Genomic DNA, 56,694 nt, shown 5'->3' on the forward strand with positions numbered 1-56,694 from the left:
CGGAGTAGATCAGGTGCGAGCCGTCGGGGGTCAGAAATCCTCCCGCGAAGACCCCCTTCAGCACGTCGGGGAGCATGCGCTCGGAGGCCAGGTCCTTGACGTATTGGTCGAAGCGTTCGTCGCCGGAATCGTCCACCGAGTAGGTCAGGTAGCGCCCGTCCCGGGTGACCTGGAAGGCGCCGAGCGAGAAGAACGGAAGATCCGCGGCCAGCTCATTGCAATCCAAGAGGACTTCCTCGCCCGCCAGCGCGGAATCCACCGGGACCTCCGGCGGAGTCCAGTCCACGCCGAGGTCCCCGGTGCTTGCGGCCGGGACGCGGCAGAAGACGGGATAGTTCTGGGCCTCGCGGGTGCGCTGGAAATACCACCAGTCGCCCAGGCGATTCGGCACCGAGAGATCGGTTTCCTGGGTGCGATCCTTGATTTCCCGCACGATGGCCGAGCGCAGGTCGCTCAGGCCCTCGGTGAGGCTCTCGGCATACGCGTTTTCGGCGGTCAGATAGTCGCGGACGGACGGACCGTCCTTGTCACGCAGCCACTCGAAGTCGTCGCGGAACTCGTGGCCGTGCATCGTGCGCGTGGTGGGAACGCGCGGCGTTTCGGGCGGCACGGCCGCCGGATTCCACCGGGGTCCTGATGGGGTGCTGGGATCGGCTGAAGTCATGAACCAATTCTAAGGACCGTCACCCCGGTGGGCCCGGTACCTTAGCCCTCGGCGGATTCGGAGGCAGCCCGGGTCCGGCGCGTCAACGGGTAGAGGATCGCCAGCAGGATCAGCCACGCGGCCCCGATGATCAGAGACATGCGGGTGTCTTCGAAGAACCCGAGGAGCACGACCACGAACACCATGAACGCGAGCGCGGCCCACGAGGCAACCGGCCACCACGGGGTCGGGAAGGGGGAGGGGCCTTCCCCGTCGAGCCTGCGGCGTCGCCTCATGGCCAGGTGGGTCACGAGGATCATGACCCACACCAGCACGGTCGCAAAGGTCACGAGCGTGGCGATGTAGAGGAACGCGTTTTCGAACAGGAGATTGACCACGAGGCCGACGACGAGGACCAGGCCCATCGCGACGACGGTCATGGTCGGGGTGCCTCGGGAGGAAACGCGCGTGAAGGATCGCGGCGCGAGCCCGCGCTGGGCCAGGCCGTAGAGCATGCGCCCGGCGCCGTAGATGTCGGAGTTGATGGCCGAGACCGCGGCGGTCAACACCACGACGTTCAGGATGTGAGCCGCCGCGGGGATGCCGAGCCCCGAGAAGATCTGGACGAACGGGGAGCCGCCGTCGCCGATGTTGCTCCAGGGATACAGGGACATGATGACGCCCATGGTCAGGACGTAGAACAGCAGAATGCGGACGGGAACGGTATTGACGGCGCCCGGGATCGACTTTTCGGGGTTTTCGGCCTCGCCCGCGGTGATGCCGATCGTCTCGACGCCGCCGAAGGCGAACATCACCACGGTGAAGCACGCGAGGAACCCGGTGAAGCCGTGGGGGAAGAACCCGCCCTGTTCCCACAGGTTCGTGACCGACGGCTGAACCTCATCGTGCAGGGAAATTCCGAACAGCATCAGCGCGATGCCCCCGACGATCATCGCGATGATCGCCCCCACCTTGACGATGGTCAGCCAGAATTCGACCTCGCCGTAGACCTTGACCTTCATCAGGTTGATGCCCATGATGATGGCCACGACCGCGACGATCCACACCCAACTCGGGGACCCCGGAAACCAAAATCGCATGTAGAGGGAGAACGCGGTGACGTCCGCGACGGCGACCAGCGCCATCTCGAAGGCAAAACTCCAGCCCGTGACGAATCCCGCCCAGCGGCCGAGGTATTGCGTCGCGTAGTCCGAAAACGAACCGGGCACCGGGTGGACCATGGCCATCTCGCCCATCGCGCGCATCACCATGAAGACCGCCGCGCCGCCGATGACGTACGCGAGGAGCACGGACGGCCCGGCAAATTGGATCGCGTCGGCGGAACCGAGAAAGAGCCCCGTGCCGATGGCCGAGCCGAGGGCGATGAAACGAATGTGCCGCAGGGTCAGCCCGCGGCGGAGCGAGCCCTCACGCGTGGGCGCGGCGTCGGGCGCCGTCGTGGCCTGGTGCTGAGGGGTAAAACTGCTGTCCTGCACGGTATTCCTTTGCGCCGGTGGACAGGAACTCTCCACCGGAAGTCTTGAACGTGACACAGGACAGATTACGCAACGGCGCGGATAGTCGTCATAAAAGTCACGACGTGTCACGTGTGCTTAGCATCCGACACATGCTTGACCGACGGGCGGGCAGCCGAGAAAACTTGAGTCAGGTCAAGAGAGCCAGCGATAAGCCCCAGCTTGCTGGCCGGCAACCCTCCAACCGCGGTGGGGTGCCCTGGGTGAGGACCTGGTGGTCGTGAGTATGCGGCCACAAGCGCGGGCGCGGTGTGCCCGGCCGTTGATGAGCAGTGAGCCTCGCATTCCCCGGTGCATCGGATGATGCCGGGTCGACCCGGACTTACGCGGACGGCCGGACGCTCCATGCCCTTGAAATACCAGGAGCAGAACATGAGCACGAAGTCCCCGAACCTTCCCACGCCGAGCAGCCCCGACGGCTGGAAATTCGAGACCCAGCAGATCCACGCCGGTCAAGAGCCGGATGCGGCCACCGGCGCCAGGGCGTTGCCGATTTACCAGACGACGTCGTTCGTTTTTCAGGATGCCGAACAGGCCGCCAACCGCTTTGGCCTCAAGGAACTCGGGCCGATCTATTCCCGTCTGACCAATCCGACCCAGGAAGCCGTCGAAAACCGCATCGCGGCGCTGGAAGGTGGGGTCGGTGCCCTGCTCGTGGCCTCGGGCCAGGCGGCCACGACGATCGCGATTCTCAACGTGGCACAGGCCGGGGACCACGTCGTGGCCAGCCCGAGCCTTTACGGGGGAACCTATAACCTCCTCAAGCACACTCTCGGCACCTACGGGATCGAGACGACCTTCGTCGAGGACTTCGACGACCCCGAGGCGTGGCGCGCCGCGGTCCGCCCCAATACCAAGGCCTTCTACGGCGAATCGGTGCCGAACCCTCGCAGCGACGTCCTGGACATCGAGCCGATCGCCCGCGTGGCCCACGAGAGCCAGGTTCCGCTGATCGTCGATAACACGGTTCCGACGCCGTACCTGGTGCGTCCCTTCGAGTGGGGCGCCGACATCGTGGTGCATTCCGCCACGAAGTACCTGGGTGGACACGGCACGAGCCTCGGCGGCGTGATCGTGGACTCGGGCTCCTTCGACTTCTCCCGGTACCCCGAGCGCTATCCGCAGTTCAACCAGCCGGATCCCAGCTATCACGGTCTGGTCTTCGCCGAGGACCTCGGGCCGAACGGCGTCTTCGGCGTCAACCTGTCCTATATCCTGCGCGCCCGCGTCAGCCTGCTGCGCGATCTGGGATCGTCGATCTCGCCCACCAACGCGTTCAACATCGCGATCGGGCTGGAAACCCTGTCCCTGCGCGTCGAGCGTCACGTGGCCAACGCGCGCCAGGTCGCGGCCTGGCTCGAGGCCCGGCCCGAGGTGATCGCGGTTCACTACGCCGGGCTCGAGTCGTCGCCGTGGTACCAACGGGGCCGCAAATACGCGCCGCAGGGCGTCGGGGCGATCGTCGGCTTCGAACTTGAGGGAGGGTCCGGGCCCGCGCAACGGTTCGTCGACGCCCTGAGCCTGCACTCCAACGTCGCCAACATCGGCGACGTGCGCTCGCTCGTGATCCACCCGGCGTCCACGACGCACTCGCAACTCTCCGAGCAGGAGCTGCGCGAGGCGGGGGTCGCACCGGGGTTTGTGCGTCTCTCGGTCGGGTTGGAACACATCGACGACATCCTGGCGGACCTCGCCTCGGGATTCGATGCCTTGGCCGACGACCATGCCGGAGCCGGGCAAACGGCCGAGACCACCGCGAGGAGCTAAGGAGCCTGGAAGAACAGTGACGATCGCAGGGACCAGAACCGACCGAGCCGAGACGCAAGGCGACGGCGTCGTTCACCGACTCCGCGTCGGGGACCTCCGGCTGGAGGTCGGGACGGTGCTTCCCGACGCCGAATTGGCCTATGAAACGTGGGGCATCCTGAACGAGGATGCCAGCAACGCCGTGCTTGTCCTGCACGCCCTCACGGGAGACACGCACGCGGCCCACGGCCACGCCGAGGCCCACGCCTCCGAGCTCGAGCGCCGGGCGGCGGAAGAAGAAGGCTGGTGGGAGGGCCTGATCGGGCCCGGGGCCGCGATCGATACGGACCGCTACTTCGTCGTCTGCCCCAACATCATCGGCGGTTGTTACGGGTCCACGGGCCCGGCCTCGCCCGCGCCCGCCTCTCAGGATCCGGACAGGGCCCCGTGGGGGTCCCGCTTTCCACTCGTGACGATCCGGGACGCCGTGCGCGCCGAGGCCGTTCTCGCCGATGCCTTGGGGATCGACCGCTTCGCCCTGGTCATCGGGGGTTCCATGGGCGGGGCACGGGCCCTGGAATGGGCGGTGACGTGCCCCGAGCGGGTCGCGCACTGCGCCGTGGTGGCCTGCGGGCCCGAGTCGACGGCCGAGCAGCTCTCCTGGGGGCAGGCCCAGAGCCTGGCGATTCGCCAGGATCCTCACTTCGCCGGAGGGGATTACTACTCCGGTTCCTTCCCCGTGGACGGTCTCGGCCTGGCGCGCCGGATCGCCCACATCACGTATCGCTCCGCCACCGAGCTGCACTACCGCTTCGGCCGCTTCCCGCAGGACGACGAGGACCCCTCCGGTCCCTGCGTGAACCGGCGGGGACGATACCGCGTCGAAAGCTACCTGGACCACCAGGCCTCGAAGCTCGCCGGACGGTTCGACGCGAATTCCTACCTCGTGGTCAACGACGCGCTCATGAGCCACGACGTCGCCCGCGGCAGGGGCACCCTGAAGGACGCCCTGGCCCGCACCACGTGCGACTGGACCATCGTGGCCGTGGACTCGGACCGCTTGTTCTACCCCAAGGAATCCGAGATGCTCGCGGAGTCCCTGCCGCATCCGGTTCCGGTGCGCCTCGTCAGCTCGCCGAGCGGCCACGACGGCTTTCTCATCGAGACCTCGCAGATCAGCAAGTACCTCAGGGACAGCTGGTCGCCGGCCGACCAGTAGCGGCGGGCCCTCCGCATAGACTGGGTCCATGACTCAAGAACCCCTCGTCGACTACTCCCGCCCGCCCCAGGAACGTCCCGGAACGCACCTGGTGCTCATGCTTCACGGTTACGGATCGCAGGAGAAGGACCTCATGGGCCTCGTCCCGGCCCTCCCCGAGGACGGATTTACCTACGCCTCGATGCGCGCGCCGGACCCGATGCCCGGTGGCGGCCCGGGATACAGCTGGTACGACCTCAGCGGCGCGCCCGGCGGCGATATCGTCCCGGCGGTCGAGGGCGCCAAGACCGCGACCCGCGCCGTGACGGCGTGGATCGAGGAGAACGGCGCGGAGTATGCCGACGTGACGTTGCTCGGCTTCTCACAGGGCATGTCGATCGCGACCTCCGTGGCACGACACAAGCCGGACCTCGTGAGCGCCCTGGTGGGGCTGTCCGGGTTCGCCATCGACTCCACGGACCCTTTCCTCGACGACGCGGCCCTGGCCGCTCGCTCTCCGCGGCTGCCCTTCTTCTACGGCAGGGACCAGGAAGACCCGGTGATCACGGGGGACATGGTGGCCTACACGCTGGATTGGGCCCGGGACCACACGGACGTGACCAAGGTTCTCTACGCGGGGATGGGCCACGGCGTGAGCAATCAAGAAATGAAGCACGTCTCCGAGTTCCTGACCTACGTCCTGCGGTAGCCGCGTCCGGGAGACTATGCGGGGCGCGAACGGGGCCCGGGTCCGTTTCCTTGATCGCCCGGCGCGCGTAGGGTGGCGCACATGACACACATGACGATGGTCCGAGTCCCTGAAGCCAACGCCGCCTTCGAGGTGGTCGAGGTCCCGATTCCGGAGCCGGGCCCCGGCCAGGTGCGCATCAAGGTCGCGGCCTGCGGCGTATGCCACTCGGATGCGTTCACGGTGGCCGGTGCCATGGGCAACGAGTTCCCGCGCTCGCCCGGCCACGAGATCGCCGGCGAGATCGACGCACTGGGGGAGGGCGTCACGGCGTGGTCCCCCGGGCAGCGCGTCGGCGTCGGCTGGTTCGGCGGCTGCGATTTCACCTGCGACTCCTGCCGCCGCGGGGACTTCGTGACCTGCTCCAACGGTCAGGTTCCCGGCATCGCTTACGACGGCGGATACGCCGAGTACACGGTCGTGCCCCAGGAAGCGCTGGCCGCGATCCCCGATGAACTTCAAGACGTCGACGCCGCGCCGTTGCTGTGCGCGGGCGTGACCACGTTCAACGCGTTGCGGAACTCCGCCGCCCGCCCGGGCGACGTCGTCGCGATCCTGGGCGTCGGCGGCCTGGGCCACCTGGCGGTTCAGTACGCCGCGAAAATGGGCTTCGTGACGGTCGCGATCGCTCGAGGCACCGAGAAGAAGGACCTCTCCCTGGAACTGGGCGCCGACCACTACATCGACTCGACCGCGGAGGACCCCTCGGCCAAACTGCGTGAGCTCGGCGGGGCATCCGTGGTGTTGGCGACCGTGACGGCGCCGTCGGCCATGACCTCCGTTCTCGGAGGAATCGCCCCGCGCGGCGAGCTGGTCGTGGTCGGGGCGAGCCCCGAGCCGATGCAGATCCCGCCGTTCGCGCTGATCCCGTCGGCCCTCACGGTCAAGGGTCACGCCTCCGGCACGGCGCAGGATTCGGAGGACACCATGAATTTCAGCGCCCACTCGGAGGTCAGTCCCCGGATCGAGACGATGCCGCTGGACCAGGCCCAGGCCGCCTACGACAAGATGATGGCCGGCGACGCGCGCTTCCGCATGGTTCTGACGATGGATCAGTGATCCTCGCCGAACGCCTCGGCCGCGGGGCTACCGGGATCTAGGAGGCGGAGCGGGTCACGCGGACGGCGGCGTCGCCCAAGCGCACGACGTCGCCCGGGTGGACCTGCTTGCCGCGTTGGGTTTCGGGCTCGTCGTTGACCGTCACGAGGCCTTCGGCGATGACCTCGCGGGCCTCCAGGCCGTCTCCCACGAGATTGGCCAGCTTCAGCAGCTGGCCCAGGCGGATCATGTCGTCCCGGATGTCGATCTCTTCCACGGATTCTCCTCGAGTCATCATGGTGACAGCCTATCCGCTGACGTGGGCGGGGTGTTCCGGGCGCACGGGAGCGAGAGTCTCGGATGGGCGAGGCCGAGACCGAACCGGTAGGCTGGGCCCGAGAGAATCGATCCCTGTGCGCGCCGGAGCTTGGTCGCGCGCGACGACTTACGGAGTGAGCAATACTTATGGCACCAAAGTCCACGCTGGATAACGTCATCACGTTGGCCAAGCGCCGCGGTTTCGTTTTTCAGGCCGGTGAGATCTACGGCGGTTCTCGCTCCGCGTGGGATTACGGCCCCTTGGGCGCCGAGCTGAAGGAAAATATCCGTCAACTGTGGTGGCAGAATTTCGTCCGCTCCCGCGAGGACATGGTGGGCCTGGACTCCTCGATCATCTTGCCGCGGGCCGTCTGGGAGGCCTCGGGACACGTCGAGACGTTCACCGATCCGCTCGTGGAGTCCCTCCACACGCACCGTCGGTACCGCGCCGATCACCTGCTCGAGGCCTACGAGGCCAAGCACGGGCATCCGCCGGCCAACGGCCTGGCGGATATCAACGATCCCGAAACCGGCCAGCCCGGCAACTGGACCGAGCCGCAGCAGTTCTCGGGTCTCATGAAGACCTACCTCGGCGCCGTGGACAACGAGGAGGGGCTCAATTACCTGCGCCCGGAAACCGCGCAGGGAATTTTCGTGAACTTCAATAACGTGGTGACCGCTTCCCGCAAGCGCCCGCCCTTCGGCATCGGCCAGATCGGTAAGGCCTTCCGCAACGAGATCACCCCCGGAAACTTCATTTTCCGCACGCGCGAGTTCGAGCAGATGGAGATCGAGTTCTTCACGCATCCGGACGACGCCCCCAAGTACTACGACCAGTGGGTCGAGGATTGCTGGAACTGGTTCGTCGACCTGGGCATCAACCCGGACAACATGCGCCGGTTCGACGTGCCCGAGGACGACCGGGCCCACTACTCCGCCGGAACCATCGACATCGAATATAAGTTCGGCTTCCAAGGCAGCGAATGGGGAGAACTCATGGGCGTTGCCAACCGGACGGACTACGACCTTGGCGTGCACAACGAGAACTCGAATACCCGGCTCGAATACTTCGACCAGGGCACCGGCGAGCGGTACGTTCCGTACGTCATCGAGCCGTCCTTCGGCCTGACCCGTTCCATGATGGCCTTCCTGGTCGACGCCTACACCGAAGACGAGGCCCCCAACACCAAGGGCGGCGTCGACACCCGCACGGTCCTCAAACTGGATCCGCGGCTGGCTCCCGTCAAGGCCGCGGTCTTGCCGCTGTCCAAGAAGGAGACCCTGACCCCGACCGCCGAGAAGCTCGCCGCGGAGCTGCGCAAGCACTGGAACGTGGATTACGACACCTCGGGCGCGATCGGTCGCCGCTACCGTCGCCAGGACGAGATCGGTACGCCGTTCTGCATCACGGTCGACTTCGACACGCTGGATGACCAGGCGGTGACGATTCGCGAGCGGGACTCCATGGCCCAGGAACGCGTCAGCCTGGATCAGGTGACCTCGTACCTCGCCGGCCGGCTGATCAAGTAAGGAACGGAGTTCGTGGTGCCGGATTACACTTTCCGACCCTGGCAAGAGGGCGACGACCTGCAATTGATGCAGGTGTGGCCGGACGCCGACAATATCCAGGCTTCGGTGTTCCGCGCCAAGCTGGGACCCGATACCGACGCGCCGTGGCAGCGTTCGATCGTCGCGGAGCATCAGGGCGTCCCGGTCGCGGCCGCAACGGTCTACGAGACCTCGTTGCACGTGAGCCGTCTCTGGGCCTACGTCGAGGTCGCCCCGGACCACCGTCGCGCCGGTGTCGGCCGTGAGCTCCTGGCACAGCTTCGACGGCTCGCCCAGGAGTCCCCGTCGGGGGTCACGGCCCTGCGGACCAAGATCGTCGAGTCGACCCCCGGGGCCGGATTCGCCCAGTGGGCCGGGCTCGGATCGATTCAGCGCACCCGCATGGTGCGTGTCGACGCCGGGGCCCTCGCGCCGCAGCCGCTCCGGGTGGATGGCGCGGACCGTCTGGACCAAGCGGTCGAGGACCTCGCGACGGGATCGCTCGAACTCACGCAGGCGGTGTGGAATTTCTACCGCTCGGTGCACACGTGGGACCCGCCGGCCGAACAGTCCTTGGGTCGGGTCAACCGGTTGTTCCTCTCCGACGAGGCCGAGGCCTTCGGGGCCATCGTGGTGCGAGACGATGTCATCGCCGCGAACCACGAGGCGAAAACGGCGCCCATTACGGCATTTGCCATCAGCTATCGATCCCTCGACGCGGACGCGCCCGGCCGGGAGATCCCCGAGGACGAGCCCACCGAGGTGCTCCTGGGCTATGACGTCGACTCACCCCGCGCGGGCGAGGACGTCGAGCAGCTCTTGGCGCTCTTGGTCGCCCAGTACCCGGTTGTCCTCCAGGTCGACGACTCGATGACCGTGCTCTGCGAGCTGGTGGACGCGTTGATCCAGCGGGGAACCGCCGAGGTGCAGGAAGAGGCCTTGGTCCTCGCGGACCGTTAGGAGTCGCCGAGCTCGAGGTAGCGCCTGATCACGCAGAGGTCGAGGTCTCCGAGCCCGCGGTCTTCCAGATCGGCGAATGTCTGTCTCAGGTGCGGCAGGAGGACCAGCGAGGAGCCCGTGTCCGTCGCGACGTCCGTGGCGAATCGCAGGTCCTTGGCCAGGTACTTTGCCGCGCCCGAGGGGGAGTAGTCCTCCGTGGCAATGCGCTCACCTCGGGTCGCCAGGATCCTACTCCCGGCGTACCCGCCCGCGAACACCTCGAACAGCGCGGAGACGTCGAGGCCGCTTCGGTCGGCGAGGATCGCGGCTTCCGAGACCGCGGTGACCGTCGCGGAGACGATCAGCTGATTGCACGCCTTGGCGACCTGCCCCGCGCCCACCGGGCCCAGCCGAACCGCACGGCCGCAGGGCTCCAGGAGCTCGGCGACCAGCCGGGCGTCGTCGGGGTCCCCGCCGAGCATAATCGACAGGTTTCCCGCCCGGGCGCCGTCTTCGCCCCCGGAGACCGGGGCGTCGAGCACGACGGCGTCGTGCGGCCCCTCGTCGAGCTCGCGGGCGAGCTCCCGGACTTCCGTGGGCGAGGAGGTCGAGGCGATGACCAGCACCAAGCGATGCCCCTCGGCCCCGGCGAGGAGCTCGTCGAGCATGGACCGAAGTTCGGGCAGATCCGGAAGCACCGACACGATGACGTCGGACCGGGCCGCCAGCTCTCGCGGGCTGTCGATCCACTCGGCCCCGGCTTCGACGGCAGCCTCCGCGCTGCGCCTGCGGCGGGCCGTCACGGCGACCCGACCGGGGAAGGCCGACGCGAGGTGACCGGCCATGGGAGAGCCCATGTGGCCGAGGCCGACGACCCCGATGCGGGCCAGGTTCGCGCTCGGACGCGGGAAGGATGAAGCTGCTGGGGTACTCTTCGGCACGATCGGTCTCCTCGAGCGTTCGGCGGAACGCGGCGTCGGGAACGGGCTGGCACGGTCCGACGCATCGGACATGCCGTGTGATCCACATCTATACACGATCGCGACGGGCCGAAGGGCTCTCGCGGCGCATGTGACCCGCCCCCATCCCGGCACGTGGGGTAGGGTCCTGCTCGAGTTGCCTGCCCACGAGAGGAAACCATGGACGATCTGCGAGTCGAGAGGATCCTCCGCGCCGTCGAGTGCGTTCCGGCCGGATGCGTCACCACCTACGGGACCATCGGTCGGCTCGTGGGGGAGTCGCCGCGGGTCGTGGGTAATGTCATGGCCCGGTGGGGCTCGAACGTTCCGTGGTGGCGGGTGGTCAACGCGCGGGGCGAGATCCCCGGGCACGGCCATCGGGTCCGCGACCACTGGGTGCGCGAGGGCCAGCTGGCCGCCGCGGCGGCCGCCGCAGACACCGGCAACGAGGTGACGCTCCGAGTGAGGCTGGCCGAGGTCGCCGTGGACGAAGAGGCCCTTCGTGCCGACGTCGAACGAGTCACGGAAGACCTCCGGCACGATCACGGGCAGGAAGCGTCGGGGACGTCATCCGAAGACATCCCGGAGACGCCGGACCGTTCCTCGACGCGGACGGGCACAGGGCGCCTAAAATGAACCCGAATGCCGCCCCGACTTGGGGGAACCACGACTGGAGGTAGCGCAATGAGCAGGACCCCGGAAGACCGCACCGCGAACGCGGATCCCACGAACCACGACGGGCCGAGCCAGGCCGAGCTCGAGGCGGGACAGAAGGCCTACGACCTGGACCGGCGACACGTCTTCCATTCCTGGTCCGCTCAGGGGTCGCTCAAGCCCATGGTCGTGACCAAGGCCGAGGGGTCCTACGTCTGGGACGGAGAAGGCCGGAGGCTGCTCGACTTCTCCTCGCAGATGGTCAACACGAATATCGGCCACCAGCACCCGGTGGTGGTCCGGGCGATCCAGGAACAGGCCGCAAAGCTGTGCACGATCGCCCCGTCCCACGTCAACGACGCCCGCTCCGAGGCGGCCCGGCTCATCGCCGAGCGCACGCCCGGCGATCTCGACCACATCTTCTTCACCAACGCCGGGGCGGAGGCCGTCGAGCACGCGATCCGCATGGCACGCCTGCACACCGGTCGCCGCAAGGTCCTCTCCGCGTACCGGAGCTATCACGGCGGGACGGATCTGGCGGTCAACGTCACGGGGGACACCCGCAGGTTCGCGAGCGACCACGGCGACGCCGGCGTCGTCCGGTTCATGCCGCCGTACCCCTACCGTTCCTACTTCGACGCGGAAAACCTCGAGCAGGAGACCGACCGGGCCCTGCGCCACCTCGAGGACACGATTGTCCTGGAGGGACCCGAGACGATCGCGGCAGTGATCCTCGAGACCGTTCCCGGCACCGCGGGAATCTACGCGCCCCCGCCCGGGTATTTGGCCGGGGTGCGTCGCCTGGCCGACCGCTACGGGCTCGTGTACATCGCCGACGAGGTCATGGTCGGGTTCGGCCGAACCGGCGCCTGGTTCGCCGTGGACCACTGGGACGTCGTCCCCGACCTGATGACCTTCGCCAAGGGGGTCAATTCCGGCTACGTTCCGCTGGGCGGCGTCGCCATCTCCGAGGCGATCTACGAGACGTTCCGGGACCGGCAATACCCGGGCGGACTGACCTACTCGGGCCACCCCCTGGCCTGCGCGGCGGCGGTGGCCACGATCGGCGCGATGGCCGAGGAAGGCATGGTCGAGAACGCCGATCGACTCGGCCGCGAGGTCTTCGGCCCGGGGCTCGAACGCATCGCCCAGAGGCATCCCAGCGTCGGCGAGATCCGAGGACTCGGGTGCTTCTGGGCCATCGAACTCGTGAAGGATCGTGAGACCCGGGAGCCGATGGCGCCCTACGGCGGAAGTTCGCCGGAGATGAACGAGCTCATCGGTGAGTTGAAGAGGCTGGGCCTGCTGCCGTTCGCCAACTACAACCGCATCCACGTCGCGCCCCCGCTGAATATCACGCGCGAGCAGGCCGAAGAGGGTCTGGATATCCTGGATCGAGCGCTGGCGGTGGCCGACGCGCACGCCGAGTGAGGGGCCAGGCGCGGCCACCTGCGAGGTTGTCGAACCCCTCACATGTGCCGGCGGGGTCGTGCCGAACCCGATGAGCTGTGAGAAAATCGCACGGTGACTACCGAAACCGTTCCCACCCAGCTCTCCCTGCCACCGCTACGCCTCGGCCGCCTCACGGTCGACGTGCCGGTGGTGCTGGCGCCCATGGCGGGGGTGACCAACCGCGCCTTCCGCAGGCTGTGCCGCGAATACGGCGGGGGGCTGTACGTGACCGAGATGGTCACGGCGCGGGCGCTCGCGGAGCGGCGACCGGACTCGCTGCGCATCATCGAACATGACGACGACGAAAAGATCAGATCGATCCAGATCTACGGCGTCGACGCCGTCAACGTCGGTCGGGCGATCCGCATGGTCGCCGAGGAAGATCGCGCGGACCACATCGACCTGAATTTCGGGTGCCCGGTGCCCAAGGTCATGAAGAACGGCGGCGGCTCGGCGCTGCCGTGGAAGACCGACCTCTTCGAGGCGATCGTGACGACCGCGGTTCGCGAGGCCTCACGCGCCGACATCCCCGTCACCGTCAAGATGCGCAAGGGGATCGACGAGGACCACATGACGTTCCTCGACGCCGCCAAGACGGCTCGGGACGCCGGGGTCGCCGCGATCGCCCTGCACGGTCGCACGGCCGCTCAGCACTATTCGGGCCAGGCCGATTGGGACGCCATTGCGCAGCTCCGCGGGGCCATCGAGGATATTCCCGTTCTCGGAAATGGCGACATCTGGTCGGCCGAAGACGCCGCCCGCATGGTCGAGCAAACGGGCGTGGACGGCGTCGTGATCGGCCGGGGTTGCCAAGGCCGCCCCTGGCTCTTCGGCGATCTCCAGGCGGCCTTCGAGGGGCGCGCCGACCGGTTTCGGCCGGGCGTTGCCGAGGTCGCCGACATCATTTATCGGCACGCTGAACTGTTGGTCGATACCTTCCACGACGAACACCGGGGCATGCGCGAAATCCGCAAGCACATCGCCTGGTACTTCAAGGGGTATCCGGTCGGCGGCCAGTTGCGTGCCAGCATGGCGCAGGTCTCGACCCTCGAAGAATTCCGCGACCTGCTCAACCAGCTGGACCTCTCGCTGCCGTATCCGGGTGCCGACGTCGAAGGCCCTCGGGGCCGCGCCGGTTCACCCAAGAAGCCGCACGTGCCGGATGGATGGCTGAACTCGCGGATCCTGGGGGACGCCGAACGACTGGGCCTGGCGGACGCGGAACTGGACATTTCGGGAGGGTAGTCGCCGCCGGTCACGGGGAACACTGTGGAAAACGGCCTCCAGCCGCAGAAACTCGCGGTACTGTGGGCTTGTCCCGATCGTTTCCGACCAAGGTGTCCACCCTCATGTCTTCCCCGATGGAACCGAACCAGCCCGGATATTCGCCGCGCGACGCCGAACGCTGGTTGCCGGAAAACCACAAGAACCTTTACCGCAGCCAATTCGAACGCGACCGCGCCCGCGTGCTGCACTCCTCGGCCCTGCGCCGTCTCGGCTTCAAGACCCAGGTGGTCTCTCCCAATTCGGATGACTTCATTCGCACGCGCCTGACCCACTCGCTCGAGGTCGCGCAGGTCGGGCGTGAGGTCGGCCGGATGATCGGGTGTGACCCCGACGTCGTCGACGCCGCGTGCCTGGCCCACGATCTGGGGCACCCGCCCTTCGGCCACAACGGGGAAACCGCCCTGAACTTGATCGCGGACTCCGCCGGAGGCTTCGAAGGCAACGCCCAGACGCTGCGGTTGCTGTGCCGGCTCGAACCCAAGGTGATTCTCCCGGACGGCGGATCCGCGGGGCTCAACCTGACGCGGGCTTCCTTGGACGCCGCGTGCAAGTACCCGTGGGCTCGGGAAGACGCCCCGGTCGTCGACGGCGTCCGCAGCCCCAAATTCGGCGTCTACCAGGACGACCTTCCGGTCTTCGAATGGTTCCGTGAGGGGGCCCCGCAGGGGCAGAAATGCCTCGAGGCGCAGGTTATGGACCTGGCCGACGACATCTCCTACTCCGTGCACGACGTCGAGGACGCCGTCTTCGCGGGTCACGTCCAGTTGGGGTGGATGGATCGGACCGCGGAGCGGGAGCGCGTCTTGAGCTGGACTCAACGCCTCTACCTCCAGGACGCGGAACCGGCCGAGCTCGAGGCCGCCCTCGCCCGTCTCCAAAAACTCGACGAGTGGCTGCCCACCATGACCGGCACGCGCGGCTCGATGGCGGCGCTGAAGGCCCTGACGAGCCGACTCATCGGTCGGTTCGCGGGAGAAGCCATCGCCGCGACCCGGGCCGAATACGGGACGGGGCGGCTGACCCGGTACGATGCCCAGCTGCGGATTCCGCGCGAGACCCTATCCGAGATCGCCGTCATGAAGGGCATCGCCACGGCCTTCGTCCTGGCGGTTCGGGACCAGGGGCCCATGTACGAGAACCAGCGCGAGATGCTGACCGTCCTGGTCGAGGCCCTGGTCGAGACGGATGGGCAGTACCTCGACCCGGTCTTCGCCGAGGATTGGCGTCAGACGGACCCGTCCGACGACGCCGCCCGGCTACGCCTTGCGGTGGACCAGGTGGCCTCCCTGACGGACTCCTCGGCCGTGCGTCTGCACGACCGGATTACCGGGCTGAACTGGCGGACAGGAGACAAGCCGCTCTGGTGAGATGTCCACGGTGCGCGAAGCCGCACCCGGAGCTTGCCAGCCACGGATAAACTGTCATGCGTGGCTGGTTTGATTCGACGCGAGGATATTGACGAAGTACGGTCCCGGACGGATATCCGGGAGGTCGTCGAGGGCTTTGTCACGCTCAAATCCGCCGGCATCGGTTCGTATAAGGGACTGTGCCCCTTCCACGATGAGCGCACTCCGTCATTCCACGTCAGGCCGCAGATGGGCACGTACCACTGCTTCGGGTGTGGCGAATCCGGCGACGTCATCGCGTTCCTCATGGCGATGGACCACACGAGCTTCTCCGAGACCGTCGAGAGGCTCGCGGCCCGCGTCGGCTACGAGCTCCACTATGAGCAGGGCAGCGGACCCTCTCGGGAGGAGAAGGGACGCCGCCAGCGGCTGATCGACGCCCACAAGATCGCCCAGGAGTTCTTCGAGCATCACCTCTACACCAAACAGGCGCACGCGGCCCAGGCTTTCCTAGGCGGCCGCGGATTCGACGGCGAGGCGGCGAAAAAGTTCGGCGTCGGATACGCGCCGCAGGGTTGGTCAAATCTTCTCAAGCACCTTCGCGACCGCGGGTTTTCGGAGGACGAGCTCAAGGCCACCGGGATGTTCTCGGAAGGCCAGCGCGGCATGTACGACCGCTTCCGGGGACGGCTCATGTGGCCCATCAGAAATATCACCGGAGAAACCATCGGCTTCGGCGCCCGCAAGCTCTTCGAGGACGACAAAGGCCCGAAGTACCTGAATACTCCCGAGACCCAGCTGTATAAGAAGTCGCAGGTCCTGTACGGCATCGACCTCGCGAAGCGGAAGATCGCCCAGGGCAAGCAGATCATGGTGGTCGAGGGATACACGGACGTGATGGCCGCCCATCTCGCGGGCATCGAAACGGCCGTGGCGACCTGCGGGACCGCCTTCGGAACGGAACACATCAAGATCGTTCGACGGTTGCTCGGGGACGACGGCAGCGGGGGAGAGGTGGTCTTCACCTTCGACGGCGACGAGGCCGGGCAGAAGGCCGCCCTCCACGCTTTCCAAGAGGACCAGAGGTTCACGGCCCAGACCTATGTCTGTGTCGCTCCGGACGGCATGGACCCCTGCGATCTTCGGCTCAAGCGGGGTGATCGGGCGGTCCGAAATCTCCTCCAGGACAAGCGCCCCCTCTTCGAATTCGCCATCCGCGTGACCCTCCGGGACTTCGACCTGGACAGCATCGAGGGACGCTACCGGGCCATGCGGACGGTCGCGCCGATGGTTGCTTCCATTCGGGACCAGGTTCTGCGGCACGGTTATCAGCGCGAGGTGTCGCGGTGGATCGGCGTCGACCTTCAGGAATTGGACCAGGCGGTCCGGGCCGAAGCCCGCAAACCTTCCGGGCAGCGCCGGGAAGAGGTCGAGGCCGCGGCGGAGAAAGATTCAGCGCCCCAGCCGGAGATCGAAGCTCCGGACTACCGCGATCCCGCCGCCCGGAGGGAAAAGCAGGCCCTCGAGGTGCTGATCCAGGTGCCCGACCTGGTGGAACAGTCCCAGTGGAACGCGCTGGGCTCTATCCGGGTGCGGTACCGCGTCCACTATGAGCTCCTCCAGGGGATCCTGGCGGCGGTTCGCGAGGTGGCGCCGCAACCGGGTACGGCCTGGATCAACGCGATTCGGGGGCACGCTCATGAAGCCACGCATTCATTGCTGGCCGAGCTGACCGTCGCTCCTCTGCCCGCCTCGACGCAGCGGCAGCTCGAGGCCTATACGGTGTCGATCCTCAACAGTTTGTTGCAACAGGAGCTCAGCGCGCGACAGCGGGACAAGGTGCGCGAGCTCGAACGGATCGATGCGGTGGTCGAGGCCGAGAGATTCCGGGGTGTCCAACGCGAGATTGCCGATCTCGAGGCGAAGCGTCGCGAACTCTCCGAGGTGCAGTGACGATCCTCACTTAGGATCGGTTTTGCGTCCCGCCGATGGAGCCTGTAAAGTCTAATGCTGTTGCAAGCGTTGAAGAGCGCTTCAGTAGCGGTCCCCCGTAGCTCAATTGGCAGAGCATTCGACTGTTAATCGAAGGGTTACTGGTTCGAGTCCAGTCGGGGGAGCGGAACGCAGAAATGCGAGGCATGAGGCCCGAATTCACTTGGTGAATTCGGGCCTCATTTTTTATGGCCTTATGGTTGGCCGTGCGCGCGGCGCAGCCGAGAACCAGGAATGCGTGGTTTTCGGGGCGGCTTGCGAAGGCCCGTGGTGGTCGTCCGCTTCTGAGCGGCGGTGCTGTGGGCGGCGCCCCGGCGTGCTATGGGTCGGCCGGGGCGCCTGGGGATTTTTCACCGCGCGGCTGATCTTCTTGGGGGACATCGCCGACGCGGATGTCGGTCCCTGCCGACGTACTCCAGAGTACAGTTCGATGCTCGCGCGCCACAATGGATTTCAGGGATAGACCTCGAGATGGCCCCATCAAAGCGTCGTGGGTATCACGGTGAATTGTTCTCCCGGGGAGGTTTTCATGCCGAAAGAATGCCGCCAAGAACGAGAAACTCCTTTCGGCGGGGACGTCGCCGTGGCCCCGCCGGCGTCGGGACGATTCGCCCGGGTCACGGGGATCCGTCGGGCAAATCGATCAAGGCGGACGCAGGAAGGTTTTTCCACGGGAGGTGAAGAATCGGCGTTTTCCTAGTGCTCCAACTCTCGCGGAGGGCCAGTCGATGATAGGTTTAGCTGTGAAAATCAATGGCATTCACTAGGGAGGCTTGATGTCTCACTCCATCAATCACGGAGAGACCACCACCACGCAACGGCCCCGTTCCTATCGGGGCGGCTTGAGCTCCCTGAAGGCCGGGGCAAGTCAGGTCATGGGGATCGGCAAGGTCGCGACCCGCCTGGGCCCCAAGCAGATCAAGGACGAGCTGCAGATCGCCAAGCTCGAGATGAAGGACAAGGGGATCAAGCTTGGAGTCGGCGCGGCATTCGTCGCGGTCGGCCTGGTGTTCCTCTTGTTCGCAACCATCGCGCTAATCGGTGCCGCTATTGCCGGCCTCGCGACGATCATGCCGCTGTGGCTTTCGGCCCTGCTGTTTGCGGCCCTGTTCATCGTGCTGTTGGCGATCTTCGCCCTGATCGGCCTGCTCAAGATCAAGAAGCAGATGCCGCTCAAGCCCGAGTCGGCCATCTTCGGTTTCCTCTACGACCTCGGCGTTGCCAAGGAAGGCTCCTCCTACACCTCGAGCCGCTTGCGTCGCGAGATGAAGGAGAAGCAGGAGGCCAAGGCCGAGGAGAAGCAGCAGGCCAAGGCGGAAAAGAAGCGCCAGGAGAAGTCCGGTCAGGTTCCGGAGAACCCGCAGCCGACCCAGGACCAGCTCGAGCAGCGCACCAAGGCACGTCGCGATCACCTCAAGACCCTCCGCGACGACTTCGGTCAGCAGTTCTCTTCCGTGAAGTCCTCCGCGACCGGCCTTGCCGAGAAGTCCTCGGCCGACGCCAAGTCGGCTCCGGACCGTGCCAAGGCCGCCGCGTCGAACCTGGGTAGCAACGTCTCGGATCCGGAGAACCTCAAGGCTCGTTGGAAGCCGCTGACGGCCCTGGCCGTCTCGGTCGGAGCGTTCTTCGTGTTCTTGGGTCGCCTGTTCAAGAAGTAGGCGGATCACCCGGCGATCGGCCGGAGACCTGACGACGACGCCCGTCCTCCTCCGGGAGGGCGGGCGTCTTTGCATGCCCGGGGCACCATGACTGACGCCTCACCCGCAGGGTTTGAGGCCGCCCCCGAGGCGCCCGGTAGACTGTCAGGGATTGTCTTCGCCCTGTTCCTCAATGAGCCAACGGAATGACAGGTATTCATGAACGCGAGTCCCCTTAAGATCTTGATCGGCGCGGATACGTACCCGCCCGATATCAACGGTGCGGCCCAATTCGGCCATCGCCTGGCCGTGGGAATGAGGGACCGCGGCCACGAAGTGCACGTCATCGCCGGGCGAGCCTCGGACGGGCCGTCCTATGACATCGAGATCGACGGAATTCACGAGCATCGCCTCCGGTCGCACCGGCCGCCGACGCATCCGTACTATCGGCTGTGTTTCCCGTGGGAGGTCCAGCGCCGGGTCGGGCGCATTCTCGACGAGGTGAAGCCGGACGTCGTTCATATTCAGTGCCACTACATCGTGGGACGCATGATCTCGTGGGCCTGCAAGCGTCGGGGGATCCGGTTGATCTCGACCAATCACTTCATGCCGGAAAATCTGAATCCTTTCCTGCCATTCCCGGAGCTGGCGCTCAAATTCATCGCCTACTGCTCCTGGAAGGACATGGAACGGGTCCTGGGGCGGGCCGATCACGTCACCACGCCTACCCCGATCGGCGCCAAGGCGATGCACGATCACGGATTCGTGACTCCCGTGATTCCGGTGTCCAACGGCATCGATTCGGCACGCTACGAGCTGGAACCTGGCGAGGTCATCGCCAAGCGTGACCACCCCGTGGTGTTCTTCGCCGGTCGCTTGGCGGTCGAAAAGAATATCGACGTTCTGATTCGGGCGATCGCGCTCTTGCCGGCCGAGCTCAACGCCCATCTGGAGCTCGCTGGGACGGGGGAGATCGAGGACGATCTGAAGTCGCTTGCGCGGACGCAAGGAGTCGAAGATCGCGTGCACTTCTTGGGGTTCGTTTCTGATGCCGAGCTGCGTGAGGGTTATCTTCGCGCCGACGTCTTTTGCCAGCCGGGCACCGCGGAGCTTCAGTCCCTCGTCAGCTTGGAAGCGATGTCCGCGTCCCGGCCCCTCGTCCTGGCCGACGCGCTGGCCCTTCCGCACCTGATCCGCGACGGCCAGAACGGGTACCTCTTCGAGCCCGGGAACGCTCAGGATCTCAGCGAGAAGCTCGCCCTGGTCCTGGAGGCTTCCCCTGAGACCCGCCGACGGATGGGTGAGGTCAGCCACGAGATGGTCCAGAAGCACTCGGTCGAGAAGACGTGGGACGCCTTCGAGGCCATGTACCGCGGCGAATACCGGGGGCCGGAGGCTCGGTAGACCGTCCGGCAGGCCCCCATGGGGGCGTGTGTCGGCGCAGGTTCCGGGCCGACGCGCGATCGCGGATACGGTAAGCTGTGAAGCTGTTCGTGGCGACCTCGTGCGGCGCGAATACCACTACGGGGGGTTAGCTCAGCTGGTCAGAGCAGAGGACTCATAATCCTTTGGTCGCGGGTTCAAGCCCCGCACCCCCTACCGAAACCCCGCCCTCCAGGCCGTACGGCCCGGAGGGCGGGGTTTTTTCGTCTTCTTATCGCGCGACCGCCGAACCCACGGCGCCAGGCCGGGGCTTGCCTCGTTGGGTCCTCGTTCCGGCAGGTACCGAATTTCCGCGGCCCCGGCCGAAGGTCAGGTTTTCGGCTCCGCCGGCCGATAGCGGGGCGGGCGCCGGCTCCTTCTTGTTGGCCTCGACGATACGCTCGACCGGGCCCGTTGGCGGGAGACAAAGGCGGCATATCTTGTTACCTTTAAGAATATAAATAATTATTTGAGTAAAAATTCGTTCGGCGTTTAAGGTTTTGGCGACGCCGACGAATACCGGTTCATCATTCCCGACCCCTCGGGGAGGCGCTCATGAGCGACCATCACGTCAGCCGGCGGAGTTTGGCGCGCGGCGCGGTGTGGTCTGTGCCCGTCGTGGCCTCAGCGGCGGCGGTACCCGCCGTGGCTGCCTCGCCGACCAATCCCGACCTCGCGGTCCTTTTCGACGGAGGCGGCGGGGCCAACGGGTTTCTCAATAGCACTTACCTGAATCTCGGGGTTCCAGCGGCCAATAGTCCGATCACCTTGCAGGCGACGCTGACCGTCGTGATTAACGTGGTGGGCCTGCTGGAAACCGCGACGGATGAACGGTCCTTTTCGGCAGGGTCGAGTTATGGGTCCATCACGCGGGATAGTTACAACTCGGCCACCCGGACCACGGTCATCACCTGGACCCTTCCGGCGGGAACTCAGATTCCGAAGATCGGCACGGGGACCAGCGTTCCGGACGTCCTGTTTACCTTTCGCGATGGCGCGTCTCGTGCCGGTCGTATCACCAACAAGCTGGTGGTGGCGAGCGTGTCCGGGGGAACCATCGTGAGCCCGCAAACGGTCCCGGTGGATTCCACGATCGTCAAGGACGTCAGCGGCGTGAGCCCGGACGGCATCTACTGATCGCGGGGGACGGGCTCACCCGGCGGTGGGCTCTGACTCCCCGGCGCGGAGATTTTCGAGGGAACCGGCCACAGCGCCGAGGGCGAGGCGGCGCCGACGAAGAGGAGCGGGTTGAGGTAGCCGGTCACGTCGCGAACGCTCCAGTACAGACACGACCCGCAGGGGGCGTGCAACTGTTCCGGGTCGCGTCGGGCGATCACGTCACCCGCCGCGACCCGGCGACCGACGTCGGCAGCATCCGTGAGCGGCTCGAAGCTGACCTTGTGCCCGTCGTCGGTGGCGAGTGTCAGCACGCGACGGTCGACCACCCAGCCGGAAAACTCGATGACGCCGGAGGTGGGGGAGTGAACCTCCTGGCCGAAGGCGGCGGCGAGGTCCACCCCGCGATGACCCGGCAACCACGGCCGCGCCGGCAGATCGAACGGACGGGCCACCGAGGGGACCGGCGTCAACGGCCAGGACCAGCGCGGAAGGCCCCGTGCGGCGGTGGCCGGAAAAATCAGCGCGAGCACGGCGGCCACCACGAGGAAGCGGGAGAGTCGAGACATGTCATCAGTCAAGCGCTGACCCACCGCCGCCTTCCGGGCGTGCGCCCTGCACGCCCGCGACGTGTGGATAACTGTGATCCAGATCGGCGATTCCGCGGCCTGTTGGCAAGGATTCGTACTGTATAGTGGCCATAGCAGTGGCACGATTGTGCCCACTGACTTCGCGTGATCGTCGCGCCCTCTTACGAGGTGCGGCGCCCACCAGCGGTCCGTCGCCTCGAGGCGTCGGGAAAGGTGGGCTTTGATCCGCCGCGTCACGAATGCGGTGGTGATCGTCGATCGCCAGGAACGACGAAGGACTCATTCCTTCGCGTGATGAACCGATAACTACAACGATGGTGCGGGACCCTAAGGCACATGGGACGCGCCATCACAAAGGAGACGACATGCCCGTCGTAACTATGCGCCAGCTCCTCGATTCCGGTGTCCACTTCGGTCACCAGACCCGTCGGTGGAACCCGAAGATGAAGCGTTTCATCTTCACCGAGCGCAATGGCATCTACATCATTGACCTTCAGCAGTCGCTCGAATTCATCGATCGCGCCTTCGAGGCCGTCAAGGCCACCGTTGCTCACGGCGGCACGATCCTGTTCGTCGGCACCAAGAAGCAGGCCCAGGAAGCGATCGCCGAGCAGGCGACCCGCGTCAACATGCCCTACGTCAACCACCGCTGGTTGGGCGGCATGCTGACCAACTTTGCGACCGTGTCCAAGCGCATCGATCGCATGAAGGAACTCGAGCAGGTCGACTTCGACGACGTCGCTGCCTCGCAGTACACCAAGAAGGAACTGCTCCTGCTGCGTCGCGAGTTCGAGAAGCTCGAAAAGACCCTGGGCGGTATCCGCAACCTGACCAAGGCTCCCTCGCTCCTGTGGGTCGTCGACACCAAGAAGGAACACCTCGCGGTCGACGAAGCTCAGAAGCTGGGCATCCCGGTCGTCGCCATCTTGGACACCAACTGCGATCCGGACGAAGTCGCCTTCCCGATCCCGGGCAACGACGACGCCATCCGCTCCGTGAACCTGCTGACCCGCGTCGTCGCCGACGCCGTCGCCGAGGGCCTCCTCGAGCGCAACAAGAAGCAGTCCGGTAAGGAAGACGCGCCGGAAGAGCCCATGGCAGAGTGGGAGAAGGAACTCCTCGAGCAGCACGAAGCTCAGAAGGCCGCCGAGGCCGAGAAGGGTTCCGAGACCGAAGCCGCCGAGAAGACCGAATCGACGTCCAACTAAGTCAACCTGATCGGCTCACCACGGGGTGAGCCGCCCAGATTCCGCGGGGCCGGGCCATTCCGGCCCGGCCCCGCGTCCACGTGTTCCAGACACAAACCAAAGGAGTTCACATGGCGAACTACACCGCAGCTGACATCAAGGCTCTGCGCGAGCGCACCGGTGCCGGCATGCTCGACGTCAAGAAGGCCCTGGACGAGGCCGAGGGCGACCAGCAGAAGGCTCTGGAGATCATCCGGGTCAAGGGCCTCAAGGGCGTCACCAAGCGTGAGGGTCGCGCGACCGCGGAGGGCCTCGTCGCCGCCCGCGTCGACAACGGCGTTGGCTACCTCGTTGAGGTCAACTCTGAGACCGACTTCGTGGCCAAGTCCGCACCGTTCATCGAATTCGGCAACTCCGTCCTCGACGCCGCCGTCAGCGCCGGCGCCGACAACCTCGAAGACCTCCTCAAGGCCACCTCGAACGGCAAGACCGTCGAGGAGCAGGTGACCGAGGCAGGCGCGCTGCTGGGCGAGAAGGTCGTCGTTCGTCGCGTGGCTCGCCTCGAGGGCCAGAACGTTGCCGTGTACCTGCACAAGACCTCCAAGGACTTGCCGGCACAGGTTGGCGTTCTGCTCTCCGTCGAAGGCGAGAACACCGACGAGGTCGCTCACGACGTCGCCGTGCACATCGCCGCGATGTCCCCGAAGTACCTGGACGAGTCCGGGATCCCGGAGGACCAGGTCGAGTCCGAGCGCCACATCGCCGAGGAGACCGCTCGTTCCGAGGGCAAGCCCGAGAAGATCATTCCCCAGATCGTCCAGGGACGCCTGAAGGGCTTCTTCAAGGAGAACACCCTGCTCGATCAGGACTTCGCCAAGGACTCCAAGAAGTCCGTGGCGCAGGTTCTCGAGGAGGCGGGCGCCAAGGCCACCGGCTTCGTGCGTTTCCGCGTCGGAAACTAATCACTGTCGATTGCGCAGAGGGAGCGTCCACCGCGTGTGGGCGCTCCCTCTTTGCGTAAGCTAAGCAACAGAGCAGCACTCACACGAGAACACGGGGCATTTCGCCCGGGAGGATCCATGTCCGTCAATTCTGCAACGTCACACGAACCGCACCGTCGTCGGGTTCTGCTGAAGCTCTCTGGAGAGGTCTTCGGCGGCGGCAAGGTCGGCATCGACACCGAGGTGGTCCGCCAATTCGCCGAGCAGATCGCCTCGACGGTCGGTCAGGCCGAAACCTCGATCGTGGTGGGAGGCGGCAACTTCTTCCGGGGTGCGGAGCTCTCCTCCGCCGGGTTGGACCGCTCGCGCGCGGACTACATGGGGATGCTCGGCACCGTCATGAATTCGCTGGCGCTGCAGGACATCCTCGAACAGTCCGGGGTGGACACGCGCGTTCAGTCCGCGATCGAGATGGCCCAGGTCGCCGAGAACTACATTCCCCGTCGGGCCATCCGGCACATGGAAAAGGACCGCGTGGTGATCTTCGGTGCCGGCGCGGGACTGCCGTACTTCTCGACCGACACCGTGGCCGCACAGCGCGCCCTGGAGATCGGGGCCGACGAGGTGCTGGTCGCCAAGAACGGCGTCGACGGCGTCTACACCGCCGATCCGAAGGTGGACCCCGAGGCGCAGCGCCTCTACCACCTGACCTACGACGAAGCCCTGCAGCGGAACATCCGGGTCATGGACCAGACGGCGTTCAGCCTCTGCAAGGACAACAACGTCACGATGCGCGTGTTCGGGATGCAGGGCGAGGGAAACGTCGCTCGCGCGATCCTGGGCGAAGAGATCGGGACCCTGGTCACGGCGTAAGCCCCAGCCATGTCCGTAGGGTTCGCGAGGATTGGCGCTGGATCGCTAAACTGGACCACGGAGACTGCGGCCGGCGTGCCCGCCCCCAGGGTGGGGCACGCCGAGGTCGCGTAAGCGGGCCGCCCCCGGGGCGCGTCCACACCAAATGAGGAGACCGAATTGATCGAAGATTCACTGTCAGAAGCCAAAACCAAGATGGGCAAGGCGGTGGACTCCGCCAAGGAGGACTTCGCGTCGGTCCGCACCGGGCGGGCGAACCCTTCCTTGTTCTCGGGACTCCTCGTGGATTACTACGGCGCCCCGACGCCGCTCCAGCAGCTGGCATCGTTCCAAAACCCCGAGGCCCGCACCCTCCTCATCACGCCGTACGACAAGTCGGCGCTGGGCGACATCGAAAAGACTCTTCGCAATTCGGACCTCGGCGCCAACCCGGCTAACGACGGCAACGTGATCCGTGTGGTCATGCCCGAGCTGACCGAGGAACGCCGTAAGGAATACGTCCGCATGGTCTCCGGCAAGGCCGAAGACGCCCGCGTGTCCGTGCGCAACATTCGCCGCACGGCCAAGACCGCCATCGAGAAGGCCGTCAAGGACGGCGACGCCGGCGAGGACGAGGGCAACCGCGCCGAGAAGGAACTCGAAGAACAGACGAAGAAGCACATCGAGCAGATCGACGAGCTGCTCAAGCGCAAGGAAGCGGAGCTCCTGGCAGTCTGATGACTTCACCCATCGAGCCCTCGGCCGAACCCGAGAAGAAGAAGTCTCGGGCGGGCCGCGACCTGCCGGCGGCGATCGGGGTCGGCGTGACCCTGATCGTGCTCGTCGTGATCGGGTTGTTCTTCGTCCCCCTCGTGATGGTGCTGGTCGCCTCGGCGGCGGCCGGCGTCGGCACGTGGGAGGTAGGGCAGGCTCTCAACCAGAAACGGGGGATGCGCGTCCCGCTCATCCCCGCGGTGATCACGGGGACGCTCTTCCCCTTCGCCGCCTATTTCGGCGGGGGAGACGCTCTCATCCTCTCCGTGCTGGGCTCCGTCAGCCTCGTGACCCTCTGGCGGGCCTTCAGCCGCAAGGACGGCATGCTGTTGTCGATCATGGGCGGCATCTTTGTGATGAGCTGGGTGCCGTTCATGCTCGCGCTGGCCGTCTTGATCTTCCGGGACGTCGACGGCCCCGCAAAGGTCTTCACCATCGTCCTCATGGCGATCGGCAATGACACGTGGGGCTATATCGCCGGGGTCCTGTTCGGTAAGCATCCGATGGCGCCGAAGATCAGCCCCAAGAAGACCTGGGAGGGCTTCGCCGGGTCCATGATCGGCTCGATGATCGTGGGCGTCCTGTGCGCCCTGTTCCTGTTGCACCAGCCGTGGTGGCACGGGATCGTGATCGCGGGGCTCCTGGTCATCGTGTCGACAGTCGGCGACCTCGCCGAGTCCATGGTCAAGCGGGAGATCGGGATCAAAGATATGAGCAACCTGCTCCCCGGCCACGGAGGAGTCATGGACCGGCTCGACTCGATTGTCTTCGCCGCTGCCATCGGGTACGTGATTTTCGCCGTCCTGCTGGCCTGAGCCGAGCAACTGAATTTGGAGGAACCCATGAACGGATCGTCTGCCGCCACACCCGCGGAGGAAGACCGCACCATCTCGGCCCTGCGGGATCCGGGCCAGCCCAGGCGCGTCGCGAAGGGTCGGCAGGGATATTCTCCCGAGGCCGTCGACGAGACCCTGGATCGTCTCGAGCGAGACCTGGAACAGCTGACCCAAGACCCCTCGGCCCCGACGATCCAGGCCGAGGAAGTCCGCCGAATCACCTTCGCGAACCAGCGTGGCGGGTACGATCCCGCCGAGGTCGACGCGCTCATGGACGACTATGACGATCGATTCGCGGAGGCGGAAAACCAGGCGTACCGTCACAGCCAGGGCGAGCAAGCATGGCACGACTACACGGCGTCGCTCGCGGACCTGGTCATGGGACGGCTCAAGAGGGCAAACGGGGAGCGCTTCCGGCGCCCGGCCCGACGCCGCGTCGAAGGGTACTTCGTCGGCGACGTCGACGACCTCTGCAACCGTCTCCTGGGCTATTTTCGAGACGCGGAACACGTGGAGCCGACGGTGATTCGCGAGGCCTCCTTTCGCCCCGCGACCAGGAAACATGCTTACGATGAGGCGCAGGTAGACGCCTTCCTCGACACCGCGATTCGTCTGATCCACGCCCTGCGCTAAGAGCGCGGGGCAAGCTCTCCGGTGCCGGGGCCCACGGAACACCCCGCCGCTATCCCCCGCGGGGTGGCGACCCCGGCACGAGGAGACCATTATCAAGAGCATTTTTCGCATCATGAGGGCCACGGGGTCCTTGTGGCCCTATTACCTCGTGATTCTGCTGTGCTCGATCTTCACGGCCATCGCGTCGCTGGCCACCCCCTTCGTCCTCAAATTCGCGACCGACGCCGTGGTCGCCTCGCTCAATGGCGAGGGCGGCTCCACGGTGAGGACCATTTTCACCTTTGCGGGCCTGTACCTAGTGGTCCAGCTCTTCATGACCATCGTGTCGAATTACGGCGGGTACAAAGGCGACATCATGGGCCAGAAGATGCGGTCCCTGCTCTCGACTCGGTATTTTCACAAGCTCCTGAGCCTGCCGCAGAGCTACTTCGATACGCAGCTCACGGGCACCGTTGTCTCGCGGCTCAACCGGTCCATCGCGGAGGTCACGTTCTTCATCAAGTCGATGTCGAATAACTTCTTCTCGATGATCGTCACGACCGTCGCCGTCCTGGTCGTGATGTTTATCTATTACTGGCCGCTCGCGGTCCTGCTTCTCATCATCTATCCGTCCTACCTCTGGCTCACGGGGCTGACCAGCAGGAAGTGGCAGGTCTGGGAGAAAGACAAGAACGATCACGTGGACCGGGCCGGTGGCCGGTTCAACGAGGTCATCTCGCAGCTGAGGGTCGTGAAGTCCTTCGGCACACAGGCGCGGGAGCTGGCCGGCTTTGCCGGACACTTCACCTCCACGGTCTCGCTGACGGAGAGCCAGTCCAAGCACTGGCACAGCATGGACGTCTACCGGCGGGCCATTCTGAACCTGGTCTTCTTCGCGATGTACCTGCTGATCTTTTGGAAGACGCTGACCCGCGAGTTCTCCCTGGGCGACATGGTCCTGATGATCCAGCTCATGGCGATGGCCTCCCAGCCGGTCTCGATGCTGTCCTGGATCATCGATTCGGCGCAGCGCGCGGTGGCCGGTTCGCGGGAATATTTCGAGGTCATGAGCCTGCCCGACGATCCGCGGGCGGCCTCGGTGATTCCCCCGACCGTAACCTCGACGATCGACGCGGTCCGTTCCGGCTCCGGGGAGGCCGCCGAGACGGGTTCTCGGCAGCTTCCGGACCCGGTCATCGAATTCCACGGCGTCGACTTCGCCTACGACAACGAGCAACCCGTTCTGCACGGCATCGACCTGTCCATCCGCCGCGGGGAGAAGATCGCCTTTGTCGGGGAATCCGGCGGGGGCAAATCGACCCTGATGTCCCTGCTCCAGGGGTTGTACATGCCCACCAGCGGATCCGTGCGGGTGGCGGGCTTCGACACCTCGACGTCGACCCTCGGGCAATTGCGCTCCGCGATGGGAATGGTCTTTCAGGACGCCTCGCTGTTTTCCGGGACGATCGCCGAGAACATCGCCTATGCGCGACCCGACGCCCCGAGGGAAGCGATCATCGACGCGGCCCGGCAAGCCAACGCGGACGTGTTCGTCCAAAGGTTCACCGACGGGTATGACTCGCTGATCGGGGAGAGGGGCTTGAAGCTCTCGGGCGGCCAGAAGCAACGCATCGCGGTCGCCCGGGCCATCCTCAAGGATGCGCCGATCCTGATCCTCGACGAGGCGACCAGCGCCTTGGACACGCGGTCGGAGCGCATCGTCCAGGATGCCCTCGATCGGCTCATGGTTGGCCGGACGAGCCTGATTATTGCCCATCGGCTCTCGACGATCTCTTCGGTCGACAGGATCGTGACGCTGGAGAACGGCCGGATCCTTGAGACGGGCACCCCGGCCGAACTGGCCCAGTCCGGGGGCGTCTACGCCGAGCTGCTACGCCTCCAGATGTCCGCGAGCGCGGCGGACCGGAAGCGGCTCAAAGAATTCGGGATCGTGGGGTAGCGATCGTCCAGGAATCGTCCACGGTACGCCCGGAGGGGCAACGTAGAATCGACCGGGGCGGAGCGCCCGAGGAAACACAGAACGGAAAACGCAGGTGGATCTTTCACACATCGTGGGCGGCTCGTGGCTCATGTTCGTGGTCGGCGTCGTCATCATGGCCGTCGGGATCGCGCTGTCCATCGCGCTGCACGAGGTCGGGCACCTCATCCCGGCCAAACTCTTCAACGTGCGCGTCACGCAGTACATGATCGGTTTTGGCAAGACCTTGTTCTCGCGGCGCCGCGGGGAAACGGAATACGGCGTCAAGGCCATTCCGCTGGGCGGCTACATTTCGATGATCGGCATGTACCCTCCCGACCGCGACGGGGAAAAGATCACCGCGGATTCCACCGGGCTCTTTCAACAGATGGCCTCGGAGACCCGCAGCATGGAGGCCGAAAGGCTCCAGCCGGGCGACGAGAACAGGCAGTTCTATCAGCTGCCCATCTGGAAGCGAATCATCATCATGCTCGGCGGACCGTGCATGAACCTGCTGATCGGCGTCGTGTGCCTCAGCGTGGTCGTGATGGGCTTTGGAACGAGCCAACCCACCACGAACGTCGCCTCGGTGAACCAATGCATCCACAAGGTCGAGGTGGGGGACCAGAACCAGTCGACCAGCTGTTCGGCGGATGACCCGGATTCCCCGGCCTACCAGGCGGGGATGAAGCCTGGCGATCGCATCGTCACCTTCGCCGGCCAGGACATCACCTCCTGGGAGCAGCTCAGCCGTCTGATCAAGGAACACGGGGGCCAGAAGGTCCCGATGAGCCTCGAGCGCGACGGAACCACGGTCGAGACGACCATTTCGCCGATCGTCACTCCCCGTCCGGTCACCGATGCCGCGGGAAATCCGACCCGGGACGCCAACGGGCAATACGTGACCGAAGACGTCGGGTTCATCGGCATCAGCCCTCGTCAGGATCTGCAGCCGGGCAGCATCGCCGAGGTTCCGCCGGTGATCGGCCAGACCTTTACCCAAATCGGCGGCGTGATCGTCAAGCTGCCCGTGCGGGTGTGGGAGGTCGGGGTCGCCCTGTTTACCCAGCAGGAACGTCCCGCGGATTCCCCGATGTCGGTCGTCGGCGTCGGCCGCGTCGCCGGGGAAGTGGCGGCCACCGAGAACATCACGACCGAAACCAAGGCGGCGTACCTGGTCTCCGTGCTGGGCACCTTGAATTTCAGCCTGTTCGTGTTCAACCTGATTCCGCTTCTGCCACTTGACGGAGGCCACGTGGCGGGCGCGCTCTGGGAGGGGATCCGCCGACGCTGGGCGCGTTTCCGGAAGAAGCCCGATCCCGGTCACTTCGACCCGATCCGGTTGCTGCCGTTGACCTACGTCGTGGCGGTCGCCTTCATCGGCATGTCGGTGTTGCTCATCGCCGCGGACATCTTTGACCCGGTGAAGATCTTCTGATGGGGGCCGCCGCATGGTGAAATTCTGGGCTCAACGAGCAGACCGCATGAACGGGCCAACGGTCCGACCGCTGACGGTCGAGGACACCGATGCCCTGTTGGAGATGATTCACGACAGCCCCGTGTCGAATCTCTTTCCGCTGGAGCACTACGAACGCATCGGCCTGCCTCGCCCGAGTTTTTTGACCAAAATGCATTCGGCGTCGCCTTTCGTGGGCGTCTTTGAGGACACGCCGGACGAGGAATTTCCCGTGCTCCGGGGATGCGTCTGGTTCGGCGTCAACATCGTTCCGCTGCATCTGGAACCTCGTCACGTGCCGCGGGTCGCGGACTATATCCTGCGCACCCGCAAGCGTCCGGCCTCCGTTTTCGGCCCCGCCGAATTCGTGATGCCCCTGTGGGAGCTGCTGCGCGGGACCTTCCCGACGCCGTTCGACGTGCGGCCGCATCAGCCGCTGCTGGTTCAAACCGACCTCGAGGGCTCGCCGAGGATTGCCGAGAGGGCCTCGGCGCCGGGCCTGTCGAGGGTGCGATGGGCCGACGAGGAGGACGTCGAGGCGTTGGTCCCGGCCAGCGTCTCGATGTTTACCGAAGAGGTCGGGTACTCTCCGCTGAGCCGCGACCCCGAGGGATATCTCCGGCGCGTCCGGGAGACGGTCCGCTCGGGGCGGACCGTCCTGGCCACCGACCTCGACGGAGATGTGATCTTCAAGACGGACCTGGGCCTCGCGACGCAGGGCATGTGTCAGTTGCAAGGGGTGTGGCTCGCGCCTCGGCTCCGGGGGCAAGGGCTGTCCGAATCGTTCCTGGCGCAGGCGTGCGAGCTGATTCGTCCCAGGTTTCCGACGATCAGCCTGTACGTCAACGATTACAACTCCCCGGCACGCTCGTTGTACAAGGCGGTCGGTTTCGAGGAAATCGGCGCATTCTCGACGGTCTTGTTGTAAATCCCGGAATGGTATGTACCGGTCGGTCGCCTCATCTAGACTTGCCCCAGAGAAGTTCGTCTACACAGAGAAACGGATACATTAGTTGGCCATTCGCCTTTCCTCGCTTTTCCTCCGCACGTTGCGCGAAGACCCTGTTGACGCGGAGGTCGACAGCCATAAGCTGTTGGTGCGCGCGGGGTATATTCGTCGGGCCGCGCCCGGCATCTATTCGTGGTTGCCCCTCGGGTTGAAGGTTCTGACCAAGGTCGAGAACATCGTCCGCGAGGAAATGGACGCGATCGGTGCGCAGGAGGTGCACTTCCCGGCGCTGTTGCCGCGGGAGCCCTACGAGACCTCCAATCGCTGGGTCGAGTACGGCGAGAATCTGTTCCGCCTCAAGGACCGCAAGGGCGCCGACTACCTGCTCGCCCCGACGCACGAGGAAATGTTCACCCTGCTGGTCAAGGACATGTACTCCTCGTATAAGGACCTGCCGGTTTCTCTGTACCAAATCCAGACCAAGTACCGCGATGAAGCCCGTCCTCGCGCCGGGTTGCTGCGCGGACGAGAGTTCATCATGAAGGACTCGTACTCCTTCAGCGTCGACGACGAAGGGCTGGACGAGGCCTACCTGGCTCACCGGGCCGCGTACCAGCGCATTTTCCGGCGTCTCGGCGTCGAGATCGTCATCGTGCGCGCGCAGTCGGGGGCCATGGGAGGTTCGCGGTCCGAGGAATTCCTGCACCCGACTCCCGTCGGGGAGGACACCTTTGTCCGTTCCGACGGCGGATACGCCGCCAACGTGGAGGCCGTCACAACGGTTGCCCCCGAGCCGATCGACGCCTCGGGCCTGCCCGCGGCGCACGTCGAAGAGACCCCGGATTCTCCGACGATCGAGACCCTCGTGGCGCAGTCGAACGCCCTGCATCCGCGGGCGGAGGGCCAGTGGACCGCGGCGGATACGCTGAAAAACCTCCTGGTGTCGGTCACGCTGCCGACCGGCGAGAAGCAGATCGTGGGCGTCGGGGTCCCCGGTGATCGCGGGGTCGACCTCAAGCGTCTCGAGGTCGGGTTGGGTGACCTCCTCGGCGTGGGAGGCGAGGTGGACGTCGCCCAGGCCGGCGACGAGGACCTGCGCCGTTACCCGATGCTGGTCAAGGGTTACATCGGGCCCGGCCTGAGCCTCGACGCGGCGACCCTCGGGGCCGAGTCCATCACGGGCATTCCGTACTTCGTCGATCCCCGCGTGGTCGAGGGTTCCTCCTGGATCACCGGCGCTAACCTGCAGGGCCGCCACGTCTACGACCTGGTCGCCGGACGAGACTTCTCCTGGGACGGCGTCGTCGAAGCGTGTGAAGTTCGAGAAGGCGACCCGGCCCCCGACGGATCCGGTCCGCTTCGTACGGCCCGGGGCATCGAGATGGGTCACATCTTCGCCCTCGGCCGCAAGTATGCCGATGCCCTGGGGCTGCGCGTACTCGACTCCCACGGCAAGCTCGTGACCGTCACCATGGGCTCCTACGGCGTCGGGGTGACCCGGGCCCTGGCGGCCATCGCGGAGTCGAACCACGACGAGCGCGGGCTGATCTGGCCTCGCAACCTGGCCCCGGCCGACGTTCACGTGGTCGCCGCCGGCAAGGGCGAAGAGATCATGAACGGCGCGGAGAGCATCGTCTCGGAGCTCGAGCGTTCGGGGCTCCAGGTGATCTTCGACGATCGTCCCAAGACGTCTCCCGGCGTGAAATTCGGCGACGCCGAACTCCTGGGCGTGCCCACGATCGTGGTCGTGGGGCGCGGCTTCAAGGACGGCCTGATCGAGATCAAGGACCGGGCCACCGGGCAGGCACGCGAGGTCGCGGTGGACGCCGCGACCCAAGAAGTCCTGAAAGACGTTCGCTCGGAGAACTGACGAGGAGGCGGGCCCGCGATTCACGCGGGCCCGCCTTTTTCTTTTAACGTCGGGAGCCCTGAGGCCCGGAAGCGACCGATTGCTCGGCCGGCCGCGGGGCGGCCGACACCGCCCGCATCAGGTTCCCGGCAGGGCGGGAACGTCCGCGTCGACCTGCGCGGCGAGGGCCGTGTTGAGGGCCAGGGAATTGGCGCCCCACGCACGCCACGACCGAGCGCCGGTGGCATCGCCGGAGGCGGCCGGTTCCGACCTGACGACGGACAGCGATTGCTGGGCCAGATGCTTCGCCTGATCCGAGAGAACGCCGGACGGATCCGTTTCCTCCGTCCCGCTCACGGAGTAGGCGGCTTGGGGCTGGGGGATCGTTGAGCAGTGCCGGCCGAGGCCCGCTCGCAACTGGCCGAGCTGGGCGTCGTGAACCGCTGCGGACCCGCCGAGGTAGGCGGTGGTGTCTTCCGGCAGATGATCCACGTCGGAGCGGGCCTGATAGTAGGACTCGGCCCACGTGGACCGATACAGGCCCGTGAGCACCGCGGAGAGCCCTTCGGAGTCCTCGGCGTCGGGATCCTTCGATGCCGAGCCCTGGTTGCTCGACGCTCCCGACGGCGAAGCCCGCGCGTCGCCGGAGGCGGCCGGGCAGAGGCCCGACGCGTCGAAGGTATCGCCCCTCGACAGGCCCGTCATGGAGGCCAAGCTCTGGGAACCCGCGGACTTCGGGTCCGCGACCTGCTGGAGCGTTCCGTCGAGTTGCCGCGCCGAGGCCCAGTGGCTGACGGCCATCGAGACCAGGGTCGCCTGCTCGTCGGGGTCGATGCCTTGCGTCCCGGACAGGACGTAGAGTTTTTTCGCGGACCCATCGAGCCGGGCGGCCGCGCTGGAGGTCGTGAGCTTCTCGGCGTCGTGATCCGCCCGGGCCTCCTCGACCGCCGTGCGGTTCAAGGCCTCGAGCTGGTCGGAAATGTCATGACCCAACGCCTCTTTGGACTGCGCGGGGAGATCCGATCCGTCGAGGCTTTCCTGGAGCGTCTTGAGTTCGACCGCCGCATTGTGCTGAGCGTCGTATCCGGCGTCGTGATGGTTCAGACGCCACCAGGCGTACCCGGCGATGGCTCCCAGGATCAACAGAACAACCACGAGAATCGTGAAGACGGTCTTGCTGAGGGTGGCTCTCATCCGGATGAACTTCTCTCGTGCGCGGTTTCCTGTGGCAAATCACCATCATCGCACGTCAAGGTTGGTGACGGGCCGCGATATTCTGTGACGAGAACCGGAAGACACTACGACAGGGAGGTCTCGTGGCCAATACATCCTCGAACTCTTCGGCGCGCGGCAAGAGTCCCTCGCGCGAACGACGCCGTCTGGCCCGTGAAAAGGCCAACGCCTCGTACTCGGACCAAGCCCATCCCCGTAATCACCTCGCCGACAGCGTGAGCCTCGCGGAGATTCGAGCGACTCTGCGCCCCGTCGCGGAGGAGTTTGGACTGGTCATCGAGGAGGTGACGGCCCGCGGCGCCGGAAAGAGCCAGACGCTGACGATCGTGGTGGACCTCCAGGAGGACGAGGTCGGCAGCGTGGCTCTCGACACCATCTCCGAGGTGTCGGGCGCCATGTCCGAGGCCATGGACACGGTCGATAACGACCCCGAGGAAGCCTATTTCCTCGAGGTCACCTCGCCCGGCGCCACGCGAAAGCTCGTCGAGCCGCGCCACTGGAAACGGTCCCGCGGGCGCTTGATATCGGTCAAGACCGTCGCGGGGGAGAGCTTCGTGGCCCGACTCGAAGACACCGACGGGAGCCGGGCCACGATCGCGAAGAGGGTTGAGACCCCCAAGGGCGTTCCGGAGAAGTATCGGGACCCCGAAGAGATCGATCTGGCCGACGTCGCGACGGCTCGCGTCGAGCTGGAGTTCAACCACTAGACGGGGACCGCTAGAATAGGTCGGAACACATGGGCCACCGGTGATTTCTGCCGGGGCCGGACCAGGTGCCGGGGCGCGGGAGCGTCCCGGTGCTTTGGCACATAGAGCAAGGAAAGGCCAGCAATGGACATCGATATGAGCAACCTCCGACTCTTGGAGAAGGAGCGTGACATCCCCGTCGATCAGCTGATCGAGATGATCGAGTCCGCCCTGTTGCTGGCCTACGAGAAAAATCCGGGGGCGATCCGCAACGCGCGAGCGGTGATCGACCGGTCCTCGGGCCACGTGAGCATCATGGCGCCCGAGATCGACGAGGACGGGACCGTCATCGGCGACTTCGACGACACACCGCGGAATTTTGGGCGGATTGCCGCGGCCACGGCCCGCCAGGTGATCTTCCAGCGACTCCGTGAGGCCGAGGACAACCAGGTCCTGGGGGACTTCCGGGACCGCGAGGGGCAATTGGTCTCCGGTCAGGTTCAGCAGGGCGGGCGTTTCGACACGGTCCAGGTGGACCTCGGCACGGTCGAGGGCGTTCTGCCTCCCCACGAGCAGGTCCCGGGGGAGTCTTACCCCCACGGTTCGCGCATCCGCGCCTTCGTGGTGGAGGCCCGGCGTGGCTTCAAGGGCCCGTCCATCACGCTCTCGCGCTCCCACCCGGATCTGGTGCGTCGCCTCTTCGAACACGAGGTTCCCGAGATCGAGGACGGCTCGGTCGAGATCATGTCGATCGCTCGTGAGGCGGGGCACCGGACCAAGATCGCCGTCCGCGCGACCAGGGAAGGCATCAACGCCAAGGGCTCGTGCATTGGCGAGATGGGCTCGCGTGTCCGGGCCGTGACCTCCGAGTTGAATAACGAAAAGATCGACATCGTCAGCTATTCGGACGACCCGGCGGCCTACATCGCGGGCGCGTTGAGCCCCGCCAAGGTCGCGAAGGTCGACATCGATCCCCAGGGGCGTTTTCAGGCTCGTGCCATCGTCCCGGACGACCAGCTCTCGCTCGCGATCGGCAAAGAAGGCCAGAACGCTCGTCTCGCAGCGAAGCTGACGAACTGGCGCATCGACATCGTCTCCGAGTCGAAGGCAAAGGCCAACGCCCGCGCCGCGGAAACGGGAGACGCCGAGTAATCGTCCTCACAGTGAGCATGCCGTTCGCCTCATCGTTGGGGTAAAAGGCGGCCTAGGGGATAGACTGAACACGATCATCGACTCTGCTCGGCAACCCACCGAGCATGTTCGTGCCGGAAAGGGGAGGTTTCATGTCTTCCCCCGCCGGCATTCGGACGTGCATCGGGTGCCGTAGCACCGAAGATCGCACCGCACTAGTACGTGTGGTCCTCCACGGGCCACCCGGGGAGCGGGCGGGCGTCGTCGTTCTGGACCCTCAGGGGAATCGGAGCGGTCGCGGCGCGTGGCTGCATCCATCCCGGGAATGTCTGGACCGGGCACTCAAGACCAGGGCTTTTGCCAGGTCGTTCCGTGCCCGGGTGGATACCGGAGACCTGGAACGACTGTGGGACGCGGACGAAGAGTCCGGCCCGAGCGTCGAGGTCCGCGGGGACCAGTCCTAGCTGAATCAACGGGCGAGAGCCTGAAGAAAGCGAGAAGAAAACCGATGGAAACCCGATGAGTGCCGCGCAATGAGTACTTCACTGTGCTTGCAAACGGCGAATCCCGGAGCGGTCTCTTGATCGCCGGGAATCTTATACGGAATTAACGGTTTGTGCCTGTCTCGGCGCAAACCGAGACAGGAGTAATGTGGCCAAGCCCCGCGTTCACGAGCTCGCGAAAGAGCTCAACATCACCTCAAAGGAAGCGATCGCCAAGCTTCAAGATCTGGGCGAATTCGTTCGAGGTGCATCCTCCACGGTGGAACCCCCCGTGGTGAAGAAACTGCGCGCCGCCTTCGCGGATCGCGCTCAGGGATCCGGCAAGGGCGCTTCCGGCGCCCAGGATTCCGCACAGTCCAAGCCCGCCGCGCCCAAGCCTGCTGCCGCGAAGAAGCCGGCTTCCGAAGGCTCGGCTCCCAAGCCGGGCGAGAAGCCCGCTCCCAAGCCGGCAGCATCGGCACCGACGCCCGGCCCGAAGCCGGCGGCCACTCCCGCATCCGCGGGAAAAACCGCTCCCAAGCCTGGCGCTGCCTCGACCGGTAGCGAGCCCCAGGCCGAAGCCCCGGCCGATAAGCCCGAGGCTCCTCAGGAAACTCCGGAAGAGGCCCCCAAGCCCGCGGGCAATGCGCCCAAGCCGGGTGCGGCGCGCCCCGGTAATAACCCGTTCAGTTCGCAGCAGGGCATGAAGGGCGAATCTTCGGCCCCGAAGCCCGGCGCGCCCACCCCCGGGCCGCGTCCGGCCGCATCGCGCGGCACGGCTCCCAAGCCCGGCGCCCCGCGTCCGGGAAATAACCCGTTCAGCTCGCAACAGGGCATGCGCGGAAGCGGCCAGGGCAATCGCCGTGGCGGACCGCGCCCCGGCCAGGGTCAGGGAGGCCAGGGCGGTCCCCGTCCCGCCGCTCGCCAGGGCCAGGGTGGCCAAGGCGGCCAGGGTGGCCCCCGTCCGGGGGCTCCCGCCGGTGGCCAGCGCGGCAACGCGCCTCGCCCCGCGGCGGCCCCGAGCGGTGGGAATCGTCCGAGCCCCAACATGATGCCTGCCAAGATGCCCACGGGCGTCGGCGGACGCCCTGGCGGAGCCTCGGGCGGAAATAACGGACCCCGTCGCGGCGGACCCAGCGCCGGCGGCCCTCCCCGTGGAGGCGGTCGCGGTCGCGGCAACGCCCAGGGTGCTTTCGGGCGGGGCAACTCGCGCCGCAAGCAGCGCAAGTCGAAGCAGGCAAAGCGTCATGAGTTGGAGCAGATGCAGGCACCGTCGGCAGGCGGCGTCGTTGTTCCCCGTGGCAATGGGGAAACCGTGGTGCGGATGCGCCGCGGTGCGTCGCTCATGGACTTCGCCGAGAAGATTAACGCCAACCCGGCCGCGCTGGTGACCATCCTCATCCACCTCGGTGAGATGGCTACCCAGACCCAGTCCCTCGACCAGGAAACCTTCGAGTTGCTGGGCGAGGAGCTGGGCTACAAGGTCCAGATCGTCTCGCCGGAGGACGAGGAGCGCGAGCTCTTCGAGTCCTTCGACATCAACCTGGACGCCGAGCGCGAAGCCGAGACCGAAGAGCAGCTGGAGGCTCGTCCCCCGGTAGTCACGGTCATGGGCCACGTCGACCACGGTAAGACCCGTTTGCTCGACGCGATCCGTCACACCAACGTGATCGAGGGCGAGGCCGGTGGCATCACCCAGCACATCGGTGCGTACCAGATCACGACCACCGTCGAGGATGAAGAGCGCCTGCTCACGTTCATCGACACCCCCGGTCACGAGGCCTTCACGGCCATGCGTGCCCGCGGTGCCAAGGTCACGGATATCGCGGTTCTGGTCGTGGCGGCCGATGACGGCGTCATGCCCCAGACGGTCGAGGCGCTCAACCACGCCCAGGCGGCCGGCGTGCCGATCGTGGTCGCGGTCAACAAGATCGATAAGGAAGGCGCGAACGCGGACAAGGTCCGCGGTCAGCTGACCGAGTACGGTCTGGTCCCCGAGGAATACGGTGGCGACACCATGTTCGTCGACGTTTCGGCTCGCCAGAACCTCAATATCGATGAGCTTCTCGAGGCCGTCTGCCTGACCGCCGACGGTGCGCTTGAGCTCCTGGCCAATCCGGATAAGGAAGCCCGCGGCGTCGCGATCGAGGCCAACCTGGACAAGGGCCGCGGCGCGGTCTCGACCGTCTTGGTTCAGTCCGGTACCTTGCACGTCGGCGACTCGATCGTCGCGGGTGTGGCCCACGGCCGCGTTCGTGCGATGTTCGACGAAAACGGCCAGAACGTGGACGAGGCCGGTCCCTCGCGCCCCGTGCAGGTCCTTGGCCTGTCCACGGTTCCGCGCGCCGGCGATACGTTCCTGTCCACGCAGGAGGAGCGCACCGCCCGGCAGATCGCCGAGAAGCGTGAAGCCGCCGACCGCAACGCCCAGCTGGCCAAGCGCCGCAAGCGCGTCACGCTTGAGTCCTTCGACGAGGCCGTGGCCGAGGGCAAGATGGACACGCTCAACCTCATCATCAAGGGCGACGTTTCCGGTGCCGTCGAGGCGCTCGAGGATTCGCTGCTCAAGATCGAGGTCGGCGACGGCAACGAGGTGCAGCTGCGGGTCATCCACCGCGGCGTCGGCGCCATCACGCAGAACGACGTCAACCTGGCGACCGTGGACAACGCGATCATCATCGGCTTCAACGTTCGCCCCGCCGAACGCGTTGCCGATCTCGCCGATCGTGAAGGCGTGGAGATGAAGTTCTACAGCGTCATCTACCAGGCCATCGACGAGGTCGAGCAGGCCCTCAAGGGCATGCTCAAGCCTGAGTACGAAGAGGTCGAGCTCGGTTCGGCAGAGGTCCGCGAGGTCTTCCGCTCGTCCAAGTGGGGCAATATCGCCGGTTCGATCGTCCGCAGCGGTCTCATCCGTCGCAACGCGAAGGCGCGTCTGGTGCGCGACGGCAACGTCGTCTCCGACTCGCTCACGATCGAGTCGCTGCGTCGCTTCAAGGACGACGCCACCGAGGTTCGCGAAGGTTACGAGTGCGGTATCGGGCTCGGATCCTTCAACGACGTCAAGGAAGGCGACATGATCGAGACCTGGGAGATGCGGGAAAAGCCCCGCGACTGACGCCGGGTCGCACACGAGTCGTCGACGACTCGTGAAGTATCGGGCCGATGTCCAGGGGTACCCTGGACATCGGCCCGTTTTTACGGACACCACCCATGACCATCGCGTCGAATGACGACGCGGCGACCTGAGGAGACAACATGGCTGACGCAGCCCGCGCGGCCCGCTTGGCGGACCGCATCAAGGTCATCGTGGCCCAGGCCCTCGAGCGGCGGGTCAAGGATCCGCGGCTCGGATTCGTCACCGTCACCGACGCGCGCGTGACCAATGATCTGCAGCACGCGACCGTCTATTACACGGTCTACGGCACCGAAGATGAGCAGGCGGGGACGCGAGCGGCGCTCGAGTCGGCCAAGGGCATTCTCCGCTCTGAGGTCGGCAAGAACATCACGGCACGCCTGACGCCGACCCTGACCTTCGTGCCGGACGAGGTCCCGGTCAACGCGAGCCACCTGGAGGGCATCCTCCGGGAAGCACGCGCGCGGGATGCGGAACTGGCCGAGGCCGCCCGCGGCAAGAGCTACGCCGGGGACGCCGATCCGTACAAGAAGGACGACGAGCCGGAGACCGCCGCAACCCGCCACATCGACGAAGCGCGGCAGGACGTCGGCGGTCTGCGAGACGGTTACGATCCGGTCGACGAAGATTTCGGCACCACCGGAGGGGACCCGGATTCCGGTTCCCAGGCGGCCCGATCAGAGGAAGCTCCCGAGTAGGTGGCACGTCGGCGCAATGCACAGGACGGCCCGGCGGGCCTGATCGTCGTCGACAAGCCCCACGGGTGGACCAGCCACGACGTCGTGGCCAAGATGCGACGCATCACCGGGACCCGCCGTGTGGGCCATGCCGGCACGCTGGACCCGATGGCCACCGGAGTGCTCATCCTGGGAATTAACCAGGCGACCAAGCTCCTGACCTGGGTCAGCGGCGAGGAGAAGACCTACGACGCCACGATTCGCCTGGGCCAATCGACCGTCACGGACGACGCCGAAGGCGAGGTGACCGCGACCGCCGCCGAGGACCGCGTGCGGGGCCTCGAGTGTTCCCGCGTCGAGGCGGCAGTGGCGCATCTGACGGGGGATATTCAACAGGTTCCCTCCGCGGTATCGGCGATTAAGGTCGACGGTGTGAGGTCCTATGCCCGGGTCCGCTCGGGGGAGGACGTCGAGCTCGCCGCCCGCCCCGTGACGGTTCACGCCTTTGACGTCCACGGGCTCCGGGAGGCGACGACCGATGAGGCAGACGCGGTGCTCGACGTAGACGTGTCCGTGCGGTGTACCTCCGGAACGTACGTTCGCGCGCTGGCCCGCGACCTCGGGGAAGCCCTCTGCGTGGGTGCTCATCTGACGAGCCTGCGCAGGACGTCGATCGGCGAGGTCACGATCGGCGATGCGGCGACCCTGCCGGACCTGGAGGAGAGGCAACAACACGGCCGGGAGCTGCCCATGCTGCCGATGGCCGAGGCTGCCGACCGGCTCTTCCGCCGCCGCGATCTCACCGCCGAGGAGGCCTCGGCGCTTTCCCACGGACGCTGGATCGAGCCCACACCCGGCTTGCCGCAAGCGGGAAGGCCCTCCGGGGCCAACGATGTCGTGCCGGCGAACCACCTGGCCGCGGCCTACGCCCCGGACGGAACGTTCGTGGCCTTGGCGCAGAATCAGGCGCGGCGCGGGCGTCCGGTCGCGGTGCCGCACCTGGTGTTCGCCTCGGGCCGATCCTTTGAGGCGACCGACGAGAAAGGACCCAACCCGTGATCGCCGGTTACGACCTCTGGTTCTGGATCGCCGCGGTTCTCGGCGCGGTGGCCGCCCTGACGTGCCTGATCCAATTCTTCCGAGGCAAGGCCCCGGATGACCTGTCCCAAGGCTCCGTCCTGATCCTCGAGGCATTCCTGCTGGTTTACCTCGTCGGCTCGATCGTGATGCAGGTCGTCACCGACGGGCCCTCGGGAGACGCCTGGGAATACTACGGTTACCTCCTGACGGCCATGCTGATCCCCGCGGGAACTTTTATCTGGTCCCTGACCGAGCGGACGCGATGGTCCACCCTGATGTTGGCGGTGGCCGGGCCGATCATCGTCGTGATGGTTCAGCGGATGAATGTGCTCTGGTACTACTACTGAGCCCGGACGCCGTCCCACCGCCCACCGAAGCATAGAAAGTTCGAAACCCTTGAAGAATGACGCCGAGACCAGGCCAACGCCCCAGCGCAGGGGCCCCTCCGCAAAGTCCCGCGGCCCCGGGATGATCCTCGTGGCCGTCTACGCCGTGTTCTCGCTCTCCGCGGGCGCACGCGCGCTTTACCAGATCCTGGTGAAGTTCCAGGAAGCCCCGGTCTCCTTTGCGTTGTCGGGCATCGCGGCGGCCATCTATATCTTCGCGACCGTCTCGCTCGCGCGTCGAGGAGTCGGCTCGTATTGGTCGGCGGTCTGGGCGATCGTCGTGGAATTCCTCGGCGTGATCGCCGTTGGCATTTTCTCCCTCGTGCGGCCCGACCTCTTCCCCCTGGCCTCGGTCTGGTCCCATTTCGGGGCCGGATACGGCTACGTCCCCCTGGTTCTGCCGATCGTCGGGCTGCTGTGGTTGTATCGGAATCGGCCCGCCACCGGCGCACGCTGAACCCGGCCGTGCCGTCTCCGCTCTAGAGTGGTAAGCAACAGCAGTCACCGTATGAGAAGGGAAATCACGATGACGACACCCCCAACGCCGGACAACGGCGGGACCCCCGGGCCCCGCTCGGATGGCCCGTGGGCCGGACGAGCCGCCGAATCCGCACCGTCGAATGCCCAGCCGACCGATCGGGTGGCCGGCCCCGGACGAGCCGAGCGTCCCCGGGCGGGGGAGCCCGCGGGCCACGCGGCCGGCGACGCCGCATCGGGCCGGTCCTCTCGCGGGACGACCACCAAGAATTCCCAGAAGTCATCACGCCCAGGCCAGGCCAAGCAGCAGGACTGGGGGCTCTTCCGGACGGTCGTCGCCCTGTACGGACTGGCCATCATCGCCTACGGCGTGTGGCAGATCGTCGCGGGAACCACGGCGCTTCCGGGCGAGACCGAACGCCCCAGCGCGACCGTGGCGGGCTCGTACGGAGCCATGGCCGCCGTGCTGTGCGGGGTCGGCGCCGCGTTTGTGGCGATCGCGATCAAGTTTAAGTGGGCGAATGTGCTCTGGTTCGTGTGCCTCATGATCTTCATGGGCGGCATCGGCCGGATCCTGGCGTGGGCGATTTTTGGCCTTCCGAACGCCCTCATGATCGTTCTCATGGTCCTGGATTTGGTGATCCCGCCGTGCCTGCTCGTGTGGCACGCGTGGGTCACCAAGGCAAATCGCATCCGGCGAGACATGACGCAGGGAGCGTCGCCTTCGGCCGAGGCCCAGCGCGGAAAGAAGCGCGCGCGGCGTTCGTAGGGGCACCGGCCGGAAACCACCGGTCGGCACAGACTAGAATGAGCCCGCGACCCGAGGACCGGGTCGGCTCATCATCCAAGGAGATTTGTGGACTGTTTCAGGAGTCTGGACCAGGTTCCGGAAGACTTCGGGGCCACGGCGGTGACCATCGGAAATTTCGACGGCGTCCACCGCGGCCATACGCGCGTCATTCAGACGGTGGTCGAGCAGGCCCGTGCCGCGGGCCTCAAGGCCGTGGCGATTTCTTTCGACCCCCATCCGGCGCTCGTGCACCGATCTGATGTTCCGCACTACCCGATCATGGGAATGCGCGACAGCCTGGATCTCCTCGACGAGCTGGGGCTCGACGCGCTCGTGCTACTTCCGTACTCGCTGGAGTTCGCTCACCAGACCCCCGAGGACTTCATTCGCCAGACCTTCGTCGAGGGCCTCGCCGCGAAAAAGGTCGTGATCGGGGCCGACGTGAGGTTCGGTCGGCACAACTCGGGCGATCTCGAGACCATGCAGGCGCTGGGGGAGGAATACGGGTTCGACGTCGTGGTGGTCGAGGACCTGTCCACCGACAACGACCTCGGCGAGCTGACCGGCGACGCCCCGCATCGCCGATGCTCCTCCACCTGGATCCGCGAGCTGTTGGCCGCCGGCGACGTCGAGACGGCCGCCAAGCTCTTGGGTCGCTTCCACCGGATGCGCGGCGAAGTGGTCCACGGCGCCGCGCGCGGGCGTGAGCTGGGATTTCCCACGGCCAACATGGCACCGGGCTCCGACGGGCTCATCCCGGCAGACGGCGTCTACGCCGGATGGCTCCACGACGAGGCCGGGTTGCGCTGGCCGGTCGCGATCTCCGTGGGCTCTAACCCCACCTTCGAAGGGGTATCGCGTCAGGTCGAGGCGCACGTGATGGGCCGTCCGCAGGAAGAGGTCGAAGACTTCAACCTCTACGGACAGAACGTGCTCCTCGAGTTCGTGGCGCATCTGCGGCCCATGGTCGCTTACGAAGGCATGGACGCCTTGATCCGGCAGATGGCCCAGGACGTCGACGACGCGTGGGCGGTTTTGGGTCAGAGCTCATCCTCGGGTCCGGTCCCCGGAGCACCCCGGAGCTAGCACGGATACGCGCAGGCCCCCTCGAGATCATCGTCTCGAGGGGGCCTGCGCGTATCCGTGGGCCGGCCGGGGATCAGAATTCCTCGTGGGTGCGGGGATCAAAGCCCTTGAGCCCGATGCCCGTGTGCAACAGCGCAATGGTTTTCATCTGCTCGTCGCTGAGCTCCCAGTCGAACACGTTGAGGTTCTCTTCCATGCGGGCCGGCGTCGACGTCTTCGGAATCGGCACGATCTTGTTCTGGACCATCCACCGCAGAACGACTTGCGCCGGGGTCACACCGATCGTGTCGGCGATATCGCCCAGCTCGGGGGTCTCCTCGAGGTTCTGCATGCGGCCCAGGGGCGACCAGGCTTCCGTCACGATCTTCTTCTTCTCGTGGTAGGCCCGCCACTTTTCTTGTTGCTGCCGGACCTGCAGCTCGATCTGGTTGACCACCGGGATCTCGCTGGTTTCCTCCTCCAACCGGTCGATGTGTTCCGGGAGGAAATTCGAGGTGCCGATCGACCGGACGAGCCCTTCTTCCTTGAGGGCGATGAGCGCCTTCCAGGACTCGACATAGAGGTTGACCGAGGGATTCGGCCAGTGGATCAGGTACAGGTCCACGTAGTCCAGGCCCATCGTCCGCAGGGATTCCTTGGCGGCGGCGATGGTCGTGTCGTAGCCGTGGTCCTTCCCTGCGAGCTTGGTGGTCACGAAGATTTCCTCGCGGTCCACCCCGGAGTTCAGGATGCCCCGGCCGACCCCGCGCTCGTTGCCGTACTGCGCCGCGGTGTCGATGAGGCGGTGCCCCCGGATGATCGCCTCGGCCACATTGGCCTCGGCCTCAGCATCGGACATCGGGTAGGTGCCGTAGCCGATCGCGGGAATATCGCGACCGTCACGCATGGTGTACGTCTTCATTATCGGTCTCCTTGAATGGTGTGGACGGTGAGTCGATCCAGCGGATTGCTCCGCGATCAGTCGGTGGCTTCCGAGCTCAGGGCCATGGTCTTCAGCACGACGCGGGCGGATCGCTCCGCCACGACGTCGACGGCCATGTGAAAATCCTGGTCCGCTGCGGGGCCGCACAGGTCCGAGATGCCGCGCACCGAGAGAAACGGCACGTCGTGGGAGGAGCAGACCTGCGCGATGGCCGTGGTCTCCATGTCGGTGGACAGCGCCTCGGGAAACATTTGCCGGGCATCCTTGACGTTGGCGGCGGTGACGAAGGAACCGCCGGCGAGCATCGGGCCGACCAGGTGGGTGCCCTCCTCGGCCGGGAGGCCCCGAGCCGCCGCCAGGAGAAGGGCATCCGAGGCGTAGTCCACGGGCATTCCCGGAACCTGGCCTCGTTCGTAGCCGAAGGCCGTCGCGTCCGCGTCGGTGAAGGTGTAGGTGGTTCCCACCGCGACGTCGCCAACCTCGACGTCCGCGCGGAGCCCGCCGGCGCTACCCGCCGAGAAGACGGCCCGGGGCGCGCACGCGGCTATCGCGCTCGTCGCGGCGCTCGCGGCGTTGACCAGCCCGATCCCGGAGCGAACCAGGAGGATCGGCTGCCCGTCGTGGTCGAGCGCGGTAAACCGGGCCCGGCCGAAGTCCACCGGCTCGCCCAAGCGCGTGCATCGGTCCAGGAAAGGACGCGCTTCTTCGTCCATGGCGACCTGCACGACGACCCCGCCGTCGATCCTGCGCGAGACGTCCTCGGGAAAGTTCAGCGTGGCCGAGGCGCTCACGCGTAGACCTCGGACCATTCGTCACGCCGGCGCAGGAACTCGCGGACGGCGTCCTGGGCGCCGGCGAGCGTGTGGTTGGTGCCCCAGCCGCACTGCGTCGCGTTGGCCGCCGGAACCTCCTCGGCCTCGGTGATGTCGCGGAAGGTCTCCTCCAGAACCGGCAGGAAAGCGTCGGGCTCCAGGCCCAGGGTCAGGGCGTAGAAGCCGGTCTGGCATCCCATGGGGGAGAAATCGATCAGCGCATCGGTGTGATTGCGCATGTGTTCGGCGGTCAGGTGCTCGATCGAGTGGACGACCGGCATGTCCAGGTGGTCGGTGTTCGGCTGGGCGAAGCGCACGTCGTACTTGATGAGCGTGTCACCGCCGGGAAGCTCTTTGCGGTCGGCGATGCGCACATAGGGTGCGGCGACCTTGGTGTGGTCCAGATTGAAGGATTCGACATTCATCTTCTGCATGAACCAATTGTCGCGCAGAAGTGCGCAGGGGGACAGACCGACGGGGCACGATCCGTAACGTGGCTCAGGAATCGACGTCCACGGCGTCGTGCGGCAGGGGCGCCTCCTGGGGCCAGATGGCGTCGAGGACCTCCTCGCGGGGGATCTGCAAGATCGCGACGATGCGCATCAGAGAGCGCAACTTTGGATTCGAGGGGCTCCGGCTCGCGCGGTCGCTGTAGCCGTATTCCATCTGTTGATAGTGCTGGCGCGAGATGCCGGCCTCCAAGGCGACCTTTTCCTGAGAGATGCCGAGATCGGCGCGGTAGGTCTGCAAGAGACTCCCCAGCCGCTGAGCGGTGTCGCGGTCGAGGGAGTCGGAAGTCATTGCACCAGAATCGGTTCGCCTGCGGGTCAGGTCTACCAAGTGCACTTTGCGAAACTTCGCTATCCTGTGATGCAAAGTGTACACGGCGGGCGATCGAGGGGGCAAGGGTGCTGCACGAGACCGAACCACCGCGGTCGGGCGACGGTACAGAAATCTACGGTCTGACCTGGCCGGGGAAGGCCGCGGCCCGCGCGCTCGCGGAGGCTCCGGCGCGGGCCCGGTTCACCGCTCTCGACGGCCGGCCGGCTCACCCCGATCGCAACGTGGTGATCGAGGGGGATAGCCTCGTCGCCCTCAAGGTCCTCGCCCGAACCCACGCGGCGGCCTTCGACCTCATCTACGCGGATCCTCCCTATAATTCCGGGACGTGCGCCGACTATCGTGACGATTTCCGGCGATCGCAGGCCAGCGAGGACCGGGCGGCGTCGGGGCGCGAGGCCTCAGGGGCCCGATCGAGCGCCGGGCGCCGTCATTCCCTCTGGCTCGACCTCATGTATCCGAGGCTTCTGCTCGCGCGCGAGCTGCTCGACGCATCGGGCGTGGTGGCCATCTCGATCGACGACCACGAAGCCCCCAGGCTGCGGCTGCTCCTGGACGAGGTCTTCGGCGAGGAATGTTTTGTGGCGACGGTCGTGTGGGAGAAGAAATATGCCCCCGCGAACGACGCGAAGGGTTTCTCCGCGGTCCACGAATACATCCTGATCTACGCCAGCCCGGGCCGCTCCTGGGGGCTGCTTCCGCGCACCGAGCGCATGGATCGACCGTATCGCCACGACGACGGCGACGGCCGGGGGAGGTATCGGGCCAGCGATCTGTCCGTGCGCACCTATCGGGTCGACCGCGACTATCCCGTGGTCAACCCCTCGACGGGGCGAGCGCACCGGCCCCCGAAGGGTAGGTCCTGGTCGGTATCCCGGGAGGCCATGGTGCGGCTCATCGCCCAAGGGCGCATCTACTGGGGTGCTACGGGGACGAGCGGCCCGCAGCTCAAGCGCTATCTGTCCGACGTGCGTCCGGGAGCCGTGCCGACGACGCTCTGGGGGCGCGAGGCCGCCGGCCATACCCACGGCGCCCGGGCCGAACTGCGGAAACTCTTCGGCACCACGGGCGTCTTCGAGACGCCGAAGCCCGTCGAGCTCATGCAGCGGCTCCTGCGGGTCGCGACGGGTCCGGAGAGCATGGTCCTGGACTTTTTCGCCGGATCCGGCACCACCGCTCACGCGGTCATGCGGCAGAACGCCGTGGACGGGGGTCGGCGGGGCGTCGTGCTCGTCCAGAACGGGGAGCGGGTGGATGCCCGCCGGAAGCCGGAGATCGCGGCGGATTATCCGAGGATCATCGATGTGACCAGGGAGCGCGTTCGTCGGTCGGCCGCGGCCATTTCGCGCGAATTCCCGGGGTGGGCGCCGCCGACTTTTGCGAACCTGCGCCTGTGTGACGAGCCGGAGGGCTCATTGGCGAACGTCCAGGACGGTGAGCTATACCAGAGGAAGCACATTCATTGACGAAAGGACCGCCATGTCTGCAACCGCCCCCACCCTCTACTCGACCGCCGGACTGATCGGTGGCTACGGCGTGGCCCGAGCCACCGGAAATCGCCCCCTGGGCGGCGCCGTCCTCGCCGCCGCGGGTGCCGCCGCGTTCCGCGGATGGCAGAAGAATGCCGGAACGGGCACCGCCGCGGCCCTGACCGGCGTGTACGTCCTGTCCTTCGGCCTCTCACACCCGTTGGCCAAGAAGCTCGGCGCCTGGCCGAGCGTCTTCGCCGTCACGGCCGCGACCGGTGCCGCCTCGGCAATTCTCGGCCGGGACCTGGGGGTCAAGGCCTCCGGGCGAGACTAGGCCTGACGCCCCGATGGCACGCCATCCGGAAGAACCGGCCAGGCGCGGGGACGCCGCGGGTGCCGCGTGGGACCCCACGCAGTACCTGAAATTCGGCGATGAACGATCCCGCCCGCTCGCGGATCTCCTGCAGCGGGTTCCCCTGGAGGGCGTGCGACGCGTCGTGGACCTCGGGTGCGGGCCCGGAACGGACACCCCGCTGGTGCACGCCCGATGGCCCGAGGCGCACGTGCACGGCGTCGACAACAGCCCCTCGATGATCGAGGAGGCACGTCGGCGGGCAGGCGCGCATTCCGACTACGAGCTTGCCGACGTGCGGCAGTGGCTCCGCGCCGCGGCCCGCGGGGAGGGCGGGCAACCGGCCCCCGAGCTGATCATCTCGAACGCCGCGTTCCAGTGGATCGACGGGCACCGTGACTTCCTGCCCGATATCGCCGACCTGGTCGCCCCGGGAGGGGTCTTCGCTTTTCAGGTTCCCGGGAACTTCGATGCCCCATCGCACGCCTTGCTGCGGCAGATCGCCGCCAAGCCGGAGTACGCGCGACACGTCACCGAGAAGCTCAGGGATACCGTGATCAGGGCCCACGAATACCTCGCGGACCTGTCCCGGCCGGGGTGGCGGGTAGACGCCTGGGAGACCACGTACCTGCACGTCTTGCAGGGGGAGAACCCGGTGTTTGAGTGGATCTCCGCGACCGGGGCGCGTCCGGTCCTCAACGCTCTTCCCTCCCCAGACAAGGAGCGGTTCAGCGAGGAATACCGGGCCGCGCTGCGGAAGGCCTACCGGGCCGAGGAGCACGGGACCGTGATGCCGTTCCGGCGAGTCTTCGTGGTCGCCACGAGAACCGCCGCCTGAGCGCCTCCCCGCGCTCCGTATCGATATATGAGACATTATGGACACCACCACACCACCGCATGATCTGAAAGAGGAACAATGACCACGGGCGTCACAGAATTCATCCCCAGGCTCTCCCGCAATTTCGCCGGGACAGAAGACTCCCCGGTCCGGGCGCTCCTGGACCTGGTGAGCCGGCCGGGCGTGATTTCTTTCGCCGGAGGAATTCCGGACCCCGAGTACTTCGACCTCGAGGCCATTCGCGCCGCGTACCAGGCTTCCCTGGATCGGCCAGAGCGCTCGCTGCAGTATTCCTCGAGCGAGGGAGAGCGTGAACTCCGCGAGATCCTGGCGGCCAACCTCACGGTCGAGGGAATCCCGACCCAAGCCGACGACCTGTTGGTCACCACCGGATCCCAGCAAGGCCTGACGCTGATGGGCCAGGTCATGGTCGATCCGGGTGACGTGATCCTCGTTGAGGACCCGACGTACCTCGCCGCGCTGCAGACCTTCGGGCTCTCGGGGGCCCGATTCGTCGCGGTGGACTGCGACGAGGAAGGCATGATCCCCGACAGCCTGGAATCCTCGATCGCCGAGCACGACCCGAAGCTCGTCTACCTGATCCCCAGCTACCAGAACCCCAGCGGCCGGACGATGTCGATGCAGCGTCGACGCGCGGTCGCGGACGTCTTGTTGGCCACCGGAACGATGCTCATCGAGGACGACCCGTACTCGAGCCTGCGGTACTCCGGCGAAGCGTTGGACGCGATCTGTTCGTTGGACGGGATGGCCGAGCAGACGGCCCTGTTGCAGACCTTCTCCAAGTCTGTGGCCCCCGGGATCAGACTGGGCTGGGCCCGCGTGCCGTCCTCGATCCGGGACGCGATGATCGTCGCGAAGCAGGCGATCGACCTGCACAGTTCGACGGTCGATCAGTACGCGGCCGCCTACTACCTGGCGCACCCGGAAACCCATCGCTCCGACGAGGAAAAGCTGCGTGTCTACGGCGAACGGTGCCACGCGATGGCGCGGGAGCTCCCGCGCGCGTTGCCGGCCGGATCACGCGTCACGACGCCGCAGGGCGGCATGTTCCTCTGGGCGGAGCTGCCCGAGGCCTATGACACGGACACGTTGTTGCCCTACGCGATGCGGGAAGGCGTCGGATTCGTGCCCGGGAGCTCGTTCCACGTCGACACCAGCATCCGCAACACCATGAGGCTGTCCTTCGTGACCAACGCGGAGGAAGACATCGTCGAGGGCGTGAACAGGCTTCAGCGAGCCGTCGCCGCGTACGAGGCCGAGCAGCTCCAGGGCTAGAGGACCTCGAGGGCCACGCGCAGGGAGCGAGGGGAGCTGACGGTCGGGTCGCCCGGGATCCAGTAGCGAAGCGGGGCATCGGCGTTTTTGCTGATGCCGATCCGTCGACCCCTGACCATCTCGACCGGCCCGGGCGCTTCCTGGATCCAGAGGTCCGTGTCGGGGTGGGCCTCGCGTTGCCGCTCGGCCTCCGGGTCCCGGCCCGAGACCGAATGGACCGGGGTCGCGTCGTCGGACAGGGTGAGGCCCAGCGCCGCCCCCAGATTCCCGGGGCCGCGGGCGAGGCCGGCGTCGGGGGCCGTGGGCCCGCGACGCGCCCGGACGATGTCGATCCCTTCGATCACCTCTCCGCCGCGCATGAGACAACCGCTGGCCGTCCCGTCGGGCGAACACACGAGATTTCCGGCGCGGTGAATTCCGTATGAGGCGTAGACGTACAGGTGGCCCGGGGCGCCGAACATCGTCCGGCACCTGGGGGTAGGGCCCTTGTGGGCGTGGGAGGCCGGGTCCGCGGTGCCGAGATACGCCTCGACCTCGGTGAGGCGAATCGTCACGCCGCCGCGGCGCAGGATGGCCCCGAGGAGTTGCGGAGCGACCCGGTCGGCGGGTTCGGAGAAATCAATCATGGTCGCCATGCTGTCACGTTCGGGTCGCGAGTCTCACACCGCGGAATCGCCGCGGCGCGCCGTTGGCCTTCCGACAGGGGGCGTCCTTCCGCTAGAGTAGGGGTACGTCTGGCTGCAGTCCGTGGTTGCCAGACGTCCCTCGCGTCGTGATCCTCGGCTGGCTTTGTCCAGACCGGGACTGTCCGCGACGCAGGGGTTCCCGGCGGCAGACACCGTATCGGGTGGTTCACGGCACTAACTCTAGGAGTTATTCAGTGGCATTGGATCCCGCTGTCAAGCAGGAAATCATTAAAGAGTACGCAACCAGCGAAGGCGACACCGGTTCGCCCGAGGTTCAGGTTGCGGTTCTGACTCGTCGCATCAGCGACCTGACGGAACACCTCAAGTCCCACAAGCACGACCACCACTCGCGTCGTGGCCTCATGATCCTGGTCGGTCGCCGCCGCAACATGCTCGGCTACCTGCGCCGGATCGACATCGAGCGTTACCGTACGCTGATTCAGCGTCTCGGCCTTCGCCGATAACAACGATGAGCGTGAGCGGCGGTGCTGCTTTCGGGCTTTGAGTCTCCATTCATGGAAGACTAGGGACCGAGAGCGGCACCGCCTTCTCTCTTCGTGAGCACGGAACTCCGTGCCGCGGACCCCGCGGGAGGAACCCGGGGGTCCAATAGGAAAACAGCGTGGACCCCGGCCTCTCCTCACGGTCCTCGGTAGTGGCTTCCGGATGACGATTCATCCGTGGGCCTCGATCGAAGACCGAGTCGAGGCGGGTTCGCGCGAACAATCAAGAAATGGAGGTGACCCTTGGAGGGTCCCGAGATTCAGTACGCAGAAGCCATCATCGATAATGGCAAGTTCGGTCAGCGCACCGTTCGTTTTGAAACGGGCCGTTTGGCCCAGCAGGCCGCGGGCTCGACGCTCGTGTCCATCGACGAAGAAACCACGATGCTGTCCGCGACCGCGGTCGGCAAGCACCCGCGCGAAGGATTCGACTTCTTCCCGCTGACGGTGGACGTCGAAGAGCGCATGTACGCCGCGGGCCGCATCCCCGGCTCGTTCTTCCGCCGCGAGGGACGCCCCTCGACGGACGCGGTCCTCGCCTGCCGCCTGATCGACCGCCCGTTGCGCCCCGCCTTCGGCAAGGGCATCCGCAACGAGGTCCAGGTCGTCGTCACGGTTCTGACCATCGATCCGGACGAGATCTACAACACCGTGGCGATCAACGCCGCGTCGATGTCCACCACGCTGTCCGGTCTGCCTTTCCAGGGCCCCGTCGGTGGCGTCCGCGTCGCCCTGATTGACGGCCAGTGGGTCGCATTCCCCAAGCACTCCCAGCTCGAGAACGCCGTGTTCGACATGGCCGTCGCCGGTCGCGTCGTGACCAAGGCCGACGGAACCGAAGACGTCGCGATCATGATGGTCGAGGCGGAAGCCACGGACGACTCCTGGAACCTCATCCAGTCCGGCGCCACCGCGCCGACCGAGGACGTCGTGGCCGAGGGCCTCGAGGCCGCCAAGCCCTTCATTAAGGCGCTGTGCGACGCCCAGTCCGACCTGGCCCAGCGCGCCGGCAAGCCGACGATGGAAATCGAGCGCTTCGGTGGCTACGGCGACGACGTCGCCGAGGTCGTCGAGTCCAAGTTCGCCCAGAAGGTCAAGGACGTCTACTCGATCGCGGCCAAGCAAGATCGCGAGGTGGCCTCCGAGAACCTTCAGAAGGAGATCGTCGAAGAGCTCGCCGGAGAGGGCAAGCAGTTCGAAGGCCGTCTGGACGAGGTCAACGGCGCCTTCAACGCCCTGACCAAGAAGACCGTGCGTCAGCGGATCCTCACGGATCAGGTCCGCATCGACGGTCGTGGGCTCACCGACATCCGTCAGCTCACCGCCGAGGTCGAGGTCCTGCCGCGCGTGCACGGCTCGGCCATCTTCGAACGCGGCGAGACGCAGATCATGGGCGTCACGACGCTCAACATGCTCAAGCTCGAGCAGCAGATCGATTCGCTGTCGCCCGTGAAGTCCAAGCGGTACATCCACCACTACAACTTCCCGCCGTACTCGACCGGTGAGACCGGTCGCGTCGGTTCGCCGAAGCGCCGCGAGATCGGCCACGGAGCGCTCGCCGAGCGCGCCCTGACCCCTGTCCTGCCGTCGCGCGAGGAATTCCCCTACGCGATCCGCCAGGTCTCCGAGGCGTTGGGCTCGAACGGCTCGACCTCGATGGGCTCCGTGTGCGCCTCGACCCTGTCGTTGCTCAACGCCGGTGTGCCGCTGCGCGCGCCGGTCGCGGGCATTGCGATGGGCCTGGTCTCCGACGAGGTTGACGGCGAAACCCGTTACGCCGCGCTCACGGACATCCTCGGCGCCGAGGACGCGCTGGGCGACATGGACTTCAAGGTGGCCGGAACCTCCGAGTTCGTCACCGCGATCCAGCTGGACACCAAGCTCGACGGCATTCCCGCCTCCGTGCTGGGTTCGGCCCTCAAGCAGGCCCGCGAGGCCCGCCTGCACATTCTTAGCGTGTTGACCGCGGCGATCGACGCCCCGGACGAGATGAGCGAGTTCGCCCCGCGCATCATCACCGTGAACGTGCCCGTCTCCAAGATCGGCGAGGTCATCGGCCCGAAGGGCAAGATGATCAACCAGATCCAGGAAGACACCGGAGCGGACATCTCGATCGAGGACGACGGCACCGTGTTCATCGGGGCCGTGGACGGACCGTCGGCCGAGGCCGCGCGGTCGGCGATCAACGCGATCGCCAACCCGCAGGTCCCCGAGATCGGCGAGCGTTACCTGGGCACGGTCGTCAAGACCACGACCTTCGGCGCTTTCATCTCGTTGACCCCCGGCAAGGACGGTCTGCTGCACATCTCGGAGCTTCGTAAGCTCAACGACGGCAACCGCGTCAACGACGTCGAAGACGTCGTGGGAGTGGGCCAGAAGGTCCAGGTCGAGATCACCAAGGTCGACGACCGCGGCAAGCTGTCGCTCGCCCCGGTGGTCGCCGAGGACGAGGCCGGCGCCGCCGGCAACGACGAGGACTAATCTCCCGCCCGACCACGAGGCCCCGGCCGAATTCCCCCGCGAATTCGGCCGGGGCCTCGTCGCGTCGAGAACCGTGCGCTCCGTACCCTAGACTGATCGCCGGGACCCCGCGGAGCGCGCCCCGACCACCGTGACCGACCAGTGAGGAACGACCAGCCGACATGCCGTATACATTGGGGCTCGAACCCGAGGACCTGACCGAGGAGATGCACGCGCAGGAGGGGCGCCTCGTCTGGGCGGGCGAGGGCGGCAACGAGGTGCGCCGCTCGGTGCTTCCCGGCGGCGTCCGGGTCCTGACCGAGCGCATGCCGGGACAGCGCAGCGTCGCGCTGGGCTTCTGGGTCGGTGTGGGATCCCGGGACGAGGAAGCCGGGATGTACGGATCCACCCACTTCCTCGAACACCTGCTCTTCAAGGGCACCACCCGCCGCAACGCGTTGCAGATCGCCGAGGCCTTCGACGCGGTAGGCGGCGAGTCCAACGCCCTGACGGCGAAGGAACACACCTGCTACTACGCGCGGGTGCTCTCGGAAGACCTCCCGATGGCCGTCGACGTGATTGCCGACATGGTGACCTCGGCGGTTCTGGACCCCCAGGAACTCGAACAGGAGCGCGGGGTCATCCTCGAGGAGATCGCGATGGATCTGGACGATCCGACCGATGTTGCCTTCGAGAACTTCACCGCGAAGATCATGGGGGAGCACCCGTTGGGGCGGCCGATCGGTGGCACCCCGTCGGAAATCACCTCGGTGGCGCGCGAGGCGGTCTGGGACCACTATTCACGGCACTATTCGCCGGATCGACTGGTCATCTCCGTCGCGGGTGGGCTCGAACATCGCGACGTCGTGCGCCAGGTGCTCGACGCCTTGGAGCGCTCCGGCTGGGACCTGAAGGAGTCGGCGATACCGGCCCCGCGCCGGGTGCGTCGGCCGGCGCCGTTGACGCCGCAGGTTGGCGACCACGTCGTCGACCGGGCCTTCGAACAGGCCAACGTGATCATCGGAAGCACCGGGCTGATCGCGGGCTCGCCCCAACGTTTCACGATGTCCGTGCTCAACGCCGCGTTGGGAGGCGGCATGTCCTCGCGTCTCTTCCAGGAGATCCGGGAGAAGCGGGGGCTCGCGTACAACACCTTCTCCTTCGGCGGATCGTACTCGGACGCGGGGTACTTCGGCATGTACGCGGGGTGCACGGCCGACAAGGCGCCCGCGGTCGTCGGGCTCATGCGGGACGAGTTGCATCGGTTGGCCCACGACGGCATGAGCGACACCGAGCTGGATAAGGTCACCGGCCAGCTGAGCGGCGCGACCCTCCTCGGCAGCGAAGACGCCGGATCGCGGATGTCGCGGTTGGGCCGGTCGGAACTCGATACCGGCCATTTCACCGATCTCGACGAGCTGCACCAGAATATCCGGGCCGTGACCGCCGGCGAGGTTCAGCGGCTCGCCGCGGACCTCGCGGAGCGGGAAACCGTGACCACGTGGGTCGGGACCGGCATCGCCGACGAGGTTCCCGCGTCGTAACGTGTGCGCAATCACTGTGATCTGGGTTAAGGTTTGACCATGTGTTCTTCGATCTTCGTCACCGGCGAAGCGAAATCCCCGTCGAACAACCCGATCACTAACCAGTTCGGCCTGTTCTTCATCGGGATCGTGGTCGATCGCGGAACCCACCGAATCCTCGATGCGGAATGCACGGCGACGTTGGCCCTGACGAATAGCTTCGTCCG

53 protein-coding genes, 2 tRNA genes and 1 riboswitch (2 of these 56 running past the window's edge) are annotated in these 56,694 nt (G+C 66.2%); of the genes, 44 read left to right on the forward strand and 11 right to left on the reverse strand.

The annotated features are described in order from the left end of the window. Positions 1-664, reverse strand: partial view of a S9 family peptidase gene (locus CURSPS6_RS10415; RefSeq protein ID WP_035811068.1) — the start only. 1,565 nt of this gene lie to the left of the window's left edge; 664 of the gene's 2,229 nt are visible here — the first part of the coding sequence; it begins with the start codon at positions 662-664; its stop codon lies off the left edge, out of view. 41 nt (positions 665-705) lie between these two features. Beyond that, entirely contained in the window at positions 706-2,139 is a 1,434-nt protein-coding gene (locus CURSPS6_RS10420) for an amino acid permease (protein WP_051687915.1), read from the reverse strand. Positions 2,140-2,311: 172 nt separating this feature from the next. Then, positions 2,312-2,425: riboswitch (SAM riboswitch) on the forward strand. A gap of 125 nt (positions 2,426-2,550) precedes the next feature. Here CURSPS6_RS10420 and CURSPS6_RS10425 point away from each other — a divergent pair. From CURSPS6_RS10425 to CURSPS6_RS10440, 4 genes are all read left to right on the forward strand, one after another. Continuing rightward, on the forward strand, positions 2,551-3,945 hold the full coding sequence (locus tag CURSPS6_RS10425; protein WP_051687949.1) for a bifunctional o-acetylhomoserine/o-acetylserine sulfhydrylase: 1,395 nt from the start codon (positions 2,551-2,553) through the stop codon (positions 3,943-3,945). 16 nt (positions 3,946-3,961) lie between these two features. Further along, positions 3,962-5,143 carry a homoserine O-acetyltransferase MetX gene (metX, locus tag CURSPS6_RS10430; protein WP_051687916.1) on the forward strand — a complete coding sequence of 394 codons (1,182 nt, stop codon included), beginning with the start codon at positions 3,962-3,964 and terminating at the stop codon, positions 5,141-5,143. Between the two features lie 28 nt (positions 5,144-5,171). Beyond that, entirely contained in the window at positions 5,172-5,831 is a 660-nt protein-coding gene (locus CURSPS6_RS10435; protein WP_030016007.1) for an alpha/beta hydrolase, read from the forward strand. A gap of 81 nt (positions 5,832-5,912) precedes the next feature. Next, positions 5,913-6,929: an alcohol dehydrogenase gene (locus tag CURSPS6_RS10440; protein WP_030016008.1), complete on the forward strand. Its 1,017-nt coding sequence runs from the start codon at positions 5,913-5,915 to the stop codon at positions 6,927-6,929. A gap of 37 nt (positions 6,930-6,966) precedes the next feature. Here the strand turns inward: CURSPS6_RS10440 and CURSPS6_RS10445 are convergent, their stop codons facing one another. Beyond that, the gene (locus tag CURSPS6_RS10445; RefSeq protein ID WP_416371673.1) at positions 6,967-7,206 is read right to left on the reverse strand and encodes an RNA-binding S4 domain-containing protein; all 240 of its coding nucleotides are present in this window, start codon (positions 7,204-7,206) and stop codon (positions 6,967-6,969) included. A gap of 167 nt (positions 7,207-7,373) precedes the next feature. Here CURSPS6_RS10445 and CURSPS6_RS10450 point away from each other — a divergent pair, with 167 nt between their 5' ends. Both CURSPS6_RS10450 and CURSPS6_RS10455 read left to right on the forward strand, forming a co-directional pair. Beyond that, entirely contained in the window at positions 7,374-8,756 is a 1,383-nt protein-coding gene (locus CURSPS6_RS10450) for a glycine--tRNA ligase (RefSeq protein ID WP_030016010.1), read from the forward strand. A 15-nt stretch (positions 8,757-8,771) separates the two neighbouring features. Beyond that, complete coding sequence (locus CURSPS6_RS10455) at positions 8,772-9,734, forward strand: GNAT family N-acetyltransferase (protein ID WP_030016011.1); 963 nt, start codon at positions 8,772-8,774, stop codon at positions 9,732-9,734. Here CURSPS6_RS10455 and CURSPS6_RS10460 read toward each other — a convergent pair. Further along, positions 9,731-10,654, reverse strand: a complete 924-nt coding sequence (locus tag CURSPS6_RS10460; RefSeq protein WP_235503752.1) for an NAD(P)-dependent oxidoreductase — start codon at positions 10,652-10,654, stop codon at positions 9,731-9,733. The two genes, CURSPS6_RS10455 and CURSPS6_RS10460, sit on opposite strands and share 4 nt — an antisense overlap. A 198-nt stretch (positions 10,655-10,852) precedes the next feature. Between CURSPS6_RS10460 and CURSPS6_RS10465 the strand changes: the two genes are divergently transcribed. From CURSPS6_RS10465 to CURSPS6_RS10510, 10 genes are all read left to right on the forward strand, one after another. Then, complete coding sequence (locus CURSPS6_RS10465; RefSeq protein ID WP_051687918.1) at positions 10,853-11,308, forward strand: MGMT family protein; 456 nt, start codon at positions 10,853-10,855, stop codon at positions 11,306-11,308. A 48-nt stretch (positions 11,309-11,356) separates the two neighbouring features. Further along, positions 11,357-12,757, forward strand: coding sequence for an aspartate aminotransferase family protein (locus CURSPS6_RS10470; protein WP_051687919.1), 1,401 nt, complete (start codon positions 11,357-11,359; stop codon positions 12,755-12,757). Positions 12,758-12,850: 93 nt separating this feature from the next. Next, positions 12,851-14,023, forward strand: a complete 1,173-nt coding sequence (gene dusB, locus CURSPS6_RS10475; RefSeq protein WP_030016015.1) for a tRNA dihydrouridine synthase DusB — start codon at positions 12,851-12,853, stop codon at positions 14,021-14,023. A gap of 104 nt (positions 14,024-14,127) precedes the next feature. Beyond that, on the forward strand, positions 14,128-15,432 hold the full coding sequence (locus tag CURSPS6_RS10480; RefSeq protein WP_030016016.1) for a deoxyguanosinetriphosphate triphosphohydrolase: 1,305 nt from the start codon (positions 14,128-14,130) through the stop codon (positions 15,430-15,432). A gap of 60 nt (positions 15,433-15,492) precedes the next feature. Further along, positions 15,493-17,364, forward strand: coding sequence for a DNA primase (gene dnaG / locus CURSPS6_RS10485; protein ID WP_030016018.1), 1,872 nt, complete (start codon positions 15,493-15,495; stop codon positions 17,362-17,364). A gap of 91 nt (positions 17,365-17,455) precedes the next feature. After that, positions 17,456-17,528 (forward strand) — tRNA-Asn (locus tag CURSPS6_RS10490). 651 nt (positions 17,529-18,179) lie between these two features. Continuing rightward, positions 18,180-19,061 carry a phage holin family protein gene (locus CURSPS6_RS10495; protein WP_030016019.1) on the forward strand — a complete coding sequence of 294 codons (882 nt, stop codon included), beginning with the start codon at positions 18,180-18,182 and terminating at the stop codon, positions 19,059-19,061. Between the two features lie 198 nt (positions 19,062-19,259). After that, positions 19,260-20,444, forward strand: a complete 1,185-nt coding sequence (locus tag CURSPS6_RS10500) for a glycosyltransferase (protein WP_030016020.1) — start codon at positions 19,260-19,262, stop codon at positions 20,442-20,444. 121 nt (positions 20,445-20,565) lie between these two features. After that, a tRNA-Ile gene (locus CURSPS6_RS10505) sits at positions 20,566-20,639 on the forward strand. Between the two features lie 378 nt (positions 20,640-21,017). Beyond that, entirely contained in the window at positions 21,018-21,599 is a 582-nt protein-coding gene (locus tag CURSPS6_RS10510; protein WP_030016022.1) for a hypothetical protein, read from the forward strand. Here the strand turns inward: CURSPS6_RS10510 and CURSPS6_RS10515 are convergent. Next, positions 21,593-22,147, reverse strand: coding sequence for a M23 family metallopeptidase (locus CURSPS6_RS10515; protein ID WP_051687920.1), 555 nt, complete (start codon positions 22,145-22,147; stop codon positions 21,593-21,595). The genes CURSPS6_RS10510 and CURSPS6_RS10515 overlap by 7 nt on opposite strands. A 386-nt stretch (positions 22,148-22,533) precedes the next feature. Here CURSPS6_RS10515 and rpsB point away from each other — a divergent pair, with 386 nt between their 5' ends. The 10 genes from rpsB (at position 22,534) to CURSPS6_RS10565 (ending at position 33,623) form a co-directional block, all read left to right on the forward strand. Then, positions 22,534-23,376 carry a 30S ribosomal protein S2 gene (gene rpsB, locus CURSPS6_RS10520; protein ID WP_030016025.1) on the forward strand — a complete coding sequence of 281 codons (843 nt, stop codon included), beginning with the start codon at positions 22,534-22,536 and terminating at the stop codon, positions 23,374-23,376. Between the two features lie 110 nt (positions 23,377-23,486). Next, positions 23,487-24,317 carry a translation elongation factor Ts gene (gene tsf / locus CURSPS6_RS10525; protein ID WP_030016026.1) on the forward strand — a complete coding sequence of 277 codons (831 nt, stop codon included), beginning with the start codon at positions 23,487-23,489 and terminating at the stop codon, positions 24,315-24,317. Between the two features lie 117 nt (positions 24,318-24,434). Continuing rightward, entirely contained in the window at positions 24,435-25,169 is a 735-nt protein-coding gene (gene pyrH / locus CURSPS6_RS10530; protein WP_030016027.1) for a UMP kinase, read from the forward strand. Positions 25,170-25,328: 159 nt separating this feature from the next. Then, positions 25,329-25,886, forward strand: coding sequence for a ribosome recycling factor (gene frr / locus CURSPS6_RS10535; protein ID WP_030016028.1), 558 nt, complete (start codon positions 25,329-25,331; stop codon positions 25,884-25,886). Beyond that, a complete protein-coding gene (locus CURSPS6_RS10540) occupies positions 25,886-26,737 on the forward strand; it encodes a phosphatidate cytidylyltransferase (RefSeq protein WP_035811072.1) in 852 nt (283 codons plus the stop codon). Before frr ends, CURSPS6_RS10540 begins: the two co-directional genes overlap by 1 nt. Before the next feature lie 27 nt (positions 26,738-26,764). Beyond that, positions 26,765-27,391 carry a DivIVA domain-containing protein gene (locus CURSPS6_RS10545; RefSeq protein ID WP_051687921.1) on the forward strand — a complete coding sequence of 209 codons (627 nt, stop codon included), beginning with the start codon at positions 26,765-26,767 and terminating at the stop codon, positions 27,389-27,391. A 112-nt stretch (positions 27,392-27,503) separates the two neighbouring features. After that, complete coding sequence (locus tag CURSPS6_RS10550) at positions 27,504-29,330, forward strand: ABC transporter ATP-binding protein (protein ID WP_235503753.1); 1,827 nt, start codon at positions 27,504-27,506, stop codon at positions 29,328-29,330. 130 nt (positions 29,331-29,460) lie between these two features. Next, positions 29,461-30,786, forward strand: coding sequence for a M50 family metallopeptidase (locus CURSPS6_RS10555; protein ID WP_030016032.1), 1,326 nt, complete (start codon positions 29,461-29,463; stop codon positions 30,784-30,786). Between the two features lie 13 nt (positions 30,787-30,799). Then, positions 30,800-31,732 carry a GNAT family N-acetyltransferase gene (locus CURSPS6_RS10560; RefSeq protein ID WP_082470462.1) on the forward strand — a complete coding sequence of 311 codons (933 nt, stop codon included), beginning with the start codon at positions 30,800-30,802 and terminating at the stop codon, positions 31,730-31,732. Between the two features lie 85 nt (positions 31,733-31,817). After that, positions 31,818-33,623, forward strand: coding sequence for a proline--tRNA ligase (locus CURSPS6_RS10565; protein WP_030016034.1), 1,806 nt, complete (start codon positions 31,818-31,820; stop codon positions 33,621-33,623). 117 nt (positions 33,624-33,740) lie between these two features. Here CURSPS6_RS10565 and CURSPS6_RS10570 read toward each other — a convergent pair whose 3' ends face one another. Next, on the reverse strand, positions 33,741-34,796 hold the full coding sequence (locus CURSPS6_RS10570) for a hypothetical protein (RefSeq protein ID WP_030016035.1): 1,056 nt from the start codon (positions 34,794-34,796) through the stop codon (positions 33,741-33,743). Positions 34,797-34,918: 122 nt separating this feature from the next. Here CURSPS6_RS10570 and rimP point away from each other — a divergent pair, with 122 nt between their 5' ends. The 10 genes from rimP to CURSPS6_RS10615 all read left to right on the forward strand — a co-directional run bounded on the left by rimP (position 34,919) and on the right by CURSPS6_RS10615 (position 44,766). Further along, positions 34,919-35,542 (forward strand): ribosome maturation factor RimP, encoded by a 624-nt coding sequence (rimP, locus tag CURSPS6_RS10575; protein WP_051687922.1) that lies wholly within the window; start codon positions 34,919-34,921, stop codon positions 35,540-35,542. 123 nt (positions 35,543-35,665) lie between these two features. Continuing rightward, on the forward strand, positions 35,666-36,673 hold the full coding sequence (nusA, locus tag CURSPS6_RS10580) for a transcription termination factor NusA (RefSeq protein WP_030016037.1): 1,008 nt from the start codon (positions 35,666-35,668) through the stop codon (positions 36,671-36,673). A 131-nt stretch (positions 36,674-36,804) separates the two neighbouring features. Then, entirely contained in the window at positions 36,805-37,116 is a 312-nt protein-coding gene (locus tag CURSPS6_RS12390; RefSeq protein WP_082470466.1) for a YlxR family protein, read from the forward strand. A 187-nt stretch (positions 37,117-37,303) separates the two neighbouring features. Then, on the forward strand, positions 37,304-40,252 hold the full coding sequence (gene infB, locus CURSPS6_RS10585; RefSeq protein WP_030016038.1) for a translation initiation factor IF-2: 2,949 nt from the start codon (positions 37,304-37,306) through the stop codon (positions 40,250-40,252). A 140-nt stretch (positions 40,253-40,392) separates the two neighbouring features. Continuing rightward, positions 40,393-40,968 (forward strand): 30S ribosome-binding factor RbfA, encoded by a 576-nt coding sequence (gene rbfA, locus CURSPS6_RS10590; protein WP_082470468.1) that lies wholly within the window; start codon positions 40,393-40,395, stop codon positions 40,966-40,968. Then, a complete protein-coding gene (gene truB, locus CURSPS6_RS10595; protein WP_030016040.1) occupies positions 40,969-42,006 on the forward strand; it encodes a tRNA pseudouridine(55) synthase TruB in 1,038 nt (345 codons plus the stop codon). Then, the gene (locus CURSPS6_RS10600) at positions 42,003-42,374 is read left to right on the forward strand and encodes a hypothetical protein (protein WP_030016041.1); all 372 of its coding nucleotides are present in this window, start codon (positions 42,003-42,005) and stop codon (positions 42,372-42,374) included. The genes truB and CURSPS6_RS10600 overlap by 4 nt, the downstream gene beginning before the upstream one ends. Before the next feature lie 49 nt (positions 42,375-42,423). Continuing rightward, complete coding sequence (locus CURSPS6_RS10605) at positions 42,424-42,870, forward strand: hypothetical protein (protein ID WP_235503754.1); 447 nt, start codon at positions 42,424-42,426, stop codon at positions 42,868-42,870. Positions 42,871-42,939: 69 nt separating this feature from the next. Beyond that, positions 42,940-43,659 (forward strand): DUF4345 domain-containing protein, encoded by a 720-nt coding sequence (locus tag CURSPS6_RS10610; RefSeq protein ID WP_051687924.1) that lies wholly within the window; start codon positions 42,940-42,942, stop codon positions 43,657-43,659. Between the two features lie 87 nt (positions 43,660-43,746). After that, the gene (locus tag CURSPS6_RS10615) at positions 43,747-44,766 is read left to right on the forward strand and encodes a bifunctional riboflavin kinase/FAD synthetase (protein WP_035811075.1); all 1,020 of its coding nucleotides are present in this window, start codon (positions 43,747-43,749) and stop codon (positions 44,764-44,766) included. Between the two features lie 73 nt (positions 44,767-44,839). On the opposite strand, the gene CURSPS6_RS10620 is transcribed toward CURSPS6_RS10615, so the two are convergent. From CURSPS6_RS10620 to CURSPS6_RS10635, 4 genes are all read right to left on the reverse strand, one after another. Continuing rightward, positions 44,840-45,667, reverse strand: a complete 828-nt coding sequence (locus CURSPS6_RS10620; protein WP_030016045.1) for an aldo/keto reductase — start codon at positions 45,665-45,667, stop codon at positions 44,840-44,842. A 56-nt stretch (positions 45,668-45,723) separates the two neighbouring features. Continuing rightward, complete coding sequence (mtnN, locus tag CURSPS6_RS10625) at positions 45,724-46,479, reverse strand: 5'-methylthioadenosine/S-adenosylhomocysteine nucleosidase (protein WP_235503755.1); 756 nt, start codon at positions 46,477-46,479, stop codon at positions 45,724-45,726. Beyond that, positions 46,476-46,934 (reverse strand): S-ribosylhomocysteine lyase, encoded by a 459-nt coding sequence (locus tag CURSPS6_RS10630; protein ID WP_030016047.1) that lies wholly within the window; start codon positions 46,932-46,934, stop codon positions 46,476-46,478. The genes mtnN and CURSPS6_RS10630 overlap by 4 nt, the downstream gene beginning before the upstream one ends. Before the next feature lie 64 nt (positions 46,935-46,998). Next, positions 46,999-47,301 carry a helix-turn-helix transcriptional regulator gene (locus CURSPS6_RS10635; protein WP_030016048.1) on the reverse strand — a complete coding sequence of 101 codons (303 nt, stop codon included), beginning with the start codon at positions 47,299-47,301 and terminating at the stop codon, positions 46,999-47,001. Between the two features lie 107 nt (positions 47,302-47,408). On the opposite strand from CURSPS6_RS10635, the gene CURSPS6_RS10640 reads away from it, so the two are divergent. The 4 genes from CURSPS6_RS10640 to CURSPS6_RS10655 all read left to right on the forward strand — a co-directional run bounded on the left by CURSPS6_RS10640 (position 47,409) and on the right by CURSPS6_RS10655 (position 51,295). Then, complete coding sequence (locus tag CURSPS6_RS10640; RefSeq protein WP_051687925.1) at positions 47,409-48,806, forward strand: site-specific DNA-methyltransferase; 1,398 nt, start codon at positions 47,409-47,411, stop codon at positions 48,804-48,806. Between the two features lie 13 nt (positions 48,807-48,819). Further along, entirely contained in the window at positions 48,820-49,143 is a 324-nt protein-coding gene (locus CURSPS6_RS10645; RefSeq protein WP_030016050.1) for a hypothetical protein, read from the forward strand. A 13-nt stretch (positions 49,144-49,156) separates the two neighbouring features. Continuing rightward, positions 49,157-49,999: a methyltransferase domain-containing protein gene (locus CURSPS6_RS10650; protein ID WP_051687926.1), complete on the forward strand. Its 843-nt coding sequence runs from the start codon at positions 49,157-49,159 to the stop codon at positions 49,997-49,999. A gap of 78 nt (positions 50,000-50,077) precedes the next feature. Continuing rightward, positions 50,078-51,295: a PLP-dependent aminotransferase family protein gene (locus CURSPS6_RS10655; RefSeq protein WP_030016052.1), complete on the forward strand. Its 1,218-nt coding sequence runs from the start codon at positions 50,078-50,080 to the stop codon at positions 51,293-51,295. Here the strand turns inward: CURSPS6_RS10655 and CURSPS6_RS10660 are convergent. Beyond that, a complete protein-coding gene (locus tag CURSPS6_RS10660; protein ID WP_035811076.1) occupies positions 51,292-51,930 on the reverse strand; it encodes a DNA-3-methyladenine glycosylase in 639 nt (212 codons plus the stop codon). The genes CURSPS6_RS10655 and CURSPS6_RS10660 overlap by 4 nt on opposite strands. A gap of 245 nt (positions 51,931-52,175) precedes the next feature. Here CURSPS6_RS10660 and rpsO point away from each other — a divergent pair, with 245 nt between their 5' ends. From rpsO to CURSPS6_RS10680, 4 genes are all read left to right on the forward strand, one after another. Beyond that, complete coding sequence (gene rpsO, locus CURSPS6_RS10665) at positions 52,176-52,445, forward strand: 30S ribosomal protein S15 (RefSeq protein WP_030016054.1); 270 nt, start codon at positions 52,176-52,178, stop codon at positions 52,443-52,445. 282 nt (positions 52,446-52,727) lie between these two features. Next, positions 52,728-54,965 (forward strand): polyribonucleotide nucleotidyltransferase, encoded by a 2,238-nt coding sequence (locus CURSPS6_RS10670; RefSeq protein WP_030016055.1) that lies wholly within the window; start codon positions 52,728-52,730, stop codon positions 54,963-54,965. Between the two features lie 161 nt (positions 54,966-55,126). After that, positions 55,127-56,488, forward strand: coding sequence for a M16 family metallopeptidase (locus CURSPS6_RS10675; protein WP_051687927.1), 1,362 nt, complete (start codon positions 55,127-55,129; stop codon positions 56,486-56,488). A 39-nt stretch (positions 56,489-56,527) separates the two neighbouring features. Continuing rightward, a protein-coding gene (locus CURSPS6_RS10680) for a DUF3870 domain-containing protein (protein ID WP_030016057.1) crosses the window boundary here: on the forward strand, positions 56,528-56,694 show its 5' portion. The gene runs 151 nt beyond the window's last position; 167 of the gene's 318 nt are visible here — the first part of the coding sequence; the start codon lies at positions 56,528-56,530; the stop codon falls past the right edge of the window.

This window comes from Curtobacterium sp. S6 (genome assembly GCF_000710345.2).
Classification (GTDB): domain Bacteria; phylum Actinomycetota; class Actinomycetes; order Actinomycetales; family Micrococcaceae; genus Rothia.

What these genes read in the sequence shown, in the direction of transcription:
- CURSPS6_RS10570 (WP_030016035.1), bottom strand. Translation starts at nt 34,796, where the DNA reads ATGAGAGCCACCCTCAGCAAGACCGTCTTCACGATTCTCGTGGTTGTT.
- CURSPS6_RS12390 (WP_082470466.1), top strand. Translation starts at nt 36,805, where the DNA reads ATGTCTTCCCCCGCCGGCATTCGGACGTGCATCGGGTGCCGTAGCACC.
- CURSPS6_RS10650 (WP_051687926.1), top strand. Translation starts at nt 49,157, where the DNA reads ATGGCACGCCATCCGGAAGAACCGGCCAGGCGCGGGGACGCCGCGGGT.
- CURSPS6_RS10510 (WP_030016022.1), top strand. Translation starts at nt 21,018, where the DNA reads ATGAGCGACCATCACGTCAGCCGGCGGAGTTTGGCGCGCGGCGCGGTG.
- CURSPS6_RS10675 (WP_051687927.1), top strand. Translation starts at nt 55,127, where the DNA reads ATGCCGTATACATTGGGGCTCGAACCCGAGGACCTGACCGAGGAGATG.
- CURSPS6_RS10645 (WP_030016050.1), top strand. Translation starts at nt 48,820, where the DNA reads ATGTCTGCAACCGCCCCCACCCTCTACTCGACCGCCGGACTGATCGGT.
- CURSPS6_RS10610 (WP_051687924.1), top strand. Translation starts at nt 42,940, where the DNA reads ATGACGACACCCCCAACGCCGGACAACGGCGGGACCCCCGGGCCCCGC.
- CURSPS6_RS10500 (WP_030016020.1), top strand. Translation starts at nt 19,260, where the DNA reads ATGAACGCGAGTCCCCTTAAGATCTTGATCGGCGCGGATACGTACCCG.
- CURSPS6_RS10440 (WP_030016008.1), top strand. Translation starts at nt 5,913, where the DNA reads ATGACACACATGACGATGGTCCGAGTCCCTGAAGCCAACGCCGCCTTC.
- CURSPS6_RS10550 (WP_235503753.1), top strand. Translation starts at nt 27,504, where the DNA reads ATGAGGGCCACGGGGTCCTTGTGGCCCTATTACCTCGTGATTCTGCTG.
- CURSPS6_RS10435 (WP_030016007.1), top strand. Translation starts at nt 5,172, where the DNA reads ATGACTCAAGAACCCCTCGTCGACTACTCCCGCCCGCCCCAGGAACGT.
- CURSPS6_RS10515 (WP_051687920.1), bottom strand. Translation starts at nt 22,147, where the DNA reads ATGTCTCGACTCTCCCGCTTCCTCGTGGTGGCCGCCGTGCTCGCGCTG.
- CURSPS6_RS10560 (WP_082470462.1), top strand. Translation starts at nt 30,800, where the DNA reads ATGGTGAAATTCTGGGCTCAACGAGCAGACCGCATGAACGGGCCAACG.
- CURSPS6_RS10540 (WP_035811072.1), top strand. Translation starts at nt 25,886, where the DNA reads ATGACTTCACCCATCGAGCCCTCGGCCGAACCCGAGAAGAAGAAGTCT.
- CURSPS6_RS10655 (WP_030016052.1), top strand. Translation starts at nt 50,078, where the DNA reads ATGACCACGGGCGTCACAGAATTCATCCCCAGGCTCTCCCGCAATTTC.
- CURSPS6_RS10450 (WP_030016010.1), top strand. Translation starts at nt 7,374, where the DNA reads ATGGCACCAAAGTCCACGCTGGATAACGTCATCACGTTGGCCAAGCGC.
- CURSPS6_RS10495 (WP_030016019.1), top strand. Translation starts at nt 18,180, where the DNA reads ATGTCTCACTCCATCAATCACGGAGAGACCACCACCACGCAACGGCCC.
- CURSPS6_RS10465 (WP_051687918.1), top strand. Translation starts at nt 10,853, where the DNA reads ATGGACGATCTGCGAGTCGAGAGGATCCTCCGCGCCGTCGAGTGCGTT.
- rbfA (WP_082470468.1), top strand. Translation starts at nt 40,393, where the DNA reads ATGGCTGACGCAGCCCGCGCGGCCCGCTTGGCGGACCGCATCAAGGTC.
- pyrH (WP_030016027.1), top strand. Translation starts at nt 24,435, where the DNA reads ATGTCCGTCAATTCTGCAACGTCACACGAACCGCACCGTCGTCGGGTT.
- CURSPS6_RS10425 (WP_051687949.1), top strand. Translation starts at nt 2,551, where the DNA reads ATGAGCACGAAGTCCCCGAACCTTCCCACGCCGAGCAGCCCCGACGGC.
- CURSPS6_RS10630 (WP_030016047.1), bottom strand. Translation starts at nt 46,934, where the DNA reads ATGCAGAAGATGAATGTCGAATCCTTCAATCTGGACCACACCAAGGTC.
- CURSPS6_RS10620 (WP_030016045.1), bottom strand. Translation starts at nt 45,667, where the DNA reads ATGAAGACGTACACCATGCGTGACGGTCGCGATATTCCCGCGATCGGC.
- nusA (WP_030016037.1), top strand. Translation starts at nt 35,666, where the DNA reads ATGGACATCGATATGAGCAACCTCCGACTCTTGGAGAAGGAGCGTGAC.
- CURSPS6_RS10555 (WP_030016032.1), top strand. Translation starts at nt 29,461, where the DNA reads ATGTTCGTGGTCGGCGTCGTCATCATGGCCGTCGGGATCGCGCTGTCC.
- rpsB (WP_030016025.1), top strand. Translation starts at nt 22,534, where the DNA reads ATGCCCGTCGTAACTATGCGCCAGCTCCTCGATTCCGGTGTCCACTTC.
- CURSPS6_RS10660 (WP_035811076.1), bottom strand. Translation starts at nt 51,930, where the DNA reads ATGGCGACCATGATTGATTTCTCCGAACCCGCCGACCGGGTCGCTCCG.
- CURSPS6_RS10635 (WP_030016048.1), bottom strand. Translation starts at nt 47,301, where the DNA reads ATGACTTCCGACTCCCTCGACCGCGACACCGCTCAGCGGCTGGGGAGT.
- CURSPS6_RS10480 (WP_030016016.1), top strand. Translation starts at nt 14,128, where the DNA reads ATGTCTTCCCCGATGGAACCGAACCAGCCCGGATATTCGCCGCGCGAC.
- CURSPS6_RS10545 (WP_051687921.1), top strand. Translation starts at nt 26,765, where the DNA reads ATGAACGGATCGTCTGCCGCCACACCCGCGGAGGAAGACCGCACCATC.
- CURSPS6_RS10470 (WP_051687919.1), top strand. Translation starts at nt 11,357, where the DNA reads ATGAGCAGGACCCCGGAAGACCGCACCGCGAACGCGGATCCCACGAAC.
- CURSPS6_RS10445 (WP_416371673.1), bottom strand. Translation starts at nt 7,206, where the DNA reads ATGATGACTCGAGGAGAATCCGTGGAAGAGATCGACATCCGGGACGAC.
- tsf (WP_030016026.1), top strand. Translation starts at nt 23,487, where the DNA reads ATGGCGAACTACACCGCAGCTGACATCAAGGCTCTGCGCGAGCGCACC.